Here is a 56,557-nt window from a genome sequence, read left to right as displayed (position 1 = left end):
CCCTCGGAGAGTGAGCTGTCCACGCGCTTCGACGCGTCCCGGAACACCGTGCGGTCTGGGCTTGGCCTGCTGGTCACGCAGGGTCTTGTCACGTCCAGCCAAGGCCTCGGATACGAGGTGGCCAAGCACGAGGTGTTCGAGTTGAACGCCTCCCGGTTCGAAGACCTGAGCTTCCCGCAGAACGGCGACGCCTACAGCACGGACGTCACAGCCGCCGGCCGTCGACCGCACCAGACGTTCAGGGTCGAGGTTCTGCCTGCCCCTGCCGATGTGGCGAAGAGGCTCAAGGTTGACCCCGAATCCCGCGCTGTCCTGCGGTTCTGTCATCGGTACGTGGATGACGTTCCCTGGTCGACGCAGGCCACGTACTACCCGGCGTGGCTGGTCGATGAGGCCCGCCGCATCGCAGAGCCTGGCGATATCGAAGAGGGCACCACTCGATACCTGGCCGCTCATGGGATTGAGCAGATCGGGTACTTCGACGAGATTTCGACCCGCATGCCGACCCCGGATGAGGCACGGCTGCTGGAGATCGGCGCGGGAGTGCCCGTGCTCCTCTGGATGCGTACGGGGTATTCGGCGGAGCGGCCCATCCGCTGCACCATTACGACGTTCCGGGGTGACCTGAACCGGATGAACTACGAGATCGGCGACCAGTCCGCCCGAAGCGAGAACGAACCTCAGTGAAAATCAATCCCGCACGCCCAGATGATGTGGCCAAGCTGTTGGCCTTCCGCGAGGAGGCCGCGGCTTGGCTCACGCGTCTCGGCAGCGATCAGTGGCAGCGCCCCTATCCCGCTGACCGGCTGCTTGCCACGGTTGAGGCAGGTTCTGTCTTCATGGTCGTGGACGGCGACGTCACGGCCGCCACCATCACACTCACGCCGGACGTAGAAGAGGGCCTGTGGACGGAGCAGGAGTTGAGGGAGCCGTCCCTCTTCGTCACCAAGCTGACTGTTGCGCGCACTCATGCCGGACAGAATCTTGGTGGTCGGCTTCTCGACTGGGCGGGAGACAGGGCGTACCGCGCCGGCGCCAAGTGGCTGCGGCTTGACGCCTGGACGACGAATGACGCGCTACAGCGGTACTACCTCCGGCAGGGGTTCGCGTACGTGCGCACTGTCCGGGAGGGCGGTGCGGTGAACGGGGGCCCGCGCGTCTCCGGGTGGCTTGCGCAGCGCCCCACGGCACTGGCTGACCACGGCTTTGTGGACTGCGCTGACTAGGCCCTGTCCGGCCGATCATGCGGGAGCTGGATTGAGTGCCTCTTGCCGGGCGCCCATGTCAGCTTCATTCTGGTCAGCGAACCGGCAGTGAGTGTTTCTGGGGGGCGTGTGAGAACTGGAAGCGGCAGGGCGCAACGCACGACATGGTTACTGAGGGCCTTGGCGTACGGCGTGCTCGGGCTCGGACTGCTGGGGCTGATCGTTTCCACACCATTCGTACTGGCTGCTGTGGCTCCGGCGAGCGCGGACTGGGGGAAACTCAGCGACATCAGCCAGACGTACGGGGCCGTGTCCGTCGTGCTCTCAGCCGTCGCTTTGGCCGGTGTGGCCCTCTCGCTCCTCTACCAGGTCCGGCAGGCGCGCACGAGCAACGAGCAGGCCATCAGAGACAGCCATCTCCAGCTCGCGACAATCGCGTTGAGCGACCCGAATCTGCTCCAGGCATGGTCACCTCCCGTCGCACCGGTGACCTTGAAGCGGCATCAGCAGCATCTGATCACGTCCCTCGCTCTCGGCGAGCTGTTGCAGCGCTTCCGCATCGGCCATCTGTCCGTCGAGAAGCTCGCGGTAAAACTCGACGGACATTTCTGCGGGGAGATCGCGCGGGAACAGTGGGAACGCGAAGGGCCGGGTTGGCGTCGCACCATGGAGGCTGGTGACCGCCGCGACCGCGTGTTCGTTCGCCTGGTAGATGAGAGCCACCAGGCTGCTGTAGCGGCGGGGCCAGCGTCCGCCCTTCTGGAGTTTCAAGATCGGCCGGACAGGTCCTAGCCGTGAACGGTTAGGACGCCCACCCAAGGTGCGTCTTGATCAGACCTGTTACCTCCGACGACTCGTCAATGCCGGGGCAAGCTGGTCAGGATTACCCCATGGACTCTTCGGTATGGGTTGGGGCGTTCGCTGGCTTGATCGGCACTGGGATCGGAGGCGGCCTCTCGATCTGGTCCACGGTGATGACTCATCGGCATCAAGCGGCGGATCGACGGGAAGCACAAGCTCAGGCTCGGGCTTCAGGAGCAATCGAGGAAGCTATGGGCCACCTGCTCGCGGTCTGGCGCGATACACGTCGAGCTGGCCAGGAGGATGAAGCGGCTAAGCATCAGCTCCAAGAGCGTGCACTTGCTGTCCAAGTCTTGATGCAACGTGTTCCGCACGCCGGCCTACGCGAACGTATAAGAGCTGACGTGCTCTTCTTGCCTCTCTCGCCGCCCGGCGACGCAAGATCGTGGGAAGAACAACGCGTCGACCGGATCTACCTCTGCGCGGACGCCATCGCTTCCTTAGGTGCGTACCTGCGAGGGGAACCGCTTCCGCCTCCCACAGAACAAGTCACCAAGGTGAGGGGCATCTGGCCCTTCGTGGATATTGGGACGGACAGGGACACGTTTATCTGGGACGCGGAGGAGTAACTCACCGGAGACGGCGCCGCCTGACATCAACGCCTGACATCAACGTCGGTGCACACGAGGGCACGCCCGAGCACAGTGGCCCCGCGACAAGCAGGCTCGGTGCCGGTGTCAGACCGGGCGCTGCATGGGGCGCACCCGCCTACGGATCAGAAGGTTGCAGGTTCGAATCCTGCCGAGTGCACAGCAGGCCAGAGGCCCTCAGGAGAAATCCTGAGGGCCTCTGTCGCATGCCCGTACAGCAGCGACCCACAGCAACCGTGTCAGCCGGCACCGCCCATCGCGGCGGAGAGCCGGCCGAGGCCACAGATCCACGCGTGCTGCTGCCGTATCGCCAGCGGAACGCCTGGCGCTCGCTCCATTGCCCTTCCCAGGTCGCGAGGCGTAGAGGGAACGTGCGTGCCAAACTCCGGCGTATGAAAATCGACCAGGCGCTTGTAGACGCGGCCGTGGACCTGATGAACCGACGCTGGCCCACGGGCGAACCTGGTGGGGCATCCGCTGTGCGGCTCGCGGACGGCGGCATCCTGACCAGCGTCGGTCTCGACAACATGAACGGCTCGGTCGCACTCTGCCAGGAGACCGGGGCATTCATTCAGGCCTACACCCAGGACCGAGCCGTCACCGCATCCGTCTGCGTCTGCCGTGACGTGGAGCGCGACAGGATTCTGATCCTGCCTCCCTGCGGTGTCTGCCAGGAACGGCTCGCGCTCTGGGGGCCGTCCGTTGAAGTCGCGGTTCCACGAGAAGACGATCCAACCCGCTGGCACGCGCGCACTCTCGCTGAGGTGAACCCCTATTACTGGGGGATACAGTTCGCGGAGGGAGAGTGGCCCTCCCCGGCCCAGCACTCCGAGTGACTGCATCCACGGCGGTGCAGCAGTGAAGTACCACAACCTCAGCAACCGTTGCCGGTCGGACTGTCCGTTCGCTTTGGGGCCACGACTGTTCTGACTGCCTTCGTTCGATCCGCATAGAATTACGGAGAAGGTTGCAGGTTCGAATCCTGCCGAGTGCACAGCAGGCCAGAGGCCCTCAGGAGAAATCCTGAGGGCCTCTGCCGTATGCCGTCACGAGGCGGGCCGGCGCTGCTCCCTTCCGCGGGGCCGACGTGTGTTCAGTCCTTGCCTGTGCCGAGGGCCTCGGCCACGAGTTCCGGGGGCAGTCCCGGCCCCGCGCACGCGCGGTCGATCAGCAGTTTTCGGTAGGAGGCGTTCGCGAGCTCCGGTGCCAGGGTGATCAGGGCCCGCAGGTCGTCGGAGGAGCCGGACAGGCGTGTGCGGTAGGCGGCGGCCGCCGCGCGCAGGGAGACTTCGCGCGGTTCGTGCCGCAGGCCCTGTTCGACGAGACCCGCGGCGGCGGCGTAATCACCCTGTTCGGCGCGCACATCGGCAAGGTCCAGACAGAGCGACCAGTTGGCGGGGTCAAGGGCCAGGGCGCTCTCGAAGGAGGCCGCTGCCTGGTCCAGTTCGCCCATCGCGCGCCAGGTGCTCGCGCGGGCGACCTCGGTCCACATGACCCGGGCGACGGCGTCGGCACGGTCGCACAGGGTGAAAGCCAGCTCGTAGCGGCCGCAGGCACGGGGCAGCCGGGCCATGGCGGCCAGCGACTCCGGTACGGGGCTCCGTTCTGACACCCTGTCCAAGGCGTGGAACCAGGGCGTGAACCGCTCACGCATTTCCTCGGTGTCGAGGTTCTGGCCGTAGTCCAAGGTCCGCAGGCTCGCCTCCGCCAACGCCTCGGCGCTCACCGCGTCGAGGAGGCGCGCATCGCTGAACCACGGAGCCGTGCCCCAGGCCACCTCGGGCCGTGCGCCGGTGACCGAGCCCAGGGTCATGACCGCGTCGTCCATGTCCCCGTCGAGGAACAGGAAGTACGCCTGCGCCAGTGCGGAGCTCAAGGATCCGTCCCCTTCGAGGCCTTTCTTGAGTTCCTGGCGGCGGTCCCGCCACAGCTCGGCGAGGGCCTCGTAGGGTTCGGGGGCGGCCGGCGCGGAGGCTATCGCCTCTGCCAGGAACTTCACGGCGCCGACCGGGCTTCCGCCGCAGTGCGCCATCACACGGGCGAGACCGATGCCAGCTGCCATGGACTGGTCCGACCCCGACCCCGACTCCGATTTCGACTCCGATTTCGACACCGACAGAGAATATCCGTGGCCAAAGGTTCTGTGTCTCGTCCCGAGCGTGGCGGGTGGACGTCTCGACGCCCCCAGACCGGCGGCCCCGTTCAGGCCGAGGCCTCGACGGCCGCCCCCTCCCCCGTGATGCGGCCGCGCGCGATGCGGCGGCGTCGGGTCGGCAGTCCGATCGTCGGGTTGGCCACGCTCCAGGCGGCACCCTTGCAGATCAGCTCCTTGTAGAGCGCGGCGGGGCGTCCGGTCAGTGCCGCCCGGACGGATCGGTCGTCGGCGGTGACGTACTGGATCAGGCCCTCCCTGCGGCCCAGGGAGATGCATTGATTGAAGTAGCGCAGCGGGGTGTTCGGGAGCTTCGTGCCGGTCAGGCGTGCCGCGATGGCGTCGGCGGCCTGCCATGCGGTCGGTGTGCCCGTCGCGCACGACATCCGCAGCGGCTTGTCGGCGGGGCCCATCGCCATCGCCGCGTCGCCGACGGCGTAGACGTCGGGGTGGGAGACCGACCGCATCGTCCCGTCGACGATGATCCGGCCCGTGCCGGTGACCTCCAGCGCGGTGTCCCGTGCGATCGGATGGACCGCGAAGCCGGTCGTCCACACGGTGACCGTGGCGGGGATGTCCGTGCCGTCGGCGGTGGTGACGCGGTCGGTTCCGACAGCGGTGACGGCCGTGTGCTCGTGCACGGTGATGCCGAGCCCGTCGCAGACCCTCCGCACGTGGCCCCTGCCCTTGGGGGAGAGCCAGTCGCCGAGCGCCCCGCGGGCGGCCAGGGCGACATCGAGGTCCGGCCGGGCCTCGGCGATCTCGGTCGCGGCCTCCAGACCGGTGAGGCCACCGCCCACGACGACCACGGTCTGTCCGGCGCCGAGGCCGGCCAGGCGCTCGCGCAGCCGGAGCGCTCCGGGGCGGCCGGCGATCTCGTGGGCGTGTTCGGCGGTGCCGGGGACGCCCTGGGTGTTCCAGCTGCTGCCGAGGGCGTACACGAGGGTGTCGTAGGCGAGTTCTTCGGTGCCGCCGGTGGTGTCGCTCACGGCGACGGTCCGGCGGTCGACGTCGACGCCGGTGACCTTCGCGAGCTTCAGTTCGACGCCGGTGCCCGCGAACATCTCGCCGAAGTGCCGGGGCCGGAGGTCCTGGCCGACCGCGAGTTGGTGCATCCGTACCCGCTCGACGAAGTCGGGCTCGGCGTTGACGAGGGTGATGGCGACGTCGTCGCCGTGCAGTCGCCTGGCGAGGCGGCCGGCTGCGATGGCTCCGGTGTATCCGGCTCCGAGGACGATGATCCGGTGCTTCATTTCCCTGCTCCTGTCTCGCGCGGGTTCGCCCCTTGAACCGGGCAGCCCGCCGATTCCTGACAGGACCCCGGCGTGAGGCACGTCACACCGGGGTCATGAGGCGGTCAGGACGGGGGTCAGAAGGCGATGAGCAGGGGTTCCCCGTGGTCGGACGCGGCCCATCGGAGGGTCGCGCGTTCGAGCTTGTCGGGGTTGACCTGGCTGCGGAACGCGGCGATTCCCTCCGCGGTGATCTCCAGGCACATGACGCCGATGACCCGGCCGTCGATGACCACCACGACGGCGGGGGCATTGTTGGCGTTCGAGATGTGGACCTCGGGCGAGCCGCCGACGATCGCGCGCTTGGCCTTGCCGGGCTTGAACAGGCCCCGCATGAACGTCGCGACCGCGAGAGCGCCCTCGAATGCCTTGGCGCGGGCCGGGACCTTCCCGCCGCCGTCGCCGATCGCGACGGCGTCCGCGGTGAGCAGCCGCACGAGTGGCTCGGTCCGGCCGCTGGTGGCGGCCGTGAGGAACTCCTCGACGATCCGCCGGGCGGCGGCCTCGTCGATCTCGGTACGGGTCCTTCCTTCGGCGACGTGCTTCTTGGCGCGGTGGAAGATCTGCTGGCAGGCCGGCTCGGTGATGTCGAGGATCTCCGCGATCCTCCGGTGCGGGTAGTCGAAGGCCTCCCGCAGGACGTAGACCACCCGCTCGTTGGGGGTGAGGCGTTCCATGAGGACGAGGACCGCGTACGAGACGGATTCACGCTGCTCGGCCGTGTCGGCGGGGCCGAGCATCGGGTCGCCTGAGAGCAGGGGCTCGGGCAGCCACTGGCCCACGTAGGTCTCGCGGCGGGCGCGCGCGGAGGTGAGCTGGTTGAGACACAGGTTGGTGAGGACCTTCGTCAGCCAGGCCTCGGGGATCTCGATGCGGCCGGTGTCGGCGGCCTGCCAGCGCAGGAACGTGTCCTGTACGGCGTCCTCGGCGTCGCTCGCGGAGCCGAGGAGGCGGTAGGCGATGGCCTGCAGGCGGGGCATGCAGGCTTCGAACCGGGCCGTGTCGTTCGCGGTCAGCGCCATGGCCCGGATAGTAGCCCGCGCGTCCCGCCGGGGAGCCGTGGCGGTTGGACCGGCAGTCGGCAGTCGGCAGTCGAGGCGCGGCGGGAGGGGACAATGGGTTCTCCGAGGCGGGCGCGGTCCGGGAGACCCGCACGCCCACCGCACGAGCCGACCGGGGGTGCCATGAGTGGCTGGCGGTGCACCGGTCTGAGCTGGCCCGGAGACGTGCCGGTGCTCGGCTGGGCGCGGAGGGGCGGAGCCGGGCGGGGGCGGACGAGTGCCCTGGCGTACGGGACGGAGCTGGGGTTCCGGGCCGACGGCGAGCGTCACTGCGTGGGGGCGCGTGGGAACGCCTGCCCGGTGTCGGCCGTCGTGCCGGTACGGAGCACGGGTGCGCGGTGCGCGGAGTGCGCACGGCTGGACCGGGCGCACTCGGTGGCGGCCGACACGATCGCCGACGACCCCCGGACGTACCGCGTCTATCTGGCCTGGTTCGGGCCCGGCATGGTCAAGGTCGGGATCACCGGGGAGGCGCGGGGGGCGGCCAGGCTGCGTGAGCAGGGGGCCGTGGTCTTCAGCTGGCTGGGGCGCGGGCCGCTGATGGCAGCCCGGCGGACGGAGGAGCTGCTGCGTTCCGCGCTCGGTGTGCCCGACCGGATCCCGTACGCGCGCAAACGGGCGATCCGGTGCGGTCTGCCGGGTGCGGCCGAGCGTGCCGCGGAGATCGAGGGACTGTACGGGCTGGCCGCCGCGCTGGAGGGGGCGGGCTGGCCGGAGGCCCTGGAGCGGCTGCCGTTCGAGGCGGTCGACCACGCCGGGGTGTTCGGGCTGGCCGGTGCCGGGCCGGCGGCGCGGGTGGTGACCGGGCTGGCGGACGGGGGCGTGGTGGCCGGGCGGCTGGTCGCGGCGGCGGGCCCCGATCTGCATCTGAGGACGGTGGACGGGGACATCGTCGTGCTGGACACCCGGCTCATCACCGGCTGGGACCTGGTGGCCGCCGACGCCCGGGCGGGGGTGAGCGCACCGGCCGTGTCCGTAGGGGGCGGTGGTGTGCAGGGCGGCCTGTTCTGAGATCGTCGCCGGGGAGATCGTTCCCTGGACGTACGAGGCGGGTGGGGCGGATGAGCGGCGACGGACGTGACCGTGAACGCGAGGACGTGCTGCGCTTCCGGCAGCGGCTCGGGCTGCCCGGGATCATCGACGTCCACACGCACTTCATGCCGGATCGGGTGCTCCGCAAGGTCTGGGCGTACTTCGACTCGGCCGGCCCGCTGACCGGGCTGGAGTGGCCGATCACCTACCGGCACGACGAGGACGAACGGCTCGCCCTGCTGCGCTCGTTCGGTGTGCTCCGGTTCACCTCGATGCTCTACCCGCACAAGCCGGGGATGGCGGCCTGGCTGAACGGCTGGGCGGCCGGTTTCGCCGCCGAGGTGCCCGACTGCCTGCACACCGCGACGTTCTTCCCCGAGGAGGGCGTGGAGACCTATGTGCGGGAAGCGGTCGGGGCGGGGGCGCGCGTCTTCAAGTCGCACCTCCAGGTCGGTGCGTACGACCCGAACGACCCGCTGCTGGAACCCGTCTGGGGGCTGCTGGCTGAAGCGGGCGTGCCGGTGGTGATGCACTGCGGCTCCGGGCCGGCGCCGGGTGCGTACACCGGGCCCGGGCCCGTCTCCCGGCTGCTCTCCCGCCACCCCCGGCTGCGGCTCGTCGTGGCGCACATGGGCATGCCGGAGTACACGGACTTCCTGGACCTGGCTGCGGAGTATTGCGAGGTGCGGCTCGACACGACGATGGCGTTCACGGACTTCACCGAGGACTTCACCCCCTTCCCGGCGGGCGAACTCGGGCGGCTCGCGGACCTGGGGGACCGGATCCTGCTCGGTACGGACTTCCCGAACATCCCGTATCCCTACGTCCACCAGCTGCACGCGCTGGAGCGCCTCGGGCTGGGCGCCGACTGGCTGCGGGCGGTCTGTCACGGGAACGCGGACGCGTTGTTCGGGTGAGCCCCGCGCGCATGGGCACCCGCAGGGCGGTGCGCATGGGCACCCCGCAGGGCGGTGCGCACGGGCACAGAGGGCGGTCCCATGGGTTCCGGCGCGTTTCTCAGGAAATTCACAGGTAGGCGAAAGCTCCCTCTCACGGCCGTCTCACAGGCTTGGGCCATGACGACGACCTCGCCCCAGGGGCGTACCGAACTGCTCAGGCCGGACCGCACCCCTGTCCGCGTGCTGGTGGTGGACGACGAGGCGCCGCTGGCCGAGCTGCTCTCCATGGCGCTGCGCTACGAGGGGTGGGAGGTGCGCAGCGCGGGCGACGGTGAGGGTGCCGTCCGGACCGCGCGTGACTTCCGGCCGGACGCGGTGGTCCTCGACGTGATGCTCCCCGACATGGACGGGCTCGCCGTGCTCGGGCGGTTGCGGCGCGAACTGTCGGACGTCCCGGTGCTGTTCCTCACGGCGCGGGACGCGGTGGAGGACCGGATCGCGGGGCTCACGGCGGGCGGGGACGACTACGTCACCAAGCCGTTCAGCCTGGAGGAGGTCGTCGCGCGGCTGCGGGGGCTGATCCGCCGCTCCGGTACCGCTTCCGTCCGCAGCGAGTCGACGCTCGTCGTCGGTGACCTGATGCTGGACGAGGACAGCCACGAGGTGAGCCGGGGTGACGACTTCGTCCACCTGACGGCGACGGAGTTCGAGCTGCTGCGCTTCCTGATGCGCAATCCGCGCCGCGTGCTGAGCAAGGCCCAGATCCTCGACCGGGTCTGGAACTACGACTTCGGCGGCCAGGCGAACGTCGTCGAGCTCTACATCTCCTACCTGCGCAAGAAGATCGACGCCGGGAGGTCGCCGATGATCCACACCCGGCGCGGGGCGGGGTATCTGATCAAGCCGGGCGAATAGCCCGGTGAGCAGGAGGAAGAGGTCCGGCGGGCGCCCGTGGACGCTGCGGACCCGGCTCGTCGTGTACGCGGTGACGCTCATCGCGGTCGTCGCGGCCGTGATCGGCTCGGTCACCGCCATCGCCTTCCACAGCTACATGTACGGCAAGCTCGACGGCCAGCTGCGCGACCTCTCCATGATCGCCGAGGCGCGCCCGCCGGGCAGCGGCATGATCACGCCGGGCGTCCCGCGGGAGAGGGAGCCGCTGGACTTCGTCGGCAGGGGCGGGGGCCAGCCGTTCAACACGTTCGGGGCCGTGGTCGCCGACGGTTCCGTCATCCTGTCGAAGGTGGTGAAGAAAAGCGGCAGCCCGGGTGCCCAGCAGGTCACCGAGGCGCTGACCGACGCCCAGGTGAAGGTCCTGGACGCCGCCGGGGTGACTCCGGGCGGCGGGCCGCGCGACGTCGATCTCCCGGGGCTCGGTGGCTACCGCGTGCAGGTCGTGCCGCACGGCGGCTCCACGTCCGTCCTGGTCGGCATTCCGACGGCCGAGGTGGACAAGGCAGTCGCCACCCTGATCCTGGTCGAGGTCTGTGTCACCGGCGCCGGGCTCATCGCCGCCGGGATCGCCGGCGCGGCCATGGTCGGTGTGGCCCTGCGCCCTCTGCGCCGGGTCGTGGCCACCGCCACGCGGGTGTCCGAGCTTCCCCTGCACAGCGGCGAGGTGGCCCTCTTCGAGCGGGTTCCGGAGGCGGAGGCCGATCCGCGTACCGAGGTGGGGCAGGTCGGCGCGGCCCTCAACAGGATGCTGGGGCATGTGGGCCTGGCCCTGGACGCCCGGCAGAAGAGCGAGACGCGGGTCAGGCAGTTCGTCGCGGACGCGAGTCACGAGCTGCGCACCCCGCTCGCCTCGATCCGCGGTTACGCCGAACTGACCCGGCGCGGACGGGAGAGCACCGGCCCCGACACCCGGCACGCCCTGGGGCGCATCGAGTCCGAGGCGGAGCGGATGACGGGCATGGTCGAGGACCTGCTGCTGCTGGCCCGGATCGATGCCGGACGGCCGCTCTCGTACGAGAGCACCGATCTCACGCCCCTGGTCGTCGACGCGGTCAGCGACGCACGCGTCGCGGACCGCACGTCCGGCGGAGATCCGGGGGGCTCCCACCGGTGGCGTCTGGAACTGCCCGAGGTGCCCGCGACGGTGTCGGCGGACGCGACGAGGATCCAGCAGGTCCTGGTCAACCTGCTGGCCAACGCCCGTACGCACACACCGCCCGGGACGACCGTCACGGTGCGGGTGAGCCAGGCGCACGGAAACGTGCCCTGGGTGACCCTGGAGGTCCGGGACGACGGCCCGGGCATCCCGCCCGAGCTGCGGCCGCGCGTCTTCGAACGGTTCGCGCGCGGCGACGCCTCGCGCTCCCGGCACGCCGGCTCGACGGGACTCGGCCTGGCCATCGTGCAGGCCGTCGTCACCGCCCACGGCGGCCGGGTCGAGGTCCGGTCGGTGCCGGGTGACACGGTCTTCGCCGTCCACCTGCCGGCGGACGCGGTGCCCGGGGACGGGCGCGGACCCGAAGGCCGGAGCGCCTGCCCCACCCCGGTGCACGGCGCCGGTGGGCACGGCTCCGCGGATCCGGCGGGCGGCTCCGTCGCGGACCCGACGGCCCGCGGAAACGGCGTCCGCGACGTGGCCGTGGAGCACTCACAGCCCGGCCACAGGCTCAGCACACGGATGTGACAGCGGGGTTGGCGAGTGTCGTCCCATGCGAACCGACACCCCGTGGAGCACCCTGCCGGCCCGGGAGCATCTCCTGGCCGCAGCGGTCGGCGCTCCGGTACCCGTACTCGATGTGGTGATCCCCGTGCACAACGAGGAGAAGGACCTCGAAACGTGTGTGCTGCGCCTGCACGACCATCTGGCGCGAACCTTCCCCTACGGCTTCCGGATCACCGTCGCGGACAACGCGAGCACCGACCGGACTCCCCAGGTGGCGGCGGCGCTCGCCTCGCTCATCCCCGAGGTCAGATCGCACCGGCTGGAGGAGAAGGGCCGGGGCAGGGCGCTGCGGACCGTGTGGTCCCACTCCGACTCCCCGGTCCTGGCCTACATGGACGTGGACCTCTCCACGGACCTGAACGCCCTTCTGCCGCTGGTCGCCCCGCTGATCTCCGGCCACTCCGACCTGGCCATCGGCTCGCGCCTGGCCCGCAGTTCGCGGGTCGTGCGGGGCTCGAAGCGGGAGTTCATCTCGCGGGCGTACAACCTCATCCTGCGCTCCTCGCTGGCCGCCGGGTTCAGTGACGCGCAGTGCGGCTTCAAGGCCATACGGCGCGAGGTCGCCGAGCGGCTGCTGCCGATGGTCGAGGACACGGGTTGGTTCTTCGACACGGAGATGCTGGTGCTCGCCGAGCGCGCCGGACTGCGCATCCACGAGGTGCCGGTCGACTGGGTCGACGACCCGGACTCGACCGTGCACATCGTGAGGACCGCGACCGAGGACCTCAAGGGGGTCTGGCGGGTGGGCAGGGCCCTGGCCACCGGGGCGCTGCCCCTGGACCGGCTGTCACGGCCGTTCGGCGACGACCCGCGCGACCGTGCCGTGCCCGGTGTCCCGCGGGGACTCGCCAGGCAACTGGTCGGCTTCTGCGTCGTCGGCGCGCTCTCCACACTCGCGTATCTCGCCCTGTACTCCCTCTTCCGGACGGGCGTCGGCGCGCAGACCGCCAACGGCGCGGCCCTCTTGGTGTCCGCCATCGCGAACACGGCGGCGAACCGGCGGCTCACCTTCGGCGTACGCGGACGGGGCGGCGCCGTCCGGCACCAGGCGCAGGGGCTCGTCGTCTTCGCGATCGGGCTCGCGCTCACCAGTGGTTCGCTCGCGGGTCTGGCCGCCGCCTCCGGACCGGCGTCGCACAGCACGGAACTCGCCGTGCTGATCGCGGCCAACCTCGCGGCGACGGTGCTGCGCTTTCTGCTCTTCCGCGCCTGGGTGTTCCCCGACCGGCGCACCGACGGCCAGGACGCCCGCAAGGGTCCCGCCCACGAACCGAGGAACGCCTGATGACCATGGCCACGCACTCCGACCACGTCCAGGCCCCACCCGGCGCCCCCGCGCGGGCGGCGGCGCACGCGGGTGACCGGCGGGAGCCGCTGTCGCGTCGCCTTCGTCGCGGCAGGCCCGAGGACCCGCGCTGGGTGAGGCCCGCCTTCCTGGGCCTGCTGCTGGTCATCGGCCTCGCGTACCTGTGGAACCTCAGCGCCTCCGGTTACGCCAACTCCTTCTACTCCGCCGCCGTGCAGGCCGGCAGCCGGAACTGGAAGGCCTTCTTCTTCGGCTCGCTGGACTCCGCCAACGCCATCACCGTCGACAAGCCACCGGCCACCCTCTGGCCGATGGCCCTGTCGGTGCGGATCTTCGGTCTGAGCTCCTGGGCGATCCTCGTGCCCCAGGTGCTGATGGCGGTCGCCACGGCGGGTGTCCTGTACGCGGCGGTCCGCCGCCGCTTCAGCGCCGCCGCCGGGCTGATCGCGATGGTGGTCCTCGCCCTCACCCCGGTCGCGGCCCTGATGTTCCGCTTCAACAACCCGGACGCGCTGCTCGCGCTCCTGATGACCGTCACCGTCTACTGCGTGCTGCGCGCGATGGAGGGCGGCAGGACGAAGTGGCTGGTGTGGGCGGGCGTCGCCGTGGGTCTCGCCTTCCTGTCGAAGACCCTGCAGGCGTTCCTGATCCTGCCGCCGCTGGCCGTGCTGTACGCGGTGTTCGCGCCCGGATCCGTCGGCAGGCGGTTCGGCCAACTGGGCCTGGCGGCACTGGCGATGGTCGTGTCCGGCGGTTGGTGGGTGGCCGTCGTCGAGCTGTGGCCGGCCTCCTCGCGGCCGTACGTCGGCGGTTCGCAGAACAACTCCTTCCTGGAGCTGACGTTCGGCTACAACGGTCTGGGCCGGATCAACGGCGAGGAGACCGGCAGCGTCGGAGGCGGCGGCGGAGGAGGAGGCCGGGGCGGCGGCTGGGGTGAGACCGGCATCGGTCGGATGTTCAACTCCGAGATCGGCGGCCAGATCTCGTGGCTGCTGCCCGCGGCGCTGGTGCTGCTGGCCGCCGGGGTGTGGCTGACGTGGCGGGCGAAGCGGACCGACGCGGTCCGCGCGGCTTTCCTCGCCTGGGGCGGTTCCCTGCTGATGACGGCGCTCGTCTTCAGCTTCATGGCCGGGATCTTCCACCAGTACTACACCGTCGCCCTGGCGCCCGGCATCGCCGCGCTCACCGGTATGGGAGCCACCGTCCTCTGGGAGGAACGGGGCACGTGGTGGGCCGGGGCCGTGCTCGGCACGACCGTCGCGGTGACGGTGGTCTGGTCGTACGTCCTGCTGGCGCGCACGCCGGACTACGTGCCGTGGCTGCGCTGGGCCGTCCTGATCGGCGGCCTGCTGGGCGCGGTGGGGCTGCTGCCGGCCACACGGCTCGGGCGGACGCTGGTGCTCGGGGCGGTGGGGCTGGGCCTCGCGGCCTCGCTCGCCGGGCCGGCGGCGTACACGGTCAGCACCCTGAACACCGGGCACCAGGGTTCGATCGTCACGGCGGGCCCGTCCGGCGCGAGCATGGGCGGTCCTGGCGGCGGCCGGGGCGGTGGTTTCCCGGGTGGCTTCCCCGGCGGTGGCATGCGGCCGCCGGGGCAGGGCATGCAGCAGGGCGGCCGGGCGCCGGGCAATGCGCTGGACGGTGGTTTCCCGGGCGGCGGGACGCCGGGCCAGGGCGCGCAGCAGGGCGGTCAAGCACCCAACGGCAACCAGGGCGGTCAGGCTCCCGGTGGCCGGCAGGGCGTCATGCCGGGTGGCGGGGCGGGCGAAGGGGGCGCGGGCGGTGGCGGCATGGGCGGTCTGCTCAACGGCGCCTCCGTCGACTCGGAGGCCGCGACGCTCCTGAAGCAGGACGCCGACGCGTACACCTGGGCCGCCGCGGCCATCGGCTCGCAGAACGCGGCGAGTTACCAGCTGGCCACCGGTGACCCGGTGATGGCCGTCGGCGGATTCAACGGCAGCGACCCGTCCCCGACGCTCGACCGGTTCAAGAAGTACGTCGCGGACGGAAGGGTCCACTACTTCATCGCGGGCGGCATGGGCGGAGGCATGGGCGGCGAGGGCACTTCCTCCCGGATCTCGTCGTGGGTCGAGGACAACTTCGAGGAGATCACGGCCGGCAACGCGACCTTCTACGACCTGACCTCGCCGAAGAGCGGGGAGTAGGAACCGGCGGCGGGACCGACAGGGCGTGGCCCGGGGCGAACACCCCGGGCCACGCCCTGTTTCCGGCGCGCGGAGCGTCGCAGGGCGGACGTACAAAGTGAGTTGTACGGCGTACAGGACTACTTTACGGTGTACAGGAATCCTTCCCGCACACCCGAGGAGCACCGTGCGGGCGCACCGGAACGTGCGCCGCCCCGTGCACCGGAAACAGGAGTCCGCATGACGGCGACCGCCGCCGAGCAGCACGATCCAGCCCTCCGGGGCGCCCATGCGCAGCGCTGGCTGATCCTCGGCGTCATCTGTCTGGCCCAGCTCACCGTGCTGCTCGACAACACCGTCCTGAACGTCGCGATCCCCTCGCTCACCGACGAACTCCACGCCTCCACCGCCGACGTGCAGTGGATGATCAACGCCTACTCGCTCGTCCAGTCCGGTCTGCTGCTGAGCGCGGGAAGCGCCTCCGACCGGTACGGCCGCAAGAAGATGCTGACGGCGGGCCTGGCGCTGTTCGGCGTGGGCTCGCTCGCGGCAGGGCTGGCGCAGTCCTCCGGCCAGCTGATCGCGGCCCGCGCGGGCATGGGAGTCGGAGGCGCGCTGCTGATCACGACCACCCTCGCGGTCGTGGTGCAGATCTTCGACGACACCGAGCGCGTCAAGGCGATCGGCATCTGGTCCACCGTCAGCTCCCTCGGTTTCGCGGCCGGTCCGCTGATCGGCGGCGCGATGCTGAACCACTTCTGGTGGGGTGCGATCTTCCTGGTCAACATCCCGGTGGCGGCCGTTGGACTGATCGCGGTCCTCCGGCTGGTCCCCGAGTCGAAGAACCCGAGCGGTGACCGCCCCGACCTCGCCGGCGCGCTGCTCTCCACCCTGGGCATGACGGCCGTCGTGTACGCGATCATCTCCGGCCCGGAGCACGGCTGGGACTCCGGCCGGGTCCTGCTGACCGCCTTCGCCGGGGTCGCCGTCCTCACCGGATTCGTCCTCTGGGAACTCCACGTCCCCCACCCGATGCTGGACATGCACTTCTTCCGCGACCAGAGGTTCACCGGCGCGGTGGCCGGTGCCGTCCTGGTCGCCTTCGGGATGACCGGATCGCTGTTCCTGCTGACCCAGCACCTCCAGTTCGTGCTCGGCTACGAGCCGTTGGAGGCGGGTCTGCGCACGGCCCCGCTCGCCCTCACGGTGGTGGTGCTCAACCTCACCGGCCTCGGCGCCCGGCTGGTCCCGAGGATGGGAACGCCCGCGACCATCGCCACCGGGATGTGCCTGCTGTCCGCGGGGCTCGCGGCGATCGCCCTGCTGGGAGGCCACGGATACGGCGGCATGCTGCTCGGACTGGTCGTCATGGGCGCGGGCATCGCGCTCGCCATGCCCGCGATGGCCAACGCGATCATGAGCGCCATCCCGCCCGAGAGGGCGGGCGTGGGCGCCGGGGTGAACGGCACGCTCGCCGAGTTCGGCAACGGCCTCGGGGTCGCGGTGCTCGGCGCCGTGCTCAACTCGCGGTTCGCCGCACTCGTTCCGGGCGCCGTCGGGACGGCGTCCCTCCCCGCCGCTCTGGCGGTCGCGGACGGTCCGGGGGTACGCGCGGATGTCACGGACGCCTTCGCCTCCGGCCTGGAGACCAGCCAACTGGTCGGCGCCGCCGCCGTACTGGCCGGAGGTCTGCTCGCGGCCGCCCTGCTGCGGAGGGCGGAGCGCGCGCGGACGGACTGAACGCCCCAGGTGGCGGGCATAGCATCGGACGGGGTGCCGGTACGCAGTCAGTGCCACCGGAAGAAGAGGAGTGTGCGCCATGGGGTCCGCGGAAGACCGTGTGAGGAACCCTTCGCGGGTCAGTGTGTGGCTGGACCGGCGCACACCGTCGCGCGCCCGCAAGGCGGACCAGCCGGCCGGCCTGGACCGGGACAGGATCACGACGGCGAGTGTGCGGCTGCTCGACGCGGACGGCCTCGCGAAGTTCTCCATGCGTCGCCTGGCCGCCGAGCTCGACGTGACGGCGATGTCCCTCTACTGGTACGTCGACACCAAGGACGACCTGCTGGAACTCGCCCTGGACACCGTCTTCGGCGAGATCCCGCCCACCCGTGAGGACGCCGACTGGCGCGACCGGCTGCGGGAGCTCGCCACCAACTACCGCCGGATGCTGGTGCGCCATCCCTGGGCCTCGGCACTCGCCGGGAGCTTCCTGAACATCGGCCCGCACTCGATGCTGTTCTCGTACGCGGTCCAGGACGTCATCCGGGCCACCGGGCTGCCCCTCGAACGCCGGACGGGCGGGATGTCTGCCGTCTTCCAGTTCGTCTACGGATTCGGCACCATCGAGGGGCACTTCGTGCAGCGCACGGCGGAGGCCGGACTCAGCCAGGACGAGTACGTCGAGCGGGCGATGGGCTCGATCCGCGCGGACCCGGAACTGAACCGGGCGATGGCACCTTCGGAGAGCCTGATGCAGGCGCGCCGCGGGGACACCGTGGAGGAGATGCGGGAGCGGGACTTCGCGTTCGCGCTCGACCTCCTGATCGCCGGTATCGAAGCGATGTGCGAGCGGTCGGTGCGGCCCTCGTAGGACCGCCCGGACACCATGGACACCGACCGGGTGACGGAGCGCGCCGTCAGTAGCCGCGCCGGGTGTCCACGACGAGTGCGGGCACGCGCCCCTCGGTGACGGCCTCCCAGCAGGCCGCGAAGTCCGTGACGACGTCCTCGTCGGCGGTGATGCCGGACGAGTGCGAGGTGATCACGGTGTGCGGCAGCAGCCAGGCCGGGTCATCGGGGCCTGCGGGTTCGTCCGGCAGTACGTCGAGCACGGCCCGCCGCACCGTCCTGCTGTGCAGGGCGTTCCGGAGCGCCGCCATGTCGACCGTCGCGCCCCGGCCCACGTTGATGAACGTCGCGCCCCGCATCGCGGTGAACCGCGCGGTGTCGAAGAAGCGCTCCGTGGCGCCGGTCAGGGGCAGCGTGGACACCACCCACCGGGCGTCCGCGAGGGCGGTGTTCTCGTCGGCCGTTCCGGCCAGGACCACCCGGTCGAAGCCCTCCGGCAGGGCCCGTGGCGTGCGCCCGACGCCGATCGTGCGCACCCCGCAGGCCCGCAGGAGCCCGGCGACGGAGGATCCGATGCGTCCGGTCCCGTGGACGACGGCCGTCCGGCCGACGGCGAGTTCGGAGGGGAGGCGGTGCCATTCGGCCCGCGCGTGCTGGGCGGTGTGCTCCGCGACCGACTGGCACTCGGCCAGGACCCAGCCCAGCGTGTACTGCGCGATCCGCTCGCCCATCCGGCCGACCGTCCTGGTCAGCAGAGCGTCTTCGGGCCATGCCCCGGAGGTCAGCAGAGCGTCCGTACCCGCGTTGACGCTGTGGAACCACAGCAGCCGCGGGGTCCGGAGGGCGTCGGGCAGGACGTCCCCCACGTACACGAAGGGGTCGTCGGGTCCGGCGCTGTCCGCGGACCCGGCCGGCCTGCCGGTGATCCGCTCCAGTTCGCGGACCACGGACGGTCCGACGGACGGCGAGGTGAGCAGACGGGCCCGCGACAGCGGGCCCGGGGAGGGCGGCTTCACGGGTACGGTCAGCTGCCGCCGCCGGCCAGGTGGGCGGGGAAACCCCCGGTGGCGACGGGGCCCCAGCGCTCCGGGGTGATCCGGATGATGGACTTCCCCTGCCTGACCATCGCCGCGCGGTACTCGTCCCAGTCCGGGTGTTCCCCCGAGATGTTCCGGAAGTACTCGACGAGGGGTTCGACCGAGTCCGGTGAGTCGATCACCTCGGCCGAGCCGTCGATCTGGACCCACGGGCCGTTCCAGTCGTCCGACAGGACGATGACGCTCACCCGGTCGTCGCGCTTGGCGTTGCGGGTCTTGGCCCGTTCGGGGTAGGTCGAGACGACGATCCGGCCCTCGTCGTCGACGCCGCAGGTGAGCGGCGACCCCTGGGGACGGCCGTCGGCCCGGGTGGTCAGCAGGATCGCCCGGTGCCTGGGGCGCACGAAGTCCAGCAGGTCCGCGAGTTCCACGGCGGTGTTGGTCGCGATGTTCGGTGCCATACGGCCAACCCTAGGCCGTGTCCGCACGGTCCCGCCGTGCGCCCGGTGCCGTATCGGGGCGGGACCGGCGGAAGGACCCTCGGCCGTCCGGCAGGTCCTACGCCGGGACGGACTCGCCCTGGACCGCCTGGATGTCGAGTTCGACGCGCAGGGTCGTGCCGATCGCGGAGATCCCCGCCTGCAGCACCTGGTTGTAGTTCATGGCGAAGTCGTCGCGGCGCAGTTCCGCCGTCGCGTGGAAGGCGGCCCGCACGCCGCCCCACGGGTCGGGTCCGGTGCCCAGGTAGCTGAGGTCCAGATCGATGTCGCGGGCGACGCCGTGCATCGTCAGCACGCCGTTCACGGTCCAGCGGTCGGGACCCGCGGGGGTCAGCGCGCGGGACCGGTAGGTGATCTCGGGGAAGACCTCCACGTCCAGGAAGTCCGCCGAGCGAAGGTGCTTGTCCCGCATGGCGTTGCCCGTGTCGATGCTGGTGGAGGCGATGTAGGCGTCGACCCGGGAGCGCTGGACGTCCTCGGCGATCTCGATGCGCCCGCCGAACTCGGTGAACCTGCCGTGCACGCTGGAGATCCCCAGGTGCTGGGCGACCGCGGCCACCGAGGAGTGCACCGGGTCCAGCGACCAGGTGCCCGGCGGCGGCAGTTCCACGCCGCCCTGCCGGGCCAGCACCACACTGCCCGCCTCCACGCGGCCGCTCGCCGTGACGAGTGCGGTGGACGCGGCGGGAGCGTAACCGACCGCCGTGACGATCACCGTGTACGCACCGGCGGGCAGGAGGTCTTCGGTGCGGACGGCCCCGTTCTCGTCGGCGGCGGCCCGGAGCACCTGGGTGCCCGTCATGTCGGTCACCGTGACGACCGCGTGCTGGACCGCCCAGCCGTCCCGTGTCCGTACCTGTGCGCGAAGTCCCATCCCGTTTTCTCTCCTTGCTCAAATCACTGGTGAGGCAGCGACTCGGATGAGTCGGGCCCCGGGCGGGACCGGCAGGCCGTCCCCTGCCTGCCGGTCCCGCCACGAGGCCCTTTTCCGCCGGCGGCTCAGCCTCTCCGCTCGAAGTGCTGTTCCGCCAGGGGTCTTTGTGGATCTTCCGTGTATTACGCGCCCGGGTGGGCGAGCTCGATGTCGTGGCCGTCGACGCCGTTGCCGGCCACGGTCAGCGCACCGGCCACCGGCGGGTAGCCGGTCGCGATCACGGAGTACTCGCCGGCGTCCAGGTCGGTGAAGGCGTACACGCCGTCCTCCCCGGTCGTCGATGTGGCGACGACGTTGCCCGCCGCGTCGATGAGCGTGACGCGGGCGTCGTTCAGGGGCGCGCGGCCGGAGCCGGCCCTGACGACACCGCGCACCAGCGCACCGGAGCGCAGGGCGGCGTCGACCCGGGTGACGCCCTGGCCGCCGATGTCCACCGGCAGGGCCAGCGGACGGAAGCCCGCGGCCGTGACGGCGACGGTCACCGAGCCGGGGATCAGCTCACCGAAGGTGAACTCACCCGCGTCGCCCGAGACGCCCGTGGCCAGCACGTCGCCGCGCACGTCGGTCACGACGACCATGGCGCCCTGGACAGGAGTGCCGCCCTCGGCGGTCCGCACGGACCCGGAGAGACCGCTCGTGCCGGCGAGGAGGATGTCGTAGGAGACGGCTTCGTCGCCGACGACCACGGTGGACGCCTGGGGCTGGAAGCCGTCGGCGGACGCGATGAGGACGTACGAACCGGAGCCCGGTGCGTCCAGGACGTAGCTGCCGTCGGGCTGGGCGACGGAGCGCCCGAGCTGGCGGCCGCCCAGCGAGATCAGCGTGACGGCGGCCCGGGGGACCGGCGCGCCCTCCGCGCCGCGCACCACACCGCGTACGGGGGTGCCCTGGACCGTCAGCTCGGTGGTGGTGGTCACCGCGACCGGAGCGTCGGTCAGGGGGAGCGCGGCCGTTTCCCGGGTGGCCGGCACGAGGGCGGCCTCCACGGCCTCCGGCGCGTCCGCAGCCTCGTCGGGCTTGTCGTTGCCGGCCCTCGTCTTCAGCGCGACCTCCTTGATGAAGAGGGTCAGCACGAAGGCCACGAGCGCGGCCGGTGCGGCGTACAGGAAGACGTCACCGACACCGTGACCGTAGGCGGCCTCCACGACCGTACGGAACGGTGCGGGGAGCTTGTCCAGGTCGGGGATGCCTCCGCCGCCCGTTCCGCCGTGGCCCATCGCGGCGCCTTCGGGACCGAGGTCGGCGAGACCGTCCTTGACGTACCTGGTGACGCGGTTGGCGAGGACGGCACCGAGCGCCGAGACACCGATCGCACCACCGAGGGAACGGAAGAAGGTGACGACGGAGCTGGCCGCGCCCAGGTCGGCCGGGGCCACCTGGTTCTGCGTGGCGAGCACCAGGTTCTGCATCATCATGCCGATGCCGAGGCCCATGACGAACATGAAGATCGCGATGTGCCAGTACTCGGTGTCGTAGCGGATCGTGCCGAGCAGCCCGAGGCCGGCGGTGACGAGGAAGCCGCCGCTGACCAGCCAGGCCTTCCAGCGGCCCGTCTTGGTGATGACCTGACCCGAGATGGTCGAGGACAGGAAGAGACCGGCGATCATCGGGATGGTCATGACGCCTGACATCGTCGGCGACTTGCCCCGCGCCAGCTGGAAGTACTGGCTGAAGAAGACGGTGCCGGCGAACATCGCGGTACCGACGAACAGCGAGGCGACGGAGGCCAGCGTGATCGTGCGGTTGCGGAAGAGGCGCAGCGGGATGATCGGCTCGCTGGCCTTCGACTCGATGAGCAGGAAGATCCCGATGAGGGCGACGGTGCCGCCCAGCATCGTCCAGGTCTGCCAGGAGACCCAGTCGTACTTGTCGCCCGCGAAGGTCACCCAGAGCAGGAGCAGTGAGACCGCGGCGCTGATGAAGAACGCGCCGGACCAGTCGACCTTGACCTCGCGCTTGACCACGGGGAGCTTCAGGGTCTTCTGCAGCACGAAGAGGGCGATGATCGCGAACGGCACACCCACGTAGAAGCACCAGCGCCAGCCCAGCCAGCTGGTGTCGGTGATGACACCGCCGAGCAGCGGGCCGCCCACCGTGGCGACGGCGAAGACCGCGCCGAGGTAGCCGCTGTAACGCCCGCGCTCGCGCGGGGAGATCATCGCGGCCATCACGATCTGGGCGAGGGCGGAGAGGCCGCCGACGCCGATGCCCTGTACGACACGGCAGGCGATGAGCATGCCGCTGCTCGTCGACAGACCGGCCACCACCGAGCCGCCGACGTAGATGAGCAGTGCTATCTGGACCAGCAGCTTCTTGCTGAACAGGTCGGAGAGCTTGCCCCACAGCGGGGTGGTGGCGGTCATGGACAGCAGCGCGGCCGTCACGACCCAGGTGTAGGCGCTCTGGCCGCCGCCGAGGTCGGAGATGATCTCGGGCAGGGCGTTGGAGACGACCGTCGACGACAGGATCGCGACGAACATGCCGAGCAGCAGCCCGGTCAGCGCTTCCATGATCTGCCGGTGTGTCATCGGCGTGCCTGTGGGGGCCTCTACGGCCCCGTGCTTGGCGTGGCCGCCCCGCACACCGGATGGTGTGGTCGTAGCCATTTGTTTCCTTCTCTTTGCTTCTGTTACACGGGTGTACGGGTGTGCGACTCGGCCGGGTGCCCGGTACGGCAGTCGCCGCTGTGCCTCCCGGGGGCGCATCCCCCGGAGCCGCGGCAGGAGAAGCTGTCGCGCAGCCGGGACAGCAACGTGTTCAGCCGGCCGACCTCTTCGTCGGACCAGTCGATGAGGTGGTGGGCGAAGATTTCGGTCGTCCGCCGTGTCAGCTCGTCGAGCAGCTCGTGCCCGGCGGGGGTCAGCCGCAGGATGCGGGACCGCTTGTCCGCCGGGTCCGGAGACCGTTCGATCCAGCCGTTCTCCACCGCGTGGGTCACATGTCTGCTGGTCACGGACATGTTCACGGCCAAGAGCTCGGCCAGCCGGGTGATCCGCATCTCGCCGTACCTCGCCAGCAGGGTCAGCACGGTGGCCGAGCCACCAGGACACTCGGCGGGCAGGATGCGGGCGAGCCCCCGTTTGACGGCTCCGACGGCGCTGAGCTGCCGGGCCAGTTCTTCGTACTGGCTCCGTGCCGCCACTGGCCCTCCATGCATCTCGCAGGGACATCTTGTTGCTTAGGGCAACGATAGAAGCGGATGGTTGCCGCAGGCAAACGAAATGAGCCTTGCATAAGTAAAGGAAGACAAAAGCCCGTGCAGGGGGCAGGTCAAGCTCCCAGCGCACACGGGGGTGGTCCGCGTCGGATGTGTTCCTCGTCACAGGCCCCGGCCGTTCGCGGTCCGGGGGTGTGACGCGCAGCCCCCTGGCCAAAGGGTGAAGGGGCCGTGGGCGCGAAGCAGGGGTATCACCCGCCCCGGCCCCGGGGGTTGGGCGAAAGGCCTGCGTTCGCTAGGGTCCTGGGCCATGGCACATAACCCCCACGCCCCGCAGCCGGGCCCCGAGGGCACTCACGACCCGGCGGGCAGCACGCAGATGTTCCGCGCGTTCGTCGACGACGGCGAGCCGCAGGGCAGGCAGCAGCCTGCCGCCACCTCGTCCGGCCCGAAGACCGGGATGATCGCGGTCGTCGTGGCGGTCATCGTCGTCCTCGGTGCGGTCGCCTGGCTCGCGCTCGGCTGACCGGACTCCGTCCCCGGCACCGCCGGCCCTCCGCACTGCCCGGTTCCCGGGACGCCGGAGGACCCGCCGTGCGCGCCCTCTTCTCACACAGCCGCTCCCGCCCCGCTCGCCGGTGCGGGAGCGGCTGCGTTCTCGTGGCCGTGCCGCCCCGGTGTGCCGGGCGGGCGCGCGGGGCTGCCGGCGCATGCCGAACTCGCTTTCCCGTGGGGCCGGGTGGGCGTGCAGGGGCTTCGGGCGCGGGGAGGCCGCCGGGGCGAGGAGCGTGGTGCCCCGGCGGCCGTGAACCGTCACGCGTCGGCCCGCCGGTGGTCAGTCGGCGACGAGCCCTTCCCTGAGCTGGGCGAGTGTCCGGGTCAGCAGCCGTGAGACGTGCATCTGCGAGATGCCGACCTCCTCGCCGATCTGCGACTGCGTCATGTTGGCGAAGAACCGCAGCATGATGATCTGGCGCTCGCGCGGCGCGAGCTTCGCGAGCAGCGGCTTGAGGGACTCGCGGTACTCGACGCCCTCCAGTGCCGCGTCCTCGTAGCCGAGGCGGTCGGCGAGCGAGCCCTCGCCGCCGTCGTCCTCGGGGGAGGGGGAGTCCAGCGAGGACGCCGTGTAGGCGTTGCCGACGGCCAGGCCGTCGACGACGTCCTCCTCGGACACCCCGAGGGCCTTGGCGAGTTCCGGCACGGTCGGCGAGCGGTCGAGCTTCTGGGCGAGCTCGTCGCTGGTCTTGGTGAGGGCGAGGCGCAGCTCCTGGAGCCTGCGGGGCACCCGCACCGACCACGAGGTGTCGCGGAAGAAGCGCTTGATCTCCCCCACGACCGTCGGCATCGCGAACGTCGGGAATTCCACGCCCCGTTCGCAGTCGAAGCGGTCGATCGCCTTGATCAGGCCGATCGTGCCGACCTGGACGATGTCCTCCATGGGTTCGTTACGGCTCCGGAACCGCGCCGCCGCGTACCGCACGAGCGGGAGGTTGAGCTCGATGAGTGTGTCCCGCACATAGGCCCGCTCCGGGCTGTCCGTTCCGTCGGGGCCCGAGGCGGGACCCAGCGCGGCGAGCCGCAGGAACAGGGAGCGGGACAGGGTGCGGGTGTCGATGGCTTCCGGCGAGCTGGTGAGCACGGGAGGTGCCGGCACGCTCTTCGTGAGCGTGAGCACCTTCGAGCTGCCCTGTTCTGCGGACATGCCACCCCCTTGAGGTCGCGGACGGTCGCGGTGGCCACGACCATCGGAGGAACGCAGCCTCCACCTGAATACCGGAGGTAGGGCTGCGGCAAACGCGGTTCGAGCAGAATGTCACATGTCGGCAACACGCTGTAGTGACATGTCGACAAGTCAGCGGCGAAAGTGCGCAGGAAACAGGGGGTGTGGGGCTTTTACGCCTGCGGAATCGATCTTTCTCCGGTCTACCCGTTCCAGCTACGCCTCGATCCTGTTTGCGGATCGCAGGCGGGCGAAGCTTCGGGCCAGAAGCCTTGACACGTGCATCTGGGAGACGCCGAGTTCGGCGCTGATCTGCGACTGCGTCAGGTTGTTGTAGTAGCGGAGGAGCAGGATCCGCTGCTCGCGCTCGGGCAGCTGGACCAGCAGGTGGCGGACCAGGTCACGGTGTTCGACCCCGGCCAGGGCGGGGTCCTCGTAGCCGAGCCGGTCCAGGAGGCCGGGCAGCCCGTCGCCCTCCTGGGCCGCCTCCAGCGAGGTCGCGTGGTAGGACCGGCCCGCCTCGATGCAGGCGAGGACCTCCTCCTCGGAGATCTTCAGCCGGTCGGCGATCTCGGCCGTGGTCGGCGAGCGGCCGTGAGCGGTCGTCAGATCCTCGGTGGCGCCGGTGACCTGGACCCAGAGCTCGTGCAGCCGGCGCGGCACGTGCACGGTCCGTACGTTGTCGCGGAAGTAGCGCTTGATCTCGCCGACCACGGTGGGCATGGCGAACGTCGGGAACTGGACGCCCCGTTCCGGGTCGAAGCGGTCGATGGCGTTGATCAGGCCGATGGTGCCGACCTGGACGACGTCCTCCATCGGCTCGTTCCTGCTGCGGAAGCGGGCCGCCGCGTAGCGCACGAGCGGCAGGTTCGCCTCGATCAGCGCGGTGCGCACCCGGTGGTGCTCCGGAGTGCCCGGTTCGAGGTCCTTGAAGCGCCCGAAGAGCACCTGGGTGAGTGCCCGGGTGTCCGCGCCCCGGGTCCTGGCGGGCGTGGTGGGGTCGGGGGTCTCGGTCTGGATGTCGTCCGTCTGGACGTTCTGGGGCGGGACTTGAGGCGCTGTACTGGCCGGCACGGTGTCGCCACCCCTTTGCGGTCAACTACGGTCAACTCATCCGTCAAAAGCGGTCATAGCATCACAAGACATGTCCACTGTGTGCAAGCACCGCATAGAGTCGTGTTGAGTGCGTTTTGGTTTAAACATGGCGAAAAGCCCCTCTCCTGAAAGGGAGGGGCCTCGCGTGCCTGATTCCTGAGCGTGTCAGAAGGGGTAGTCGGCGATCACCCAAGTGGCGAACGCGGCCCACTGACCGGCGGCGGCCTGGTGCGCCGGATGTCCGACGTACCGCTTGAGCGCGTCCTCGTCCGCGACGGCCGAGTTGATGGCGAAGTCGTAGGCGATCGGCCGGTCGGTGATGTTCCAGGCGCACTCCCAGAACTCCAGCTCCGGGATCTGCCCGCCGAGCTCCCGGAACGCCTCGGCTCCGGCGACGACCCTGGGGTCCTCGCGCTCGACGCCCTCGTTCAGCTTGAACAGGACCAGGTGGCGGATCATGGGGGTTCTCCTACTTCACGAGCTCGGACATGAAGTCTCCGACGCCCTGAGCGGCACTGGAAATGCCCTCGAACCCCACTTGCACAAGGTCGGCGGCACGTTCCGGGGACGTGATGATCGTGTACAGCACGAAGACCACAATCAAGTAGAGCGCGATCTTCTTCGCTTGCACCACAGCCCTGCCTCTCCCCTTCGATCACCTGTGCAGTCGGGAGATTGTAGCCGCACGTATGGGCGTATCCGTTGGTCGTTTCCGATCACTGATACGCCTTTTAGGGACCAAAGACTGGTCGAATCGGGTCCTTTGCCCCCGGATGGGGTGTACGAAGGGGAGGAGGATGGAACGCAGGCCCGCCGGTTGAGCAGGAATGTGCGGGCCGAGGAACGGGACCTCCCTGAGGTCCCCACCGCGTGACGCCCCCGACCGCGGTGAGGATCCTGGTCCCCGTTCTCATCGGGGGAAGCGGCTTGTCCCCCCGATGCCGCTTCCCCCGACCTGTTACCCGGCGACACACGAAGGGCCCGGCGCAGCGCCGGGCCCTTCGCCGTACGTCCGCCGGGTGCGGGTCAGTCCTTCCGGAGGCCGACCGCTCCGGCGGTGCCGTCCGGGGTGACCGCGGGCTCACCACTGCGCGGGCCCGGCACGGTGACCGCTGGGCCGGCGGCGGCCGTGTCCTCGGTCGCCAGGCGTTCCATGCCGCTCGTCGTCTTGAGGGGCTTCTCCTTGATGAAGAGGACCGCGAGGAGGCCGAGGAAGGCGAACGGGGTGGCGACGAGGAAGAGGTCGCCCGTCGCGATCCCGTAGGCGTGCTCGACGATGTCCTTCATAGGCTCGGGCAGCTTGGTCATGTCGGGCACCGCACTGCCGTGGCCGCCACCGGCCACCGGTATGCCCTTCTCCGTGAGGCCCCTTGAGATCTCGTCCGCCACCCGGTTGGCGAGGACCGCGCCGAGCACGCTGGTCCCGACGGTGCCGCCGAGGCTGCGGAAGAAGGACAGCACGGAGGTGGCCGCACCCAGTTCGTGTGCGGGCACGTCGTTCTGCGCCGCGAGGACGAGGTTCTGCATCAGCATCCCGACGCCGATGCCCATGAACGCCATGTAGACGCTGAGCAGGCCGAAGTGGGTGTCGGCGTCGATGGTCGAGAGCAGACCGAGGCCCGCCGTCATGACCACGGCACCCGCGATCAGGTAGATCTTCCACTTGCCGGTCGCCGAGATGATCTGCCCGGCCACGGTCGAGGACACCAGGAGTCCGCCGATCAGCGGAAGGCTCATGAGCCCCGCGACCGTCGGGGACTTGCCCAGCGAGATCTGGAAGTACTGGGAGAGGAACACGGTCCCGGCGAACATCGCGATACCGACGAAGAAGCTCGCCAGGGTCGTGAGCGTCACCGTGCGGTTGCGGAAGATGTCCAGCGGGATGATCGGCTCGGCGGCCCTGGACTCGACGAAGACCGCCGCGGAGAGCAGCACCACGCCGGTGGCCACCAGCGCGGCGGTCTGCCAGGACGCCCAGTCGAAGGTGCTGCCCGCGAGGGACGACCAGATCAGCAGTGCGCAGACGCCCGCGACGATCAGGAAGGCACCGAGCCAGTCGATCCGGACCTGGCGGCGCACGGTCGGCAGCTTCAGGGTGCGCTGCAGCAGCACGATCCCGGCCAGCGCGAACGGCACGCCGACGAAGAAGCACCAGCGCCAGCCGAGCCACGACGTGTCGACGAGGACGCCGCCGATCAGGGGCCCCGCGACGGTGCCGACCGCGAAGACCGCGCCGAAGATGCCCGCGTACTTGCCGAGCCTGCGCGGCGGGATGATCGCCGCCATCACGATCTGGGCCAGGGCCGTCAGGCCACCGGCGCCGACGCCCTGGATGACCCGGCTGACGATCAGGGTGCCGACTTCCTGGGAGAAGCCGGCGACCAGGGAGCCGACCACGAACAGGCCGAGCGAGAGCTGGAGCAGCAGTTTCTGGTTGAAGAGGTCGGCGAGCTTGCCCCAGAGCGGCACGGTGGCCGTCATCGCGAGCAGCTCGGAGGTCACGACCCAGGTGTAGGAGGACTGGCTCGCGCCGAGGTCGGCGATGATGCGGGGCAGGGCGTTGGCCACGACCGTGCCCGCGAGGATGGCGACGAACATGCCTGCCATCAGGCCGGACATGGCCTGCAGTATCTGCCGGTTGGACATGGAGGTGGGCACCTGTCCGGGTGCCTCTGTTGCGGTCACGGGGTCCTTCTTCGATGCGGGTCTGAACAGGTTCGGTGGATGCGGAGGGGGACTACTCCGGTCGCGGGAGGCCTCGTGCGAGGTGAGCGAAGACCTCCTGGAAGGAGTCCGTCAGCACGGTCCCCTCGGGGTGCTCGCACCAGTGCTCGAGGGCGACCCGCAGCGCGGTCTGGGTGACGGCGGCGAGCAGCCGGGGGAAGAGCCCGGCGCCCCGGGGTGCCGTGGTGCCCGAGGCGTCCAGCCAGTCGGTGATGGCGGCGGCGAGTGCCCGCTCCTCCGCCACGTGGGCCTTCAGGCCGCGCTGGATGAGGTGCGGCGACCGCTGGAGCACCTTGGACTGCAGGGTCCACAGCTCCTGGCGGTCCTCGAAGCCGCCGAGTTCGGCGACAAGGGCCTCGCGTACGACGTCGAGCGGCGCACGGCAGGCCGGGGCGTTCCGCACGTAGTCCCTGATCCGTTCGCCGATCTCGTCGTCGACGAGGACGAACGCGTCGTCGTGGCTCGGGAAGTAGTTGAAGAAGGTCCGGGGTGACACACCGGCTGCCTCACTGATGGCCTCGACGGTGACGTTCTCCACGCCGTGCTCGGCGGCGAGGCGGACGGCGGCTTCCGCGAGGGCGTGGCGCGTGGCCTGCTTCTTGCGCTCCCGGAGCCCGGGTTCGGAGGTCGTCGTCTTCGGCACAACGTGCATCGTAGGCAAAGATGCACAACGTGCAAAATTATTCCCCGAACGGTGCACGCCGCCCTCGAGTCCTCGGGAGGGTTGCGGATGCGGGGAAGGGGCCGGCCCGGATGGAGCGGCATCTGCGGGGCCGGACGGCCTCCGGGCGTGACTCTTCCCCGCTCGCGGTCTTCTCGCCCCGGTGCCGTTCGGTCATGCTTGCGGGCACCCGTCAGCCGGTGGCCGGATCGCCGAGTTGGGCAGCGGTGGCATGCGAGACGCAGAGAAGGGACCGACCCAAGCGGGTCGGTCCCTTCATTCATCTGCGGTAGCGGAGGGATTTGAACCCTCGGTGAGTTTCCCCACACTCGCTTTCGAGGCGAGCTCCTTCGGCCGCTCGGACACGCTACCGAGAGAGAGCTTAGACCATCCCGGGCCCTGGTTCGAAATCGGTTTCGCGGAGGCAGTGCGCAGTGGTGGTGCGGGCCGGTCAGCGGTCCCGGAAGAAGGCGGTCAACTGCCCCGCGCAGACGTCCTCCAGGACGCCGTGGATCACCTCGGGGCGGTGGTTGAGCCTTCGGTCGCGTACGACGTCCCAGAGCGAACCGGCGGCGCCGGCCTTCTCGTCGCGCGCGCCGTAGACCACCCGGGCGACACGGGACTGGACGAGCGCGCCCGCGCACATGGTGCACGGCTCCAGGGTGACCACCAGGGTGCAGCCGGTCAGCCGCCACGCGCCGAGCACGGCGGCGGCTCGGCGCAGGGCCAGCACTTCGGCGTGTGCCGTCGGGTCGCCGGTCGCCTCACGCTCGTTGTGACCGGTGGCGAGCAGGGCGCCGTCCGGGCCGAGGACGACGGCGCCGACCGGCACATCGCCGGCCGACGCCGCCTGCGCGGCCTCGTCCAGGGCATGGCGCATGGGTGCCTTCCACGGATCCCGTACGGGATCGGGCGGAGGCGGTGAGGAGGGATCGGGTGGTGGCGCGTTCACCCGCGGACCCTAACGGACGGCCTCCAGGACCTCGGCCGCCCCCAGCGCGTCCGCGATCTCCGCCAGCGCGTCGGTGCGCAGGGTCAGCAGTCCCTTCTCGGACAGCCCGAGGTCGGCGAGCACCCCGAGTTCCCCGAGTGGCCCCGCCGGCACGGCGTCGGGGTCGTGGTCCAGGTCGGAGGCCGTGACGTCGTCGTCGCCGTCCTCGGCCTCGTCGGGCTCGCCGTCCTCCGTGCCGTCGAGGTCGACGAGCTCTTCCAGTGCGGCGATCTCGTCCTCGGCCCCTGGTTCGCGGCCGAGGAGTTCGTCGGTGAGCAGGATCTCCCCGTACGAGGAGCGGGCGGCGGCGGACGCGTCCGAGACGTAGATACGGGGGTCCTCCTCACCGTCCACCCGGAGGATGCCGAACCAGGCGTCCTCCTGCTCGATGTAGACGAGGACGGTGTCCTCGTCCACCGAGGCCTCACGGGCCAGATCCGTCAGGTCGGACAGGGTTTCCACATCGTCGAGCTCTGTATCGCTCGCTTCCCACCCGTCTTCGGTGCGCGCGAGCAGTGCGGCGAAGTACACCGGGACTCTCCCACTGGTCATAGGCGAATCGGTCCGACGGGAGGGCAGCCGGTGGTCCGGCTGCTCTGGGCCCCGCCCAATCGGCATCGTGGCAGAAACGAGCGCGATGCGAGACCTCTTCGACCGTTGCGTCGGCCATCAGTTCCTGGGGGAGGGGCCGGCGGGCGGTCTCCCGCGGGGTCCTTCCAGCGGGCCCGGACAGGCCCCGGAGCGGACCTCACCAGCGGAACGTACGCATCCGCATCTGTTGCCGCATACGGGCCGCACGGGCTCTGCGCGGCTGGACACGGTCACGCAACTGCTTCGCCTCGTGGAGCTCCCGCAGGAACTGGGCCCTGCGCCTCCGACGGGCAGCGTCACTCTCCTGCGCGTCCGCCACGCTCTCCTGCGCGTCGGGCAGGTCGCGCGCGTCGCGTCCGGTCCGCCGCTGGTTCCGCTGCTCCCCGTCGGGCAATCGACACACCACCCCAAGCCTGGGTCCGTATGCCCCCACCTTCCCCCCGAACAGGTGGTTGATGCCAGCGCGGACTGGCGGAAAGCCGGTCCGGGGCCCGGCTACTGTTGACGGCATGCGGATCCACGTCGTCGACCACCCGCTGGTGGCACACAAACTCACCACACTGCGCGACAAGCGCACCGACTCCCCGACCTTCCGGCGGCTCGCCGACGAGCTGGTCACCCTCCTCGCGTACGAGGCCACCAGGGATGTGCGGACCGAGCAGGTCGACATCGAGACCCCGGTGACGCCCACGACCGGTGTGAAGCTGTCCCACCCGCGTCCCCTGGTCGTGCCGATCCTGCGCGCGGGTCTCGGGATGCTGGACGGCATGGTGCGGCTGCTCCCGACCGCCGAGGTCGGCTTCCTGGGCATGATCCGCAACGAGGAGACGCTCCAGGCGGAGACGTACGCCACGCGGATGCCCGAGGACCTTTCCGGCCGTCAGGTCTACGTCCTCGACCCGATGCTGGCCACCGGCGGCACGCTCGTCGCGGCCATCCGGGAACTGATCAAGCGCGGTGCCGACGACGTGACGGCGGTCGTCCTGCTCGCGGCGCCCGAGGGCGTCGAGGTGATGGAGCGCGAGCTGGCCGGTACCCCGGTCACGGTGGTCACGGCCTCGGTCGACGAGCGGCTCAACGAGAACGGCTACATCGTGCCGGGCCTCGGTGACGCCGGTGACCGGATGTACGGCACGGTCGACTGACCCCGGACGCGGTGCCTCCCGGCGCCCGGGCCTCCTGGACTCTCAGCAGGAGGACGGCGCCGGGGCCGGCTTCGTCAGGGCCACGAGCGCCGTGGCCGCCGCCGCGGGGGTGCTGAAGGTCTTGAACTTCGTGCCGATGATCAGATCGATGTCCGCCGTGCTGCGGGTGTCGGTCTTCTGCGTGGCACCGGGCAGCTGGGTGGCGAGCACGGGGAACGAGCCGTTCATGGCGGTCGGGCCGCCGAGCAGCATCCCGGTGCCGGGCACCTTCTTGTCGTACGCGGCGGGGGCGTTGTCGACCTTGCCGATGACGAAGCCGCGCTTCTTCAGCTCGTCGGCCGCGGCCTTGGCCAGTCCGCTGCGCGGCGTCGCGTTGTAGATGTTGACCTTGATCGCGGCCGGTTTCGGGAGCACCTTCGCCTGCGTCGAGGCCTTCGGGGAGGGACAGGCCCGCGGGTGGGACGCCGCGTTCGCCCGCCCGTCGCCGCCGGTGAAGACGTCGACGATCTGGAGAGTGCCCCAACCGGCCAGGCCGAGGGCCACCGCGGCCGCGGCCGTCGAGAGAACCAGCTTGCGGCGATGACGGGGGCGGCGCATACGGGGATAGGTGTTACCCGTGATGCGGTACTTTCCGCCCATGCCGGGAGGGGTCAGCATGCTCATGGGCGCAGCGTAGTGCGACCCGGTGATGATGCCTACTAAACGATCAACCTATGGCACCCGTCCGAGCATAAAAGCACCCGAAAGGCGCCGAAATGCTCCACGGGTGGGAGTGGCGTGGTCAGCCCAGTTCGAGGACGCGGGCGTGCAGCACCTGGCGCTGCTGCAGCGCGGCGCGCACGGCGCGGTGCAGTCCGTCCTCGAGGTAGAGGTCGCCCTGCCACTTCACGACGTGGGCGAACAGGTCGCCGTAGAACGTGGAGTCCTCGGCGAGCAGGGTTTCGAGGTCCAGCTGGCCCTTGGTGGTCACCAGTTGGTCCAGGCGGACCGGGCGCGGCGCGACATCCGCCCACTGCCGGGTGCTTTCCCGGCCGTGGTCGGGATATGGCCGCCCATTTCCGATGCGCTTGAAGATCACACGGAAAGCCTACCGGGCCGGGGCCTCCGGGCGCAGCCACGGGACGGGACTGCGATGCCGGGCATAGGGCGGCCATTCGGCCGAATACGGCGCACGGCCCGTCGGCTTTCCGGTGCCGTCCCGGTGTGTCACGCCGCGGGCGGTGAGCGTGGCTCGCCGCCCGCGGCCGGGGGTCCGGTTTTCGCTACTCGGTGACACCGTGTGCGTGGCCCTCGCGGAGACCTCCGCCGTCGCCGGGCTCGGCGGAGGCGGGTGCCGCGGGGGCGGGGCGGGTCAGGGAGCGCAGGTCGTGGGCGTAGGTGCCCACGGCGTTGGCGATCACGTCGATGTTGGTGTCGAAGTGGCCCATGTCGATGTTGTCGAGGTCGTCGCAGGCCGCGTGGTAGCAGGGGTCGTACGCGATGCCCGCGGTCCCGCCGAACGTCTCGGCCTGGGCTGCCGTCTTGATGCCCTCGGCACCGGTGTCGGTGCCGCCGGACGGGATGCCGGCCTCGATGAACGGCCCGTAGTCGGAGCGCCCGGTGAAGTCCGTGCCGGTGTGCGGCTTGTCCTTCCGGTCCAGGAAGTCGTTGATGTCGCGCTCCAGTTGGGCGGAGCCCTCGGGGCCGGGGCCTTCGCCCGCGCCGTCGGAGTCGTCACCGTCGAAGACGAACTGCGCACCGTTCGGGGACGCGATCATGTCGAAGTTGAGGTAGAGCGCGATCTTCTCGCGCTGCGCCTCGGAGAGCTTCGCGACGTAGGCCTCCGAGCCCAGCAGCCCGTTCTCCTCGGCCGACCACCAGGCGAAGCGCACCTTGTTGGCGGGGTCGCGGTGCGTCTTGGCGAGTTCCAGGGCGACTTCGAGGAGGCCCGCCGAGCCGGAGCCGTTGTCGTTGATGCCGGGGCCGTCGGTGACCGAGTCGAGGTGGGCGCCGAGCATGACCGTCTTCGCGGCGTTGCCGCCGCGTGTCTCGGCGACGACGTTACGGGTCGTGCGCTCCTCCTGGAGCTGACGGATCTCGAACGAGACCTTCACCTCGCCCTTGGCCAGGTCGGCGACGAGCTTCTCGCCCTCGGCCAGGGTGAGACCGCCGGTGGGTATCTTCCCCGAAGCCACGTCGCCCAGGGTGCCGGAGAGGACTCCTTCGGTGTTGTTGTAGATCACCGCGCCGGCCGCGCCCGCCACGGAGGCCGCCTCCTGCTTCTGGGCGAACGAGCAGCCGCCCCGCTTGATGAGGGCGATCCTGCCGGTGAACGCCGCCCCGGCGTAGTCGGCGGCCTCGCAGCCGGTGGTGTCGTCGACCGGGACGGCGGTGAGGGCCGCGGTGATGCCGCCCTCGGGCGTGGAGCGGGTGTAGGTCATCGCCTTGATGCCGATGTCACGGGGCGTGGGGGAGACCACGGAGAGCTTCTCGGCGAGGGTCTCGGTGTAGACGAAGTCGAAGGCCTGGTAGCCGACCCGGTACCCGGCCTTCTGGAGCAGCCGGTAGACGTAGGCGGCGGAGGCGTCGTGGCCGAGCGAGCCGGCCGCGCGATGGCCGTCCGCCGATTCGGCTATGGCCTGGAAGCGTTCCAGGTGCCGGAACGCGTCCTTGGCCGACGAGCGCTCGACCAGCTTCCGCGAGAGCTTGGCGGCTTCCCTGGCCGGGTCGTGCGAGGGGTGCCCGTGGTGAGGGGACACGGCGAGGAGGAGCGGTGTGGCCAGGGCGGTGGCGGCCACAACAGCCATGGCTCTGCGACGAGTTGCGTGCACAGGAGTCCTTCCGGTGTGAACGGATGTGCAGGAAAACTAGCGAGCCGGCCGGTTCCTGTGAACAGGTGAGACGGTTCCCGGTCCCGCGCATGGCCTGTTACCGGTCGACCGGGGGCCGGTTCCCGCTGGTCCGCCCGGCCCGATGGTGATCATCCGGATTTCCCGGCCGCTTTGGCCGCTGCCTTCGCCTGCTGCTTGTACGCCCGTACCTCGCCGAGGGATTCCGGCCCGGTGATGTCGGCGACCGAACGGTGCGCACCCTGCTCGCCGTACGCTCCGGCGGCCTCCCTCCAGCCCGCCGGTCGTACGCCGAACTGCTTGCCCAGCAGGGCCAGGAAGATCTGTGCCTTCTGGGTGCCGAAGCCGGGCAGCGCTTTGAGCCGTTTCAGCAGGTCCGCACCGGTGGGGGCGTCCTCCCAGACCGCTTCGGCGCGCCCGTCGTACTCGGCCACCAGGTACTGGCAGAGCTGCTGCACCCGTTTGGCCATCGAGCCCGGATAGCGGTGCAGGGCGGGTTTCCCGGTGAACAGCCCGGTGAAGGCCTCGGGGTCGTATCCGGCGATCGCCCCGGCGTCCAGGTCGTCTCCGCCCATGCGCCGGGCCAGGGTGAGGGGGCCGGTGAAGGCCCACTCCATCGGCACCTGCTGGTCCAGCAGCATGCCGACGAGGGCCGCCAGCGGACTGCGGGCCAGCAGCGCGTCCGCGTCGGGCTGCTGGGCGATACGCACGGTGCGGGCTCCGCCGCTGTCGCTCTTGGTCATGTATTCGATGATCGCGAGAGTGGCCGGGATCGGCGAGTCGGTGCCGCGCCCCGGGGGCCGGATGCCCGGACCGCCGCCGGGTGCCGGGCCTTATCTACCGGGTGCCGTCACCGCCGGGCGGCGGCAGCCGGGACGCGCGCATCCGCAGGTACCGTGCCTCGGGTTCGCTGAGCGTGCGGTCCGCGGCCCGCCGGTACGCCGTCCGCGCGGCCTCCCGGTCCCCGGCCCTCTCCAGCAGATGGGCCCGCACGGCGTCCAGCCGGTGATGGCCGGCGAGCCGGTCCTCCAGCGCCGCCACGGCCGTCAGGCCCGCCCGGGGGCCCCGGACCATGGCGAGGGCGACCGCCCGGCCCAGCTCCGCCATCGGTTCGGGGGCCAGAGCCACCAGGAGGTCGTACAGGGCGAGGATCTGCGGCCAGTCGGTGTCCTCGGCGCGGTCGGCCTCGTCGTGCAGCGCGGCGATCGCGGCCTGCAGCTGGTACGGCCCGGCCGGACCCTCGGCCAGGGCCTCCTCGACCAGGGCGGTGCCCTCGCCGACGGCGTCCCGGTCCCAGCGGGAGCGGTCCTGCTCGTCCAGCGGGACCAGCTCGCCGTGGGGTCCGGTGCGGGCGGCGCCGCGGGCCTCGGTGAGCACCATCAGGGCCAGCAGTCCGGTCACCGCGCCGTCCCTGGGCAGCAGAGCGCGCACCGCCCGGGTCAGCCGGATCGCCTCGCGGGCCAGGTCCGCGCGGTGAAGGGTGCTGCCCGATGTCGCGGTGTACCCCTCGTTGAAGATCAGGTAGAGCACCTGGAGCACCGCCGCGAGCCGCGCGTCCCGGTCGTCGGGCCCCGGCTGCCGGAACGGCACCCCGCGCACCTTCCGCTTGGCCCTGCTGATCCGCTGGGCCATCGTCGCCTCGGGCACCAGATGGGCGCGCGCGATCTCGGCCGTGGTCAGGCCGCCCACGGCGCGCAGGGTCAGCGCGACCTGCGCGGCGGGGGACAGCACGGGGTGGCAGCAGAGGAAGAGCAGGGTCAGGGTGTCGTCGTCGGACGGCGCCCGGTCCTCCCCCGGCGGCGCCGCGGTGAAGGCGTCCCGGGGTGTGAGCGCGGCGGCCCTCTCCTCGCGCCGGTGGCGCGCCGAGTCGCTGCGCAGCTGGTCGGTCAGCCGCCGGGAGGCCGTCCTGATGAGCCAGCCGCGCGGATTGCCGGGCACCCCCCGGGACGGCCACGTCCGGGACGCGTCGAGCAGCGCCTCCTGTACGGCGTCCTCGGCCGTGTCGAAGTGCCCGTACCTGCGTACGAGCGCTCCGAGGACCTGCGGCGCGCACCGGCGCAGCAGGTCCTCCGTGCCGCTCGGGCCGTGGTCCACCCGACACCTCTCAGCCGGTGGCGGACAGGAGCTCGCCGCCGTCGTCCATGATCGGCCGGATCACCACCGGGTACACGGGGGCGCCCTCGGGCTGCGGGCAGAGCGCGATGCGGGCGGCGATCTCGGTCACCCTGTCCAGGCTCTCGCAGTCGAGCACCCAGTACCCGGCGAGCAGTTCCTTGGTCTCTCCGTACGGTCCGTCCGTGATCACCGGCCTGCCGTCCGGGCCCGGAAGCACGGAACGGGTCCTGGCGGGCGCGGCCAGGCCGTTGCCGTCCACCATCTCGCCGGACTCGGCAAGATCGTTGTTGACGTCCTCCATGAAGGCGAACATCGCCTTCAGATCCTTCTCGCTCCAGGCCGGGCTGTCGGCCGACGCCTTGCCGCCCATCGCCTCGTAGTCCGCCTGCGAGCCCTGAACCATCACGAGGTACTTCATGGTGTGCTCCTCGGATCCGCTCCACCGCCCCTCGTGGGCGGCTCTCACAGGTGACGTCGGAGCCGGCCGGGGGATCTCGACACCACGCGGGCGATTCCCCGGAATCACTCCGCCGCGCAGGGCCTGAGACGGCCCCCGTAGAGTTCGGCTGCGTTGTCCGACGAACCCCGAGGTACCGGCCGTGTCCCCCGCATCCCCTCCGCCCCGCGCCCAGGCGCCCGCGTCCGCCGTGAGTGTCGTGGGGATCGGCGCCGACGGCTGGGCGGGTCTCACGGAACCGGCCCGTGCCGTCCTCACGGACGCCGAGGTCCTGATCGGAGGGGAGCGCCAGCTGCGGCTGCTCCCGCCGGACTGTGCGGGCCTGCGGGTGCCCTGGCCCTCACCGCTGCGGCCCGCCGTGCGCGGACTGCTCGCCGGGCACGCGGGCAGCAGGACCGCCGTCCTCGCCAGCGGCGACCCCATGTTCTACGGCATCGGCCGGGCCCTCACCGAGGAGCTGGGCGCCGGGGCCCTGCACGTGCTGCCGCACCCGTCCTCCGTGTCGTACGCCTGCGCCCGGCTCGGCTGGCCGGTGGAGGACACCGCGACCGTCACCCTGGTCGGCCGGCCGGCCGACCGGCTGGCCGCCGCGCTGCACGACGGGCGCCGGCTGCTCGTCCTGTCCGCCGACGCGGCCACCCCCGCCGCCGTGGCCGGCCTGCTGCGGGACCGGGGTTACGGGCCCAGCCGGATGCGGGTGCTGGAACAGCTCGGCGGCGCGGACGAGGACTGTCTGGACGGCACCGCCGACACCTGGGAACACCCGTCGGGGGACCCGCTCAACGTCGTCGCGGTCGACTGCGTGCGCGCGCCGGAGGCCCTCCGTCTCGGAGCCGTACCCGGGCTGCCCGACGAGGCGTACGAGCACGACGGGCAGCTCACGAAGCGCCATGTGCGGGCCGCCACGCTCGGCGTGCTCGCGCCGGCGCCCGGTGAGCTCCTGTGGGACATCGGCGGCGGCTCCGGGTCGATCGCGGCCGAGTGGATGCGGACCCATCCGTCGTGCCGCGCCGTCACCGTGGAGCGGGACCCCGTGCGCGCCCTGCGCATCACCCGTAACGCCGGCCGGCTCGGTGTGCCCGGGCTGCGCGTGGTCACCGGACGGGCCCCGGACGCCCTGGCCGGACTGCCCGCGCCGGACGCCGTGTTCGTCGGTGGCGGGCTCACCGCCCCCGGTCTGCTGGACGCCTGCTGGGACGCGCTGCCCCCGGGCGGCCGGCTGGTCGCCAACACGGTCACTCTGGAGTCCGAGGCGCTGCTCACGCAGTGGTACCGGCGGCACGGCGGTGATCTGGTCCGCCTCGCGGTGGCCCACGCGGTGCCCGTCGGCGGGTTCACCGGGTGGCGTCAGGCGATGCCGGTCACACAGTGGTCCGTGCGGAAGCCGACGGCCGCGCCCTCTCAGGACCTCCAGCCCGCCCCAGACCCTTCGCACGCTCCAGGAGACGACAGATGACCGTGTACTTCATCGGTGCGGGCCCCGGTGCCGCCGACCTCATCACGGTGCGCGGAGCCCGCATCCTCGCCGCGAGCCCGGTCTGCCTGTACGCGGGCAGCCTGGTGCCGCGCGAACTGCTCGCGGAGTGCCCGGCGGACGCCCGGCTGGTGGACACGGCCCTGCTCGACATCGACCAGATCACCGCCGAGCTGGTACAGGCCCACGAGGGCGGCCACGACGTGGCCCGGCTGCACTCCGGCGACCCCTCGGTGTTCAGCGCGGTGAACGAGCAGATGCGCCGGCTCGACGAGGCGGGCGTGCCGTACGAGGTCGTGCCCGGCGTCCCGGCCTTCGCGGCCGCCGCGGCGGCACTCAAGCGCGAGCTGACGGTGCCCACCGTCGGGCAGACCGTGATCCTCACGCGGATCGCGCAGCGTGCCACGGCGATGCCCGAGGGCGAGGACCTGGCCACGCTGGGCCGCAGCGGGGCACTGATCGTGCTGCACCTGGCGGCGCGCTACGTGGACCGGGTCGTCGACGAGCTGCTGCCGCACTACGGCGCCGACTGTCCTGCCGCCGTCGTGGCCATGGCCTCGCGTCCGGACGAGATCGTCCTGCGCGGCACGCTGGACTCCATCGCGGACCAGGTGAAGTCGGCGGGGGTGATCCGGACCGCGGTCATCATGGTCGGACGGACGCTGGGCGCCGAGCAGTTCCGCGACAGCCACCTGTACTCCCCGGCACGGGACCGCCACACCTGCTGACGGTCCTCCTCGGTTCGCTTCCGCCGGTGGATCAGCGGACCGCGCTGCGTCCCACTACCGTTCCCGCCCGGTCGACGCAGATCACGTCCACCGCCACCGGCGCCCCGCGCAGCACCGAAAGCGCCTGGTCCCGGGCTTCGGCCGCCACGAGGTCGCCGAGCGGCACCCCGGCCGCGGCGCACAGCTGAAGCGCGGCGAGCCCGGTGTTGGCCACCTCGATCTCCGCCGCCAGCGCCTCGCTCGCGCCGCCCTGCCGGGCCAGCCGCGCGAGGAAGGGCTTGTCGACCTGGGAGCGGGCCGAGTGCAGGTCCAGGTGACCGGCGGCGAGCTTGGACAGCTTGGCGAAGCCGCCGCAGATGGTCAGCCGCTCCACCGGGTGCCGGCGCACGTACTTCAGGACCGCGCCGGCGAAGTCACCCATGTCCAGCAGGGCGATCTCCGGCAGCCCGTACTCCGCCACCACCGTCTTCTCCGAGGTCGAGCCCGTGCACCCCGCGACGTGCCGGTGCCCGGCGGCCCGTGCCACGTCCACCCCGCGCCTGATCGAGTCGATCCAGGCCGAGCAGGAGTAGGGCACCACGACGCCGGTGGTCCCCAGGATCGAGATGCCGCCCAGGATGCCCAGGCGGATGTTCCACGTGAAACGCGCGATCTCCTCGCCGTCGTCCACCGAGACGGTGATCTCGACGTCGCCGGTGCCGCCGTGCGCCTGAGCCACCCGCGCGACGTGGTCCCGCATCATCTGGCGGGGGACGGGGTTGATCGCGGGCTCCCCGACGTTCAGGGGCAGCCCGGGAAGCGTCACGGTCCCCACGCCGGGTCCGGCCCGGAAGACCACTCCGGAACCGGCCGGCAGCAGCCGTACGGTCGACCGCACCAGGGCGCCGTGCGTGACGTCCGGGTCGTCGCCCGCGTCCTTGACCACACCCGCCGTGGCCTGCCCGTCCGTGAGTTCCTCCACCGCCAGGGCGAATGCGGGGGTCTGGCCCTTGGGCAGGGTGATGGTCACCGGATCGGGGAACTCGCCGGTCAGCAGCGCCGTGTACGCGGCCGTCGTCGCAGCCGTCGCGCAGGCACCGGTCGTCCATCCGGGCCGCAGACCGGTGTGCTTGAGTTGGGCGGCGCGCCCGCCCTGGGCCTCACTGCTCATGGACGGACCGATCTGATGCCCTTGCACGTACTCCTCCTCGGCGGCACGACGGAGGCCCGCCGGATCGCGGAGTCACTGTCGGCCACCGACGGGACCAGGGTCACCAGCTCGCTGGCCGGCCGGGTGGTCCGGCCGAACCTGCCGCCGGGTGAGGTCCGTGTCGGAGGCTTCGGGGGCGCCGAGGGCATGGCCGACTGGCTCCGCGCACACCACGTGGATGCGGTCATCGACGCCACCCATCCCTTCGCCGGAACGATCAGTTTCAACGCGGCCTCCGCCGCCGCCGCTGTCCATGTTCCCCTCCTGGCCGTGCGCCGGCCCGGCTGGGTGCCGGTGGAGGGCGACCGATGGCACCACACCGACTCACTCCCGGGAGCGGCGCGGCTGCTGCCGGGTCTGGGACGGCGCGTGTTCCTCACCACGGGACGCATGGGGCTCGCCGCCTTCGCGGAACTGGACTCGCTGTGGTTCCTGATGCGGTCGGTGGACTCCCCCGAGGCACCGTGCCCCCCACGGATGGAGATTCTGCTGGACCGGGGGCCGTTCTCCCTGGAGGAAGAGCGCGAACTGATCCGGCGTCACCGCATCGACGTCCTCGTCACGAAGGACAGCGGTGGCGCCGCGACGGCTCCCAAACTCACGGCCGCCCGCGAGGCGGGAATCCCCGTGGTCGTGGTCCGGCGCCCGCCGGTCCCGGCGGGGGTGCCGGTGGCCGCGACCCCGGGGGAGGCCCTGGACCTGCTGCGGGCCGTCCTCGGGGGTTGCTGACCACCGGTCCACCGGTGCGGCCTCCGTCAGTCCGCCGGACCCTGCTGTGCCGCGTCCTCCGGGTAGCGGCGCGGCGTCCAGACGATCTGCCGGCCGTCACCGCGGTGCACCCAGCGGGTCTGTGAGGACCCCACGATCAGGATCGTCCGCATGTCCACCTCCAGCGGGTCCAGATCGGCCAGCCGCACCGTGCGCACGTTCTCCGACGGGCCGCCGACATCGCGGCCGAGTACCACGGGGGTGTCGGGGGAGCGGTGTTCGAGGAGCAGGTCGCGGGCCTTGCCGACCTGCCATGTGCGGCTGCGGGAACCGGGGTTGTACAGCGCCATGACGAGGTCGGCCGACGCTGCCGCGCGCAGCCGCTCGGCGATGACCTCCCACGGCTTGAGCCGGTCCGAGAGGGAGATCGTGGCGTAGTCGTGGCCGAGCGGCGCCCCGGCGCGGGCGGCGGCGGCGTTGGCCGCGGTCACTCCGGGCAGCACCCTGACCGGGATGCCCGAGTAGGCGTCCTGCGAGGCGACCTCCAGGACCGCCGTGGCCATCGCGAAGACTCCGGGGTCACCACCGGACACCACGGCGACGCGGTGCCCGCGGCGTGCCAGGTCGAGGGCGAACTCCGCGCGCTCGGACTCCACCTTGTTGTCGGAGCCGTGCCGCTGCTGGCCGGGGCGGACCGGCACCCTGTCCAGATACGTGGTGTAGCCGACCACGTCGTCGGCGGCGGCGAGCGCCCCGCGGGTCTCGGGCGTCAGCCACAGCGGGCCGGCGGGTCCGGTTCCGACCACGACGACCTCGCCGGACCCCGGAGAGCGTTCGGGGCGGGGTGTGTCGATCCGGCTCGGCAGCACCGCGACCGCGAAGTACGGCACGGAGTCCGGGTCGGTGTCCACCAGATCCCCGGTCCGCTCGCCGGCCATCGTGGCGCGCTCGACGTACCGCGCCTCGGCCAGCCGCCCGGACGCCTCGAACGCGCGCCGCACCGCGGGGAACGTCCGGCCCAGCTTCATCACGACAGCCGAGTCCGTGGCCGCCAGACGCGCCGTCAGCTCCTCCTCCGGCAGGGTTCCGGGCAGGATCGTCAGCACCTCCTCGGCCTCGACGAGGGGAGTGCCGAGCCTGGCGGCCGCGGCGCTCACCGAGGTGACACCGGGGATGACCTCGGTGTCGTAACGGTCCGCGAGACGCTTGTGCATGTGCTGGTACGAGCCGTAGAAGAGCGGGTCACCCTCCGCGAGCACGGCGACGGTGCGTCCGGCGTCGAGGTGCGCCGCGAGCCGGGCGGCGGCCTGCTCGTAGAACTCGTCGAGCGCGCCCCGGTAGCCGCCGGGGTGGTCCGTGGTCTCCGTCGTGACGGGGTAGACCAGGGCCTCCTCGATGTGGTCGGCGCGGATGTACTGCGCCGCGATCGAGCGGGCGATGGACCGGCCGTGCCGGGCCGAGTGGTAGGCCACGACGTCGGCCTCGCCGATGATCTGCACGGCGCGCACGGTCATCAGCGCCGGGTCGCCGGGGCCGAGCCCGACGCCGTACAGCCGTCCGGCACGTCCCGTCCGCAGGTGCTCGGGCACGCTCACTCCTCCTCGCTGGCGAGGGCGTTGACCGCGGCGGCCGCGATGGCGCTGCCGCCGCGCCTGCCCCGCACGACGAGGTGTTCGAGCCCGGACGGGTGGGCGGCCAGGGCGTCCTTCGACTCCGCCGCGCCGATGAAGCCGACCGGCACACCGATGACGGCGGCGGGGCGCGGGGCGCCTTCCTCGATCATCTCCAGCAGGCGGAAGAGCGCGGTGGGGGCGTTGCCGACGGCGACGACCGCCCCTTCCATCCGGTCCCGCCACAACTCCAGTGCGGCGGCGCTGCGGGTGGTGCCGAGCTTCGCGGCCAGTGCGGGGACGGACGGGTCGGACAGGGTGCAGATGACCTCGTTGTCCGCGGGGAGCCGCTTGCGGGTGACGCCGCTGGCGACCATGGCGACGTCGCACAGGATGGGCGCGCCGGACCTGAGGGCGGCGCGTGCGTCGGCCACGGCGTTCGGCGAGAAGGCGAGATCGCGTACGAGGTCGACCATGCCGCAGGCGTGGATCATGCGGACGGCGACCTGGCTCACGTCGGCGGGCAGCCCGGCCAGATCCGCTTCCGCGCGGATGGTTGCGAAGGACTGGCGGTAGATCGCCGGTCCGTCCTTCTCGTACTGGTGCACAGTGCTGTCGCTTTCTTCTTCTACGTCTCTGCGTCGAACAGGGGGTGAGTCGAACAGGGGTGATGCGTCTTCAGCGGCCGGCGCCCCGGGCCCCGGCCACGGCAGCGGCCAGCGCGGCCGGGTCGTCCCGGACCGTCACCGGCCTCTCTGCCCGGTCCCCCCGCACGTGGGAGATCCGGTGTCCGTCCGGGGTGGCGACCACATCGATCCACTCCCCGCGCGGGTGGCCGCACCGGCGTTCGCAGCCGGACCAGTACACAGGGAGCCGTCCCGGCGGTCCGACGGCGGCCCTCGCCTGGGCCCGTACGTCGGCCAGCGACTTCGCGCAGCCGGGCTGCCCGACGCAGGCGCCCACCCCGGCCCACGGGGAACCGGGTCCGGTGATCAGACCTGCCTCGGCGAGGGCGCCCGCGAGGGCGTCAGCCCCGTCGGGCGCGACACCGGTGACGACCACTCCGCGCCACGGGGTGAGCCTCATCTCCCCAGCGCCGGAGAGCAGTTGCCACTGAGCGGGGTCCAGCCGCCCGAGCGGTACGCCGACGGACAGCGCCGCTTCGCGCCGCCCGCCCCGTACCGGGCCCGGCGCGGGGGAGCGGGCTTCGAGGGGTCGGGGGAGCCGACCGGGTGAGGTGGTGATGCCGGCCCGCGAAAGGCGCGTGACGACCTCGTCGGGCAGCGCGTCCCTGGTGTCGCCGGGCAGATCCTCGACCCGCCAGGCGCCGGAGACGCCGGCCGCGTCCAGAAACACCTCGGAGGCGGCGAGCAGGGCCCGGGGCCCCTCGGAGGCGGGGAGGCGGAACACCGTGTCCGCAGATCCGACGCGGAGCGCGGCGCCGGCGCCGAGGCCGATGAGGGTCAGATCGGCGCCGAGTGCGTCCACGTCGCCGCGGCCGTCGTCGAGGGCGAACAGGAAGCGTCCGGAGAGCTGCGTCGCGCGGTCGCTCCCGCAGAGGAGCCGGTCCAGCTCCGCCAGCCATGGTCCGACGTCGGCGGCCCCGACGCGGTCAAGCCCGGACAGCGGGGAGGCGACCACGTTGCGTACGCGTTCGTGGCGTTCCGAGGGCAGTAGCCCGGCTCCGCGCAGGAGTCCGGCCAGTTCCGCCCCGCAGCCGGGGGCGAGCCCGCGCAGCTGGACGTTCCCGCGCGAGGTGAGATGCAGCTCACCGTCGCCGAGTCGTTCGGCGGCCTTCCCCAGAGCCCTTGCCTGATGGGGTGTCAGCACCCCGCCGGGTATCCGGATCCGCGCCAGCGCACCGTCGTCCGCCCGGTGCAGACGGAGGGCTCCGGGGCAGGCGTCACCACTGCTCCGGGCACACGCGTCGCCCGGCGAACGGGGCGTAAGGGGGGAGGCGGACATGGCGGCGAGCATACCCACCGTGACCGGGGCAGGTCCCTGCCGTCACTGTGACCTACGGGACACCCGCTGCGGTCCCGGTCAGGGTGGGGGCCGTCTGGTCAGCACCCCCCACCCGCCGCCTACTATGCCTAGCGGCGGTCCGTCGGGTCCGCCATCGCCAGACGGCGACAGGGGAGGAAGCCCGGTGAGATTCCGGCGCGGTCCCGCCACTGTGAGCACGGCCCACCGGCCGCGCGAGTCAGGAACTCCCTTCCCCTAACCCCCGGCTTCGCGCCGGGGAGGGGGAGACCCGACGACACTGCCCGGGGCGTGGACACCCCGAGGAAGGGCTGACGCCGCATGATCCTGCTCCTGTCGACGTCCGACACCGACCTGCTGAGCGCACGCGCCTCGCAGGGACCGGTCAGCTACCGCTACGCCAACCCTTCCCGGCTCTCCCCGGACGGCCTTCCGCAGCTGCTGGAGGGTGCCGACCTCGTCGTCGTACGCCTCCTCGGCGGCGTACGTGCCTGGCAGGAGGGGCTGGACCAGGTGCTGGCGACCGGTCGGCCCGTCGTCGTACTGACAGGTGAACAGGCCCCCGACGCCCAGCTGATGGCCGCCTCGACCGTGCCCATCGGCATCGCCGCCGAAGCGCACGCCTACCTCGCGCACGGTGGCCCCGCCAACCTGGAACAGCTGGCCCGCTTCCTCTCCGACACCGTGCTGCTCACCGGCCACGGCTTCGAGCCGCCCGCCCCGGCGCCCGCGTGGGGCCCGCTGGAGCGGACGGCCAAGGACGTGACCGGCCCGACCGTCGCGGTGCTCTACTACCGCGCCCACCACATGAGCGGGAACACCGACTTCGTCGAGGCGCTCTGCGCGGCCGTGGAGGACGCGGGCGCCCGCCCCCTTCCGATGTACGTCGCCTCGCTGCGCTCCCCGGAGCCCGAGCTCATCGACACGCTCCGGGCCGCCGACGCCATCGTCACCACGGTCCTCGCCGCGGGCGGCACCAAGCCGGCCACCGCGTCGGCGGGCGGTGACGACGAGTCCTGGGACGCGGGCGCCCTCACCGGCCTCGACGTCCCGGTGCTCCAGGCGCTCTGCCTCACCAGCCCTCGTGCGGCGTGGGAGGAGAACGACGAGGGCGTCTCCCCGCTGGACGCGGCCACCCAGATCGCGGTGCCGGAGTTCGACGGGCGGCTGATCACGGTGCCGTTCTCCTTCAAGGAGATCGACGAGGACGGACTGCCCGCGTACGTCGCCGACCCCGAGCGCGCCTCCCGGGTCGCCGGAATCGCCGTACGGCACGCCAGGCTCCGCCACATCCCGGCCGCCGACAAGCGGATAGCGCTCGTCCTGTCCGCCTACCCGACCAAGCACTCCCGCATCGGCAACGCGGTCGGCCTCGACACCCCCGCCAGCGCCGTCGCACTGCTGCGCAGGCTCCGGGCGGAGGGCTACGACTTCGGGCCCGAGGAGCAGATCCCCGGCCTCGTCTCCGGCGACGGCGACGAGCTGATCTACGCGCTCATCGAGGCCGGCGGCCACGACCAGGAGTGGCTCACCGAGGAACAGCTGGCCCGCAACCCGGTCCGCATCCCCGCCGCCGACTACCGCCGTTGGTTCGCCACGCTGCCCGCCGAGCTGCGCGCGTCCGTCGAGGAGCACTGGGGCCCGGCCCCCGGCGAGATGTTCGTCGACCGGTCCCGCAACCCCGAGGGCGACATCGTCCTCGCCGCCCTGCGCCGCGGGAACCTGCTGATCCTCATCCAGCCGCCGCGCGGCTTCGGGGAGAACCCGATCGCGATCTACCACGATCCCGACCTGCCGCCCTCGCACCACTACCTGGCCGCGTACCGCTGGATCGCCGCGTCCGCCGACGACAACGGCTTCGGTGCCGACGCGATGATCCACCTCGGCAAACACGGCAACCTGGAGTGGCTGCCCGGCAAGAACGCCGGTCTCTCCGCCGCCTGCGGTCCCGACGCCGCGCTGGGCGACCTGCCGCTGGTCTACCCGTTCCTGGTCAATGACCCGGGCGAGGGCACCCAGGCCAAGCGACGCGTGCACGCCACCCTCGTCGACCACCTGGTCCCGCCGATGGCCCGCGCCGACAGTTACGGCGACATCGCCCGGCTCGAACAACTCCTGGACGAGCACGCCCAGATCGCCGCGATGGACCCGGCGAAGCTGCCGGCGGTCCGCGCCCAGATCTGGACCCTCATCCAGGCCGCGAAACTCGACCACGACCTGGGGCTGGAGGACCGCCCCGAGGACGAGGGCTTCGACGACTTCATCATGCATCTCGACGGCTGGCTCTGTGAGATCAAGGACGTCCAGATCCGCGACGGCCTGCACGTCCTGGGAACGGCTCCGGCCGGCAAGGACCGCGTCAACCTGGTCCTCGCCGTCCTGCGCGCCCGGCAGATCTGGGGCGGCACGGCCTCCCTTCCCGGCCTGCGCGAGGCGCTGGGCCTCGACGAGTCGGCCGCCACCCGCACCGCCGCCGATGAGACCGAGGAGAAGGCCCGGGCGCTCGTCCAGGCGATGGACGACGCCGGCTGGGACCCGGCCGCCGTCGCCGGCGTGGCCGCCGGACACCCGCAGGCCGTCGCCGACATCCTCGACTTCGCCGCCCGCGAGGTCGTGCCCCGCCTTGCCGCGACGACCGACGAGCTGGACCACGCGGTCCACGCGCTGAACGGCGGTTTCGTCCCCGCCGGACCGTCCGGCTCCCCGCTCCGCGGCCTGGTCAACGTCCTGCCGACCGGCCGCAACTTCTACTCCGTCGACCCGAAGGCCGTCCCGTCCCGGCTCGCCTGGGAGACCGGTCAGGCCCTCGCCGACTCGCTCCTGGAGCGCTACCGCGCCGACAACGGCGACTGGCCCACCTCTGTGGGCCTCTCCCTGTGGGGCACCAGCGCGATGCGCACCGCCGGCGACGACATCGCCGAGGCGTTCGCCCTGCTCGGCGTCCGCCCCGTCTGGGACGACGCCTCGCGCCGGGTCACCGGCCTGGAGCCGATCCCGTACGAGGAACTGGGCCGCCCGCGCATCGACGTCACCCTGCGCATTTCCGGCTTCTTCCGCGACGCGTTCCCGCACACCATCGGACTGCTGGACGACGCCGTGCGCCTCGCCGCCTCGCTCGACGAGCCGGCCGAGCAGAACTTCGTGCGCGCCCACACCCAGGCCGACCTGGCCGAGCACGGCGACGAGCGGCGCGCCACCACCCGCATCTTCGGCTCCCGGCCCGGCACGTACGGCGCCGGACTGCTCCAGCTCATCGACTCCCGCGACTGGCGCACGGACGCCGACCTCGCCGAGGTGTACACGGTGTGGGGCGGCTACGCCTACGGCCGTGAGCTGGACGGACGCCCGGCCCGGGACGAGATGGAGACGGCGTACAAGCGGATCGCGGTGGCGGCGAAGAACACCGACACCCGTGAGCACGACATCGCGGACTCGGACGACTACTTCCAGTACCACGGCGGCATGGTCGCGACCGTGCGCGCGCTGAAGGGCACCGCCCCGGAGGCGTACATCGGCGACTCGACCCGCCCCGAGACGGTCCGCACCCGCACCCTGGTCGAGGAGACGTCCCGGGTCTTCCGCGCCCGGGTGGTCAATCCCAAGTGGATCGAGGCGATGCGCCGCCACGGCTACAAGGGCGCCTTCGAGCTGGCCGCCACGGTGGACTACCTGTTCGGCTACGACGCGACGACGGGCGTGGTCGCGGACTGGATGTACGACAAGCTCACCGAGACGTACGTCCTCGACCCGACGAACCGCGAGTTCCTGCAGCAGGCCAATCCCTGGGCGCTCCACGGCATCGCCGAGCGACTTCTGGAGGCGGAGTCCCGGGGGATGTGGGAGAAGCCGGACCCCGCGGTCCTCGACGCGTTGCGGAAGGTCTTCCTGGAGACGGAAGGCGACCTGGAGGGCGAGGACTGAGGCGGGCGCCCGGCCGGACAGGGATCCGGCCGGGTTCCCGCGGTCCTGCCTTGCCGCCTCGGCGCCCAGGGTTCACCCTTGTGGCATGGGTGATCCGGCGGACCACACGCCCATGGCGGCTGTTCAGCACGCGTTTCGCCTGCTGGAGGCCGTGGCGGCGCACGAGGGCGGCGCGCCCGCGACACAGCTCGCGCGCGAGGCAGGCCTGCGCTTGGACGAGGCTCTGGAAGTGCTGCGGGGACTCACCGACGACGGGTACCTCCTCAGGCTCGACGACGGCGGCCTGATCCTCAGCGACAAGTTGCACGGCGGCAACGGCTCGGGTTCCCCGGTCGACCCGATACGCCCGGCCCTCGCCTCGCTGCGCGACGAGGTGTCGGCCGCCTCCTACCTCACCTTCTACGAGGAGGGCGAGATCCGGATCGCCGAGATCGTCGACGGGCCGCAGACTCCCAAGGTCGACCTCTGGGTGGGGTTCGAGGACGCCGGACACGCGACGGCCCTCGGCAAGTGCGTCCTGCGCGAGCTGGACGACGAGGCGAGGGGCGACTACCTGGCGCGGCACGAGCTGCCCGACCTGACGCCCCGCACGATCACCCACCGGGAGGATCTGCTCCGGCAGCTCGAATCGTCGACGTCGACCCCGGTGATGATGGACCGCGAGGAGTACGACCTCGGGACCGTGTGCATCGCGGTGCCCGTCTACCACGGCACGAAGCTCGGCTCGCTCGGCGTCTCTTTCCGGGCGGACCGCATGTACCGCACGAGGCAGGTCAGGGAGAGCCTGCTGGCCTCGGCGGACCGCGTGAGCAGGAGCCTGTCCTTCGGCGGCTGAGAGGGGCGGCTCGGGGCGGCGGCCGGTGGGCGGTCCGTCGCTCGGGCGGACGGGCCGGGAGCCCGAGTACCCGGAGGAGCCCTGGCCTGTCAGGGCCGTGCCCGGAGGCCCGGCAGCCGATGAGAGCCGGGCCTCCGGGGCCGTCCGTTACGGCCGCGGATCCGTATCTCGGTCGGCCCGTCGGCCGCGTCTGGACGGTGTGTCCGGGTGCGCCGGGTGGGTCAGCGCGCCAGCCACTCGCGGTAGCGGGTCGGGGCGATGCGCGCGTCGGGTCCCGCGGTGATCGCGTCCCCCTGGACCGCGGCGAACATCCCGGCCGTGTCGTCCGTGACGACGGTGCGCTTGTCGCCGTGCGCGGCCAGCGTGATGCCGCCGAGCTCGTCGAGGGTGTAGGTGTCGGCGCCCGCGATGTCGAGGGTGCCCTGGAGGGGGCGGCCCGCCGCGACCTCGGCGACGACCGCGGCCACGTCCGCGGCCGCGATGGGCTGGATCGGGGTGGCGGGCAGCCGGACGGTCTCCTCGTCCGCGCTCCAGGACATGACCGCGTCCATGAACTCGAAGAACTGCGTGGCGCGGACGATCGAGTACGGGACGCGTCCGGCCTTGAGCAGGTCCTCCTGGAGCACCTTGGCGCGGTAGTAGTCGAGCTCGGGCACCCGGTCGACGCCCACGATGGACAGCACCACCGCGTGTCCGACGCCCTGCTCCCGGGCGGTGGCGAGCAGGTTGTCCATCGTCGTCCGGAAGAAGTCGAACGAGGCCTCGTCGAAGGTGGGCGAGTTGGTCACGTTGACGACGGCGTCGACCCCTGCCAGGGCGGCCCGCAGGCCCTTCCCGCTGATGAGGTCGACGCCGGTGGACTGCGAGTGCGGCACCGCCTCGTGTCCGGACGCCTGGAGATCCCGGACCACCTGTGAGCCGATGAGTCCGGTTCCGCCGAGCACTGCGATCTTCATGTCGTACCTTCCCTGGCGCGGATGGATGGGCGATATGTCGGTCATGCCCGACACCGCGTCACTCTACGCCTGAAACTCGGATAATTCTTGTCCGAGACAATACTCGGACAATGCTTATCCGGGTACCGGAAGGTACTGTGAAGTGGTGAAGATGTCGGGTGGAGTCGAATGGGCGTTGCACTGCTGCACCGTGCTCACGACGAGCAGCGAGCCGGTCCCCGCCGCGCGCCTGGCCGAACTGCACGACGTGTCGGGCAGCTACCTCGCGAAGCAGCTCCAGGCGCTCTCGCGTGCGGGGCTGATCCACTCCACCCAGGGCAAGTCGGGCGGCTACGCCCTGACCCGGCCACCGGAGACGATCACCGTCCTCGACGTCGTCCAGGCAGTCGACGGCCCGGCACCCGCCTTCGTCTGTACGGAGATCCGGCAGCGAGGCCCCCTGGCGACGCCCGCGGCCGCCTGCAGCACCCCCTGCGCGATCGCCCGCACGATGGGGGCGGCGGAGTCGGCCTGGCGCGCGTCGCTGGCGGCGGTAACGATCGCCGACCTGGCCCGTGACGTCGAGGCGGACTACGGCCCTCAGGCCATGGCAGGCATCGGTAACTGGCTGGCGGACAGGGACTCCTGACCCGACGGCCGGGGTCAGCGGCTCCGGCGGCGTACGCGGTGTCGCCGCAGCGGTCCACCCCGCGCAGGCCCGGAAGTCAGCCGTCGGCGGCTATCACCGCGAGGCTCACCCGGAAGGCCCCGCCTCCGGGTCTCAGGAGGAAGCCGAAGCCGGCGACTGCCCTTCCAGCGGCAGCAGTTCGGGGCGCTTCGCGCTGCGGCCGTCACCCGAGGACCTCCCGCGCAGCCGACGTCCGATCCACGGGCCGAGGAAACCGGCCGCCCAGCGGAGTTCGGCCCCCGCCGCGTGCAGGCGGGAGGGAAGCTCCTGGGGTGGCAGGGGCTCGGCCCAGCTCTCGTCGTCACCGAGGAGGCCCAGGGCGTGGGCAGCCGCCGCGGCGATCCGCGTATGGCCGAGCGGGCTCGCGTGCAGACGGTCCTCGCTCCACAGCCGGGGATCGGTGGCCACGGGCAGGAGAGCGACGTCGGCGAGGACGACACCGTGCCGGGCCGCCGCCTCGCGGATGCGGTCGTTCATGTCGAACACCCGGGCCCGCACCGGGCGGGCGACGGGCGCGATCTTCGCCACGTCGGGGAAGGTCAGGGTCAGCACCCGCGCCCCGGAAGCCGTGAGCGCGGCGAACATCTCCTCGAGCTGCCCCGCCACGCCCTCGGCGTCGAACTTCGGCCGGAGCAGGTCGTTGACACCCGCGACGACGGTGGCCAGGTCGGGGCGGAGGGCCAGTGCGGGGGCCAGCTGCTCGGCGCGCACCTGCCCGGCGACCCGTCCGCGTACGGCCAGGTTGGCGTACCGCAGGCGGGGCTCCGAAGCGCCGATGTGCTCCGCGAGCCGGTCCGCCCAGCCGCGCAGCCCTGTCTCGTCGTCGCCGTCCCCGACCCCTTCGGTCTGGCTGTCGCCCAGTGCGACGTACCGCAGAAACTCACCGTTCGGCACGGCTGGTCCGCCTCTCGTCGAGTACGCCCGCGGTGTGCAGGCACCAGTCCCGGTGACTCCGTTCGAAGGACAGCCCGCGCAGGCACGTCAGGTACGGCCCGATACGGTCCCCGGTCCGCAGGTACTCCTGCTCGGTCGCGTCGCCGCGCAGCCGGTGGAGGACCTTGCCGAGCAGCTCGATCCTGGCCTCGGCCGCGGAGGCCCGCTCGCGGAGCTGCAGGACGACCGGGGTGGTGTCGATGTGGTCGGCGGCCTGCACCTTCACGAGCAGGTCGTCCCGGATGGAGGAAGGCTTGGACACGTCCGCGGCGAAGTGTTCCAGCTCCGCGAGGCCGGCGTCGGTGACATGGAAGAGCCGCTTGTTGGGGCGGGTCTCCTGGATCACCTGACGGCCGGCCACCAGCCCTCTCCGTTCCAGCTCGGCCAGCTCGGCGTAGAGCTGCTGGGGCAGGGCGTGCCAGAAGTTCGCGACGCCGATGTCGAACGCCTTGGCCAGCTGGTACCCGCTGGACTCGCCGTCCAGCAGTGCCGCCAGCACGGCATGCCGCAGTGCCACCGGACCTCCTCGACGCACGTTCGCCCGTCCTCATGTAGTCACTGAAGAGACTAGTCATTTTTTTGACTAGGGCAAGGGCGGTTCCATGGCCTCGCTGTGTGCGGAGAGCGGCTGCCACGGGATCGGTCAGGAATCGAGAAGCGTGCGGCCGGAGCCGGACATAGCGTCGGTTCCATGACTTCCATCGCTTCCGTCTTCCTCGACGCGGCAGACCCGGCCGCCGCCGCGTGCTTCTACTCCGACGCCTTCGGACTGGAGTCCCTGGTGGGTGTCCGGGCCTCGGAGACCCCTCCGGCCGGCTTCCGCGGGTTCACGCTGTCGCTCACCGTGTCCCAGCCCTCGGGCGTCAACCGCCTCGTCGACGCGGCCCTGGCCGCCGGTGCGACCACGGTGAAGCCCGCCACGAAATCGCTCTGGGGATACGGCGGTGTCGTCCGGGCCCCCGACGGCGCGCTCTGGAAGATCGCGACCTCGGCGAAGAAGGACAAGGGTCCCGCCACGTCGGAGATCGACCAGGTGGTGCTTCTCCTCGGCGTCGACGACGTCATCGCGAGCAAGAAGTTCTACGTCGGTCAGGGGTTCACGGTGGGGAAGAGCTTCGGCCGCAAGTACGTGGACTTCGCGACCCCGTCGAGCCCGGTCAAGCTGGGGCTCTACGGCCGCAAGGCCCTGGCCGGGGACGCCGGCGTCGCCCCCGAGGGCGACGGGCCGCACGGGCTCACCATCGGAGGTGACGGCGAGGCGTTCACCGACCCGGACGGCTTCGCCTGGGAGGCGGTACGGGCCTGAGCGGATCCGGGGCGAGCACGCCGGTCGGGCATGCGGGAAGGCACGTAGGTGCAGATCTGAGCACCGATCAGCAGTCGGCCAACGCCGAACGCTTCGCGGTGTCGGTGGTCGTCCGGTCGCTGGGCGAGGACTCCGCGGCCGGTATCGCCGCCTCGGTCGTCGCCGGCCTCGCCCCGGTCCACGCCCGCGGCCGCTACCAGGGCGCCTTCAGGGTGGACGGCACTCGCCCGCGGGCGCCCCCGCCGCAGTGGGCCCGCTCGCACTCGCCCGCCGGATCAGCGCACGAGCAGAGAGCACACCTCAGCCCGACCGACGTTCGCCGGGGCGCGCGGCAGTTTCGGTGTGTACAGGGAACGGTCGGGGGCGGTGCGAGCCCCGGCCCCCGACCTGGTGGTCAGCTGCTGTAGTACCCGGCCAGGTCGGCGATGACCTGGACCGAACCGGTGTGGTTGGCGAAGGTGACCCGTCCGTCAACCACAGGCACCACGACCATGTTGGAAATGGTCTGCCCTGCACCGAAGTTGAGGTTCGAGACCCGGGGCTCCGGCAGACCGTGCGGGTGGACCGTCAGATATCCCCCAGCCGAAGGCGCGGTGACCGTCACGTTGAGCACCACTGCTGTGACCCCGGAGGAGGGGACGCCGGCCGTACCGGTGACCGGGAGGCTGACCAGACCGCCCGGGGCGACGGCTCCGGGCCGGGCACCCAGTCCGCTGCGTGTGTCCAGCAGCCGCAGCGGGCCGGCCGGGGTGAAGGTCGAACCGGTGGCGGAGAAGTACCCCGTGACGTCGGCGAGGAGGTCGACGGAGCCCGCACTGTTGCGCAGGGCCACCGAACCGTTCACCACCGGGACGACGACCATGTTGGGGATCGTCCGGTCGGCGGCGAAGTTGATGCTGGATACGGCAGGCAGCGGCTGGCCGTCGGGGTACACGGTGATGTGGCCACCGGCGGTGGGCAGGACGGCGGTGACGTTCATGACGACGGCGGTGACCCCGGTGGCGGGGATGCCGTGTGTCCCGGCAACCTTGAGCTTGACGGTTCCGCCCGCGCCGACCCGTGCCTTGGGGGCGCCGGTGCCGTTGCGGGTGTCCAGGAAGCGCGTCGGCGAGACCGGCGTCAAGGCCGAACCCGAACTCCCCTCCGAGTAGTAGCCCGTGACGTCGGCGAGGAGGTCGACGGAGCCCGCACTGTTGCGCAGGGCCACTGATCCGTTCCGTACGGGAACCGTCACCAGGTTGGCGATGGTCTGCGGCGCCGTGTAGTTGACGCTGGAGACGGTCGGCAGCGGCTGACCGTCGGGGTACACGTCGACGTGGCCGTTGCCGGTGGGCAGGACGGCGGTGACGTTCATGACGACGGCGGTGACCCCGGTGGCGGGGATGCCGTGTGTCCCGGCAACCTTGAGCTTGACGGTTCCGCCCGCGCCGACCCGTGCCTTGGGGGCGCCGGTGCCGTTGCGGGTGTCCAGGAAGCGCGTCGGCGAGACCGGGACGAGGCGGTTGTGGGGCGCCGTCGGTGCGGCGGTGACGGTGTAGGCGCCCGGAAGGTAGCCGGGTGACGGGATGCCGGATGTGTACCCGACGTTGCCGATCACCAGGTCGTACGCGCCCGGAGGGAGGTCGTACGTACCGAGCCGCACGGTGAGCGTGGTGCCATCGGCGCTGACGGAGACCGGCTCGGCGGTGCGGGAGTCGTCCCCGGACCGGAGTTCCACCCGGGTGCCGAGGGTCAGATTCGTGCCGTGAAGCACAACCTGGTTGGACGTCCCGGCAGGTCCGCTCGTCGGACCCAGCGAGGTGACGTCGGCCGGCTTCGGCTGAGTGGTGCAGCCGCTCCTGCAGACACCCTGCATGGAGTACTCGACCGGAGTGTCCGCCTGGTACGGGCTCACCAGCATCAGGTAGTCGCCCGCGGAGGCGCTGGAGGTGGTGAGGCAGGAATAGCTGAAGACACCGGCGTTGTCACCGTTGCACTGGTAGGAGTAGTCGGCGCTCTCGCCGGCGAAGCGGGTGGTGCTCAGCAGGCTCACCCACGGGGTGCCCGTGCTGCTGCTCTGGGTGCCGAACACCTGGAAGCGCTGCGACGGCTGCATGGGGATCACGGCGCAGTACGCGGTCGCGGACTCGGTGAACGTGCCGCTCCGCACGGAAAAGCCCTGCGGGGACACCTTGTTGGCCGTGCATTCCGGGGCCCAGCCCGAGGCGGTGCCGACGCGCCAGGTGTCGATGTGTGCGGAAATGGGGGTCTCGTCGTACCCCGAGGCCAGGACGATGACAACGTACGAGGTCGAGCCGGTGACGCGGCAGGAGACGCCCCACTGCCGGCACACGCTCGTGCCCGAGGCATCGACCACCTTCAGCACCACGCCCGTGTTCCGGGCGGCCGTCGGGGTTCGCGCGGACATCCAGAGCTTGTCCGTGGCCGCCGCGGTGACCCGCAGACACCGGCTGTCCAGTGCGGAGTCGAGGGCGAAGGACGTGGAGGCTCCACCGACGGTGA

The 56,557-nt window shown here is 71.4% G+C and carries 52 protein-coding genes, 1 tRNA gene and 1 riboswitch (2 of these 54 only partly in view); of the genes, 21 read left to right on the top strand and 32 right to left on the bottom strand.

Annotated elements, in window-relative coordinates; all coding sequences use genetic code 11:
• The 4 genes from OG206_RS16070 to OG206_RS16055 form a co-directional block, all read left to right on the top strand.
• Positions 1-687, top strand: partial view of a GntR family transcriptional regulator gene (locus tag OG206_RS16070; RefSeq protein WP_327116587.1) — the 3' portion only. It extends 87 nt beyond the left edge of the window; the window shows 687 of its 774 coding nt (coding positions 88-774); the start codon falls outside the window, past its left edge; the stop codon is at positions 685-687.
• Positions 684-1,226 (top strand): GNAT family N-acetyltransferase, encoded by a 543-nt coding sequence (locus OG206_RS16065; RefSeq protein WP_327116584.1) that lies wholly within the window; start codon positions 684-686, stop codon positions 1,224-1,226. Before OG206_RS16070 ends, OG206_RS16065 begins: the two co-directional genes overlap by 4 nt.
• 159 nt (positions 1,227-1,385) lie before the next feature.
• Positions 1,386-1,997, top strand: coding sequence for a DUF6082 family protein (locus tag OG206_RS16060; RefSeq protein WP_327116582.1), 612 nt, complete (start codon positions 1,386-1,388; stop codon positions 1,995-1,997).
• Between the two features lie 1,051 nt (positions 1,998-3,048).
• Positions 3,049-3,492, top strand: coding sequence for a cytidine deaminase (locus tag OG206_RS16055; protein ID WP_327116580.1), 444 nt, complete (start codon positions 3,049-3,051; stop codon positions 3,490-3,492).
• A gap of 257 nt (positions 3,493-3,749) precedes the next feature.
• On the opposite strand, the gene OG206_RS16050 is transcribed toward OG206_RS16055, so the two are convergent.
• The 3 genes from OG206_RS16050 to OG206_RS16040 form a co-directional block, all read right to left on the bottom strand.
• Positions 3,750-4,718: a tetratricopeptide repeat protein gene (locus OG206_RS16050; RefSeq protein WP_327116578.1), complete on the bottom strand. Its 969-nt coding sequence runs from the start codon at positions 4,716-4,718 to the stop codon at positions 3,750-3,752.
• 140 nt (positions 4,719-4,858) lie between these two features.
• Positions 4,859-6,061: an NAD(P)/FAD-dependent oxidoreductase gene (locus OG206_RS16045; RefSeq protein WP_327116576.1), complete on the bottom strand. Its 1,203-nt coding sequence runs from the start codon at positions 6,059-6,061 to the stop codon at positions 4,859-4,861.
• A gap of 116 nt (positions 6,062-6,177) precedes the next feature.
• The gene (locus OG206_RS16040; RefSeq protein WP_327116574.1) at positions 6,178-7,122 is read right to left on the bottom strand and encodes an RNA polymerase sigma-70 factor; all 945 of its coding nucleotides are present in this window, start codon (positions 7,120-7,122) and stop codon (positions 6,178-6,180) included.
• A 162-nt stretch (positions 7,123-7,284) separates the two neighbouring features.
• Between OG206_RS16040 and OG206_RS16035 the strand changes: the two genes are divergently transcribed.
• The 8 genes from OG206_RS16035 (at position 7,285) to OG206_RS16000 (ending at position 17,812) form a co-directional block, all read left to right on the top strand.
• Positions 7,285-8,172 (top strand): DUF2797 domain-containing protein, encoded by an 888-nt coding sequence (locus OG206_RS16035; RefSeq protein ID WP_327116572.1) that lies wholly within the window; start codon positions 7,285-7,287, stop codon positions 8,170-8,172.
• Positions 8,173-8,222: 50 nt separating this feature from the next.
• Positions 8,223-9,110, top strand: a complete 888-nt coding sequence (locus OG206_RS16030; protein ID WP_327116570.1) for an amidohydrolase family protein — start codon at positions 8,223-8,225, stop codon at positions 9,108-9,110.
• A gap of 159 nt (positions 9,111-9,269) precedes the next feature.
• The gene (locus OG206_RS16025; RefSeq protein WP_327116568.1) at positions 9,270-10,007 is read left to right on the top strand and encodes a response regulator transcription factor; all 738 of its coding nucleotides are present in this window, start codon (positions 9,270-9,272) and stop codon (positions 10,005-10,007) included.
• A 4-nt stretch (positions 10,008-10,011) separates the two neighbouring features.
• Positions 10,012-11,730, top strand: coding sequence for a HAMP domain-containing sensor histidine kinase (locus OG206_RS16020; RefSeq protein ID WP_327116567.1), 1,719 nt, complete (start codon positions 10,012-10,014; stop codon positions 11,728-11,730).
• Between the two features lie 25 nt (positions 11,731-11,755).
• Positions 11,756-13,054 carry a bifunctional glycosyltransferase family 2/GtrA family protein gene (locus OG206_RS16015; RefSeq protein ID WP_327116565.1) on the top strand — a complete coding sequence of 433 codons (1,299 nt, stop codon included), beginning with the start codon at positions 11,756-11,758 and terminating at the stop codon, positions 13,052-13,054.
• The gene (locus OG206_RS16010) at positions 13,054-15,240 is read left to right on the top strand and encodes an ArnT family glycosyltransferase (protein WP_327116563.1); all 2,187 of its coding nucleotides are present in this window, start codon (positions 13,054-13,056) and stop codon (positions 15,238-15,240) included. Before OG206_RS16015 ends, OG206_RS16010 begins: the two co-directional genes overlap by 1 nt.
• A gap of 219 nt (positions 15,241-15,459) precedes the next feature.
• Positions 15,460-16,959, top strand: a complete 1,500-nt coding sequence (locus OG206_RS16005) for an MFS transporter (protein ID WP_327116561.1) — start codon at positions 15,460-15,462, stop codon at positions 16,957-16,959.
• Positions 16,960-17,038: 79 nt separating this feature from the next.
• Positions 17,039-17,812: a TetR/AcrR family transcriptional regulator gene (locus OG206_RS16000; RefSeq protein ID WP_327116559.1), complete on the top strand. Its 774-nt coding sequence runs from the start codon at positions 17,039-17,041 to the stop codon at positions 17,810-17,812.
• Positions 17,813-17,858: 46 nt separating this feature from the next.
• On the opposite strand, the gene OG206_RS15995 is transcribed toward OG206_RS16000, so the two are convergent.
• The 5 genes from OG206_RS15995 to OG206_RS15975 form a co-directional block, all read right to left on the bottom strand.
• Positions 17,859-18,806 (bottom strand): D-2-hydroxyacid dehydrogenase, encoded by a 948-nt coding sequence (locus OG206_RS15995; RefSeq protein WP_327116557.1) that lies wholly within the window; start codon positions 18,804-18,806, stop codon positions 17,859-17,861.
• 8 nt (positions 18,807-18,814) lie between these two features.
• Complete coding sequence (locus OG206_RS15990; RefSeq protein WP_327116555.1) at positions 18,815-19,288, bottom strand: PPOX class F420-dependent oxidoreductase; 474 nt, start codon at positions 19,286-19,288, stop codon at positions 18,815-18,817.
• A gap of 97 nt (positions 19,289-19,385) precedes the next feature.
• Complete coding sequence (locus tag OG206_RS15985) at positions 19,386-20,201, bottom strand: YceI family protein (protein ID WP_327116553.1); 816 nt, start codon at positions 20,199-20,201, stop codon at positions 19,386-19,388.
• A gap of 182 nt (positions 20,202-20,383) precedes the next feature.
• Complete coding sequence (locus OG206_RS15980; protein WP_327116551.1) at positions 20,384-22,867, bottom strand: MFS transporter; 2,484 nt, start codon at positions 22,865-22,867, stop codon at positions 20,384-20,386.
• 23 nt (positions 22,868-22,890) lie between these two features.
• The gene (locus tag OG206_RS15975; protein WP_327116549.1) at positions 22,891-23,403 is read right to left on the bottom strand and encodes a MarR family winged helix-turn-helix transcriptional regulator; all 513 of its coding nucleotides are present in this window, start codon (positions 23,401-23,403) and stop codon (positions 22,891-22,893) included.
• A 325-nt stretch (positions 23,404-23,728) separates the two neighbouring features.
• Here OG206_RS15975 and OG206_RS15970 point away from each other — a divergent pair, with 325 nt between their 5' ends.
• Positions 23,729-23,944 carry a hypothetical protein gene (locus OG206_RS15970; protein WP_327116547.1) on the top strand — a complete coding sequence of 72 codons (216 nt, stop codon included), beginning with the start codon at positions 23,729-23,731 and terminating at the stop codon, positions 23,942-23,944.
• A 309-nt stretch (positions 23,945-24,253) separates the two neighbouring features.
• Here the strand turns inward: OG206_RS15970 and OG206_RS15965 are convergent, their stop codons facing one another.
• The 10 genes from OG206_RS15965 to OG206_RS15920 all read right to left on the bottom strand — a co-directional run bounded on the left by OG206_RS15965 (position 24,254) and on the right by OG206_RS15920 (position 31,594).
• Positions 24,254-25,120, bottom strand: coding sequence for an RNA polymerase sigma factor SigF (locus OG206_RS15965; RefSeq protein WP_327116545.1), 867 nt, complete (start codon positions 25,118-25,120; stop codon positions 24,254-24,256).
• Between the two features lie 234 nt (positions 25,121-25,354).
• The gene (locus OG206_RS15960) at positions 25,355-26,212 is read right to left on the bottom strand and encodes an RNA polymerase sigma factor SigF (protein ID WP_327116543.1); all 858 of its coding nucleotides are present in this window, start codon (positions 26,210-26,212) and stop codon (positions 25,355-25,357) included.
• A 186-nt stretch (positions 26,213-26,398) separates the two neighbouring features.
• Complete coding sequence (locus OG206_RS15955; protein ID WP_327116541.1) at positions 26,399-26,692, bottom strand: Dabb family protein; 294 nt, start codon at positions 26,690-26,692, stop codon at positions 26,399-26,401.
• 10 nt (positions 26,693-26,702) lie between these two features.
• The gene (locus OG206_RS15950; RefSeq protein WP_167344453.1) at positions 26,703-26,867 is read right to left on the bottom strand and encodes a hypothetical protein; all 165 of its coding nucleotides are present in this window, start codon (positions 26,865-26,867) and stop codon (positions 26,703-26,705) included.
• A 392-nt stretch (positions 26,868-27,259) separates the two neighbouring features.
• On the bottom strand, positions 27,260-28,879 hold the full coding sequence (locus OG206_RS15945) for an MDR family MFS transporter (protein WP_327122294.1): 1,620 nt from the start codon (positions 28,877-28,879) through the stop codon (positions 27,260-27,262).
• A gap of 91 nt (positions 28,880-28,970) precedes the next feature.
• Entirely contained in the window at positions 28,971-29,609 is a 639-nt protein-coding gene (locus OG206_RS15940) for a TetR/AcrR family transcriptional regulator (protein WP_327116539.1), read from the bottom strand.
• 296 nt (positions 29,610-29,905) lie between these two features.
• A tRNA-Ser gene (locus OG206_RS15935) sits at positions 29,906-29,990 on the bottom strand.
• Positions 29,991-30,069: 79 nt separating this feature from the next.
• Positions 30,070-30,498, bottom strand: coding sequence for a tRNA adenosine(34) deaminase TadA (tadA, locus tag OG206_RS15930; RefSeq protein ID WP_327116537.1), 429 nt, complete (start codon positions 30,496-30,498; stop codon positions 30,070-30,072).
• Positions 30,499-30,579: 81 nt separating this feature from the next.
• Complete coding sequence (locus tag OG206_RS15925) at positions 30,580-31,140, bottom strand: tRNA adenosine deaminase-associated protein (RefSeq protein ID WP_327122293.1); 561 nt, start codon at positions 31,138-31,140, stop codon at positions 30,580-30,582.
• A gap of 217 nt (positions 31,141-31,357) precedes the next feature.
• Complete coding sequence (locus tag OG206_RS15920; protein ID WP_327116535.1) at positions 31,358-31,594, bottom strand: hypothetical protein; 237 nt, start codon at positions 31,592-31,594, stop codon at positions 31,358-31,360.
• 115 nt (positions 31,595-31,709) lie between these two features.
• Here OG206_RS15920 and upp point away from each other — a divergent pair, with 115 nt between their 5' ends.
• Positions 31,710-32,345: a uracil phosphoribosyltransferase gene (gene upp, locus OG206_RS15915; protein WP_073750868.1), complete on the top strand. Its 636-nt coding sequence runs from the start codon at positions 31,710-31,712 to the stop codon at positions 32,343-32,345.
• Positions 32,346-32,387: 42 nt separating this feature from the next.
• Here upp and OG206_RS15910 read toward each other — a convergent pair whose 3' ends face one another.
• From OG206_RS15910 to OG206_RS15885, 6 genes are all read right to left on the bottom strand, one after another.
• A complete protein-coding gene (locus OG206_RS15910; protein ID WP_327122292.1) occupies positions 32,388-32,984 on the bottom strand; it encodes a LytR C-terminal domain-containing protein in 597 nt (198 codons plus the stop codon).
• Positions 32,985-33,126: 142 nt separating this feature from the next.
• Positions 33,127-33,423: a type II toxin-antitoxin system VapB family antitoxin gene (locus tag OG206_RS15905; protein ID WP_003955420.1), complete on the bottom strand. Its 297-nt coding sequence runs from the start codon at positions 33,421-33,423 to the stop codon at positions 33,127-33,129.
• 184 nt (positions 33,424-33,607) lie between these two features.
• Complete coding sequence (locus OG206_RS15900) at positions 33,608-35,131, bottom strand: M28 family metallopeptidase (protein ID WP_327122291.1); 1,524 nt, start codon at positions 35,129-35,131, stop codon at positions 33,608-33,610.
• 173 nt (positions 35,132-35,304) lie between these two features.
• Positions 35,305-35,916, bottom strand: coding sequence for an HhH-GPD-type base excision DNA repair protein (locus OG206_RS15895; RefSeq protein WP_327116522.1), 612 nt, complete (start codon positions 35,914-35,916; stop codon positions 35,305-35,307).
• 94 nt (positions 35,917-36,010) lie between these two features.
• Positions 36,011-37,267: an RNA polymerase sigma factor gene (locus tag OG206_RS15890; RefSeq protein ID WP_327116520.1), complete on the bottom strand. Its 1,257-nt coding sequence runs from the start codon at positions 37,265-37,267 to the stop codon at positions 36,011-36,013.
• Between the two features lie 10 nt (positions 37,268-37,277).
• Positions 37,278-37,706, bottom strand: coding sequence for a YciI family protein (locus OG206_RS15885; protein ID WP_327116518.1), 429 nt, complete (start codon positions 37,704-37,706; stop codon positions 37,278-37,280).
• Between the two features lie 181 nt (positions 37,707-37,887).
• Between OG206_RS15885 and cbiE the strand changes: the two genes are divergently transcribed.
• Together cbiE and cobM are read left to right on the top strand one after the other, a co-directional pair.
• Complete coding sequence (cbiE, locus tag OG206_RS15880) at positions 37,888-39,201, top strand: precorrin-6y C5,15-methyltransferase (decarboxylating) subunit CbiE (RefSeq protein WP_327116516.1); 1,314 nt, start codon at positions 37,888-37,890, stop codon at positions 39,199-39,201.
• Positions 39,198-39,947, top strand: a complete 750-nt coding sequence (gene cobM / locus OG206_RS15875; protein WP_327116515.1) for a precorrin-4 C(11)-methyltransferase — start codon at positions 39,198-39,200, stop codon at positions 39,945-39,947. Before cbiE ends, cobM begins: the two co-directional genes overlap by 4 nt.
• 31 nt (positions 39,948-39,978) lie before the next feature.
• Here the strand turns inward: cobM and OG206_RS15870 are convergent, their stop codons facing one another.
• Positions 39,979-41,097: a cobalt-precorrin-5B (C(1))-methyltransferase gene (locus OG206_RS15870; RefSeq protein WP_327122290.1), complete on the bottom strand. Its 1,119-nt coding sequence runs from the start codon at positions 41,095-41,097 to the stop codon at positions 39,979-39,981.
• Positions 41,098-41,112: 15 nt separating this feature from the next.
• On the opposite strand from OG206_RS15870, the gene OG206_RS15865 reads away from it, so the two are divergent.
• A complete protein-coding gene (locus OG206_RS15865; protein WP_327116513.1) occupies positions 41,113-41,865 on the top strand; it encodes a cobalt-precorrin-6A reductase in 753 nt (250 codons plus the stop codon).
• 26 nt (positions 41,866-41,891) lie between these two features.
• Here OG206_RS15865 and cobJ read toward each other — a convergent pair whose 3' ends face one another.
• From cobJ to cobG, 3 genes are all read right to left on the bottom strand, one after another.
• Positions 41,892-43,433 (bottom strand): precorrin-3B C(17)-methyltransferase, encoded by a 1,542-nt coding sequence (gene cobJ, locus OG206_RS15860; RefSeq protein ID WP_442805848.1) that lies wholly within the window; start codon positions 43,431-43,433, stop codon positions 41,892-41,894.
• 2 nt (positions 43,434-43,435) lie between these two features.
• Positions 43,436-44,062, bottom strand: coding sequence for a precorrin-8X methylmutase (locus OG206_RS15855; protein WP_327116509.1), 627 nt, complete (start codon positions 44,060-44,062; stop codon positions 43,436-43,438).
• 70 nt (positions 44,063-44,132) lie between these two features.
• Positions 44,133-45,431 (bottom strand): precorrin-3B synthase, encoded by a 1,299-nt coding sequence (gene cobG / locus OG206_RS15850; protein ID WP_327116507.1) that lies wholly within the window; start codon positions 45,429-45,431, stop codon positions 44,133-44,135.
• A 161-nt stretch (positions 45,432-45,592) separates the two neighbouring features.
• Positions 45,593-45,667: riboswitch (cobalamin riboswitch) on the top strand.
• Between the two features lie 91 nt (positions 45,668-45,758).
• Here cobG and cobN point away from each other — a divergent pair.
• Together cobN and OG206_RS15840 are read left to right on the top strand one after the other, a co-directional pair.
• Positions 45,759-49,358 carry a cobaltochelatase subunit CobN gene (gene cobN / locus OG206_RS15845; RefSeq protein ID WP_327116505.1) on the top strand — a complete coding sequence of 1,200 codons (3,600 nt, stop codon included), beginning with the start codon at positions 45,759-45,761 and terminating at the stop codon, positions 49,356-49,358.
• A gap of 85 nt (positions 49,359-49,443) precedes the next feature.
• Entirely contained in the window at positions 49,444-50,193 is a 750-nt protein-coding gene (locus OG206_RS15840; RefSeq protein ID WP_327116503.1) for an IclR family transcriptional regulator, read from the top strand.
• 221 nt (positions 50,194-50,414) lie between these two features.
• On the opposite strand, the gene OG206_RS15835 is transcribed toward OG206_RS15840, so the two are convergent.
• The gene (locus tag OG206_RS15835) at positions 50,415-51,149 is read right to left on the bottom strand and encodes an SDR family oxidoreductase (protein WP_327122289.1); all 735 of its coding nucleotides are present in this window, start codon (positions 51,147-51,149) and stop codon (positions 50,415-50,417) included.
• Positions 51,150-51,300: 151 nt separating this feature from the next.
• Here OG206_RS15835 and OG206_RS15830 point away from each other — a divergent pair, with 151 nt between their 5' ends.
• Positions 51,301-51,777, top strand: coding sequence for an RrF2 family transcriptional regulator (locus OG206_RS15830; RefSeq protein WP_327122288.1), 477 nt, complete (start codon positions 51,301-51,303; stop codon positions 51,775-51,777).
• A 132-nt stretch (positions 51,778-51,909) separates the two neighbouring features.
• Here the strand turns inward: OG206_RS15830 and OG206_RS15825 are convergent, their stop codons facing one another.
• Complete coding sequence (locus OG206_RS15825) at positions 51,910-52,710, bottom strand: SGNH/GDSL hydrolase family protein (RefSeq protein ID WP_327116501.1); 801 nt, start codon at positions 52,708-52,710, stop codon at positions 51,910-51,912.
• The gene (locus tag OG206_RS15820) at positions 52,697-53,266 is read right to left on the bottom strand and encodes a PadR family transcriptional regulator (RefSeq protein ID WP_327116499.1); all 570 of its coding nucleotides are present in this window, start codon (positions 53,264-53,266) and stop codon (positions 52,697-52,699) included. Before OG206_RS15820 ends, OG206_RS15825 begins: the two co-directional genes overlap by 14 nt.
• 174 nt (positions 53,267-53,440) lie before the next feature.
• Here OG206_RS15820 and OG206_RS15815 point away from each other — a divergent pair, with 174 nt between their 5' ends.
• On the top strand, positions 53,441-54,055 hold the full coding sequence (locus tag OG206_RS15815; RefSeq protein WP_327116497.1) for a glyoxalase: 615 nt from the start codon (positions 53,441-53,443) through the stop codon (positions 54,053-54,055).
• Between the two features lie 394 nt (positions 54,056-54,449).
• Here OG206_RS15815 and OG206_RS15810 read toward each other — a convergent pair whose 3' ends face one another.
• Positions 54,450-56,557, bottom strand: partial view of a hypothetical protein gene (locus OG206_RS15810; protein ID WP_327116495.1) — the 3' portion only. It continues 1,846 nt past the right edge of the window; 2,108 of the gene's 3,954 nt are visible here — the last part of the coding sequence; the start codon falls outside the window, past its right edge — the gene reads right to left on this strand; it ends in the stop codon at positions 54,450-54,452.

This window comes from Streptomyces sp. NBC_01341 (assembly GCF_035946055.1).
In the GTDB taxonomy this organism is placed as follows: domain Bacteria; phylum Actinomycetota; class Actinomycetes; order Streptomycetales; family Streptomycetaceae; genus Streptomyces.
The sequence above is the reverse complement of the archived record's forward strand: the minus strand, read 5'-3'. Positions and strand labels throughout refer to the sequence as shown.

What these genes read in the sequence shown, in the direction of transcription:
- OG206_RS15840 (WP_327116503.1), top strand. Translation starts at nt 49,444, where the DNA reads ATGGGTGATCCGGCGGACCACACGCCCATGGCGGCTGTTCAGCACGCG.
- OG206_RS15830 (WP_327122288.1), top strand. Translation starts at nt 51,301, where the DNA reads ATGTCGGGTGGAGTCGAATGGGCGTTGCACTGCTGCACCGTGCTCACG.
- OG206_RS15870 (WP_327122290.1), bottom strand. Translation starts at nt 41,097, where the DNA reads ATGAGCAGTGAGGCCCAGGGCGGGCGCGCCGCCCAACTCAAGCACACC.
- OG206_RS15815 (WP_327116497.1), top strand. Translation starts at nt 53,441, where the DNA reads ATGACTTCCATCGCTTCCGTCTTCCTCGACGCGGCAGACCCGGCCGCC.
- OG206_RS15865 (WP_327116513.1), top strand. Translation starts at nt 41,113, where the DNA reads ATGCCCTTGCACGTACTCCTCCTCGGCGGCACGACGGAGGCCCGCCGG.
- OG206_RS16010 (WP_327116563.1), top strand. Translation starts at nt 13,054, where the DNA reads ATGACCATGGCCACGCACTCCGACCACGTCCAGGCCCCACCCGGCGCC.
- OG206_RS15980 (WP_327116551.1), bottom strand. Translation starts at nt 22,867, where the DNA reads ATGGCTACGACCACACCATCCGGTGTGCGGGGCGGCCACGCCAAGCAC.
- cobG (WP_327116507.1), bottom strand. Translation starts at nt 45,431, where the DNA reads ATGCTCGCCGCCATGTCCGCCTCCCCCCTTACGCCCCGTTCGCCGGGC.
- OG206_RS16040 (WP_327116574.1), bottom strand. Translation starts at nt 7,122, where the DNA reads ATGGCGCTGACCGCGAACGACACGGCCCGGTTCGAAGCCTGCATGCCC.
- OG206_RS15985 (WP_327116553.1), bottom strand. Translation starts at nt 20,201, where the DNA reads ATGGGACTTCGCGCACAGGTACGGACACGGGACGGCTGGGCGGTCCAG.
- OG206_RS15965 (WP_327116545.1), bottom strand. Translation starts at nt 25,120, where the DNA reads ATGTCCGCAGAACAGGGCAGCTCGAAGGTGCTCACGCTCACGAAGAGC.
- OG206_RS15940 (WP_327116539.1), bottom strand. Translation starts at nt 29,609, where the DNA reads ATGCACGTTGTGCCGAAGACGACGACCTCCGAACCCGGGCTCCGGGAG.
- cobN (WP_327116505.1), top strand. Translation starts at nt 45,759, where the DNA reads ATGATCCTGCTCCTGTCGACGTCCGACACCGACCTGCTGAGCGCACGC.
- cobM (WP_327116515.1), top strand. Translation starts at nt 39,198, where the DNA reads ATGACCGTGTACTTCATCGGTGCGGGCCCCGGTGCCGCCGACCTCATC.
- OG206_RS15835 (WP_327122289.1), bottom strand. Translation starts at nt 51,149, where the DNA reads ATGAAGATCGCAGTGCTCGGCGGAACCGGACTCATCGGCTCACAGGTG.
- OG206_RS15910 (WP_327122292.1), bottom strand. Translation starts at nt 32,984, where the DNA reads ATGGGCGGAAAGTACCGCATCACGGGTAACACCTATCCCCGTATGCGC.
- OG206_RS15990 (WP_327116555.1), bottom strand. Translation starts at nt 19,288, where the DNA reads ATGGCACCGAACATCGCGACCAACACCGCCGTGGAACTCGCGGACCTG.
- OG206_RS16005 (WP_327116561.1), top strand. Translation starts at nt 15,460, where the DNA reads ATGACGGCGACCGCCGCCGAGCAGCACGATCCAGCCCTCCGGGGCGCC.
- OG206_RS15955 (WP_327116541.1), bottom strand. Translation starts at nt 26,692, where the DNA reads ATGATCCGCCACCTGGTCCTGTTCAAGCTGAACGAGGGCGTCGAGCGC.
- OG206_RS16035 (WP_327116572.1), top strand. Translation starts at nt 7,285, where the DNA reads ATGAGTGGCTGGCGGTGCACCGGTCTGAGCTGGCCCGGAGACGTGCCG.
- OG206_RS16050 (WP_327116578.1), bottom strand. Translation starts at nt 4,718, where the DNA reads ATGGCAGCTGGCATCGGTCTCGCCCGTGTGATGGCGCACTGCGGCGGA.
- OG206_RS16000 (WP_327116559.1), top strand. Translation starts at nt 17,039, where the DNA reads ATGGGGTCCGCGGAAGACCGTGTGAGGAACCCTTCGCGGGTCAGTGTG.
- OG206_RS16025 (WP_327116568.1), top strand. Translation starts at nt 9,270, where the DNA reads ATGACGACGACCTCGCCCCAGGGGCGTACCGAACTGCTCAGGCCGGAC.
- tadA (WP_327116537.1), bottom strand. Translation starts at nt 30,498, where the DNA reads ATGCGCCATGCCCTGGACGAGGCCGCGCAGGCGGCGTCGGCCGGCGAT.
- OG206_RS16015 (WP_327116565.1), top strand. Translation starts at nt 11,756, where the DNA reads ATGCGAACCGACACCCCGTGGAGCACCCTGCCGGCCCGGGAGCATCTC.
- OG206_RS15970 (WP_327116547.1), top strand. Translation starts at nt 23,729, where the DNA reads ATGGCACATAACCCCCACGCCCCGCAGCCGGGCCCCGAGGGCACTCAC.
- OG206_RS15895 (WP_327116522.1), bottom strand. Translation starts at nt 35,916, where the DNA reads ATGACCAAGAGCGACAGCGGCGGAGCCCGCACCGTGCGTATCGCCCAG.
- OG206_RS16055 (WP_327116580.1), top strand. Translation starts at nt 3,049, where the DNA reads ATGAAAATCGACCAGGCGCTTGTAGACGCGGCCGTGGACCTGATGAAC.
- OG206_RS16030 (WP_327116570.1), top strand. Translation starts at nt 8,223, where the DNA reads ATGAGCGGCGACGGACGTGACCGTGAACGCGAGGACGTGCTGCGCTTC.
- OG206_RS15885 (WP_327116518.1), bottom strand. Translation starts at nt 37,706, where the DNA reads ATGAAGTACCTCGTGATGGTTCAGGGCTCGCAGGCGGACTACGAGGCG.
- OG206_RS15900 (WP_327122291.1), bottom strand. Translation starts at nt 35,131, where the DNA reads ATGGCTGTTGTGGCCGCCACCGCCCTGGCCACACCGCTCCTCCTCGCC.
- upp (WP_073750868.1), top strand. Translation starts at nt 31,710, where the DNA reads ATGCGGATCCACGTCGTCGACCACCCGCTGGTGGCACACAAACTCACC.
- OG206_RS16045 (WP_327116576.1), bottom strand. Translation starts at nt 6,061, where the DNA reads ATGAAGCACCGGATCATCGTCCTCGGAGCCGGATACACCGGAGCCATC.
- OG206_RS15945 (WP_327122294.1), bottom strand. Translation starts at nt 28,879, where the DNA reads ATGTCCAACCGGCAGATACTGCAGGCCATGTCCGGCCTGATGGCAGGC.